The sequence below is a fragment of the Acidovorax sp. HDW3 genome (genome assembly GCF_011303755.1).
Taxonomy (GTDB): domain Bacteria; phylum Pseudomonadota; class Gammaproteobacteria; order Burkholderiales; family Burkholderiaceae_C; genus Paenacidovorax.
The window spans coordinates 1,582,861-1,637,189 of sequence record NZ_CP049885.1; the positions used below are offsets into that span (position 1 = coordinate 1,582,861).

A 54,329-nucleotide genomic window follows, 5' to 3' on the forward strand; every position below is an offset into this window, starting at 1 on the left:
GTGACTATCCCGGCAAATATTGCAAGCGTTATGTATGTTCAGGTCCGCATGATCGCCGCAATTGCTCATCTTGGCGGGCATGACTTGAAGGATGACAGAGTAAAGGCTCTTGTCTATGCGTGTCTCACCGGAAACGCTGCTAAAGACATAATGAAAGATATAGGAATTGTTGTAGGCAGGAAGCTCACGGAGAATGCAATCAAAAATGTCAGCGGAAAGACCATAACAGCTATAAATCAGAAAGTTGGGTTCAGGCTTCTGACAAAATTTGGAGAGAAGGGGGCCATCAATCTTGGTAAGGCAATACCACTTGTGGGCGGTATTGTCGGAGCAACATTTGACTCAGTTACAACCAACATCATCGGCAACATAGCGCGTGACACCTTCATCCCTAGCAAATGAAGCCCCTGTCTAATTCAAGTTAGCACTACAGAAAACCCATTTATTTCGCCCATGCTTATTCAAACGGCATTCAGTTTCTTAAGCGTTGTGCAGCGCTGGGTTTGTCGTTTCTCTGGGCTTCGCCTAGCGGAGTTACGCTGGTTTGTGGTCTTTTTGGCCTCTAGCCCTTGTGCAGCAAGCGCAAGCAGCTATCGTTTTCGCAGTGCTGTGCCGCCTCGGTGGCGCAATGCTTTTTCGCAGTTCGTGCCCGTCGCCAAATCTAAGTTATCGGTTTTGGCTTCTGGCTCTAACATTTCGGTCAAGCCGACCCGCCTACGGCGGTCGGCTTACCTCGCCCGTTAGAACTCTTAGAACAATCTGTGCAATAAATAATTATGGAGAGAACATGATCGAAGACGGACAATACAACGACGAGCAAAATGTCGAGGAGCAATTCGAAGGATCAGATGAAGGCGAAATGCCAGTAGAAGGCAACATCAACAAGATCAGCTTGGAAAAAAATGATCGCAGCCTCGCAGAACTAAATAGATGGCACAAATTAGGAAAAATCATCATTGATCCCGAATGGCAACGGAATTATGTATGGGACAAAGCAAGAGCTGCAAGACTCATTGAATCGTTTCTCATTGAGTTGCCCGTTCCGGTTATATATTTAGGGCAAAACAGCGAAGAGAAGTACGAAGTAATCGATGGACTTCAGCGAATGACATCGACCTTTAAGTTTTTCAACAACGAGTTCCCTCTGGAAGGGCTTGAGATCAGGCCTGATCTGAACGGAAAATACTTCAAAGACCTTGATTCAAAAATACAAGGCAAGCTTGAAGATACAACATTGCGAACTTTTGAGCTCGCAAACACAACACCCAAAGACCTCATGTTCATTATCTTTGAGCGCCTTAACACAGGAGGGAAGGCGCTCAACGATATGGAAATAAGAAACTGCATGTTCAGAGGCCAGCTCAATGACCTGATAAAAGAACTTGCCACAAACACAGAATTTGTGTCGGCAATCAATCAAAAGAACCTCGACAAACGCATGCAAGATCGAGCATTAGTGCTGCGGTTTCTTGCATTTTATAACTCAACATATCTAAAAGCAAAGAAGGGGCTTAAGCCATTCCTAAATGAGTTCTTTGAAACCTACAGAAACCCACCAGCCACAAAGATTTCGGAGTTCAGAGGTGCCTTCCAAAAGTCAATGCGCGCGTGTTACACAATCTTCGGAGACAAAGCGTTCCGACTTCAAAGAACATCTGAGAGAGACGCAGGCCAATGGGCTCCAAAGATAAATGCATCCGTTTTTCAGGTGCTCTCAGTGAGTTTCACTGATTATGATATTGGGCAACTCACGAGGGCATCGGATGCCATCTTTGAAGAATATTGCGACATTATTGCAAATGACCCCAAATGGGTTCAAGCGGTTTCAAATAGAACCAGCCATTACTCGAACGTTGAGTACGCGTTTGAAACGTGGCGAGCACGACTAAAAGAAGCCATCAAGGCAGCAGAGCCGAACGATACAGTGCGCTGCTTTTCCAGGTCGCTAAAGGAAAAACTTTTCACCGAAGAAAATACCTGCTCCATCTGCAACAACAAGATTTCATCAGTTAATGATGCAGCACTCGATCACAATGTTCATTATTGGCGCGGTGGAAAAACAGTGCCAGAAAATGCTCGGCTTGCGCATAGGCAATGCAATTGGGAACGGGGCAAGTCCTAACTGTCGATTCAACGCGGACGCCAACATGGGCCATGCCTTCGGCATTTTTATGGCCCCTCTCAAGCCTTTCTGGTTTGGGTCTTATGCGCTCCACAGGGCTTCGCCTTTTGATGCGGTGTAGGTTCAGGCATTTTTCTTTCCACGCTACGCCGCCTCCGTGGCATAGCGCTATTTCGTGGGTCGCGCCCGCCTTCAAATCGGAACGCTTCCTTTTGGCCTTCGGGTCTAACCATTCGTCGCAGCCGACCGCTACGCGGCGGCTGAACTCAGGGCGTTAGTCCCGCATAGAAAACCGCTTTACTCAGGCTATGCTTTTTCAAACGGCATTTAGTTTCTCAGGCGTTATTCGTTGCCTTGCTGGCCGTTTCTCCGGGCTTCGCCTGCATTCGCTGCGCCAGTTTTCAGCCTTTTTGGCCGCTGGCCCTTGCGTAGCAAGCGCAAGCAGCTATCATTTTGCAAGCGTTGCGCCGCCTCGTTGGCGCTTTGCTTTTCCGCAGTTTGCGCCCGTCGTCAAGCTGGGGTTACCCGTTTTGGCTTCCGGGTCTAACTTTTCATCGCAGCCGACCGCCTACGGCGTCGGCTGAATTCAGGGCGTTAGTCCTGTGGAACGAATTATGAAAATTACCGCAGAAGAAGCTACGCTTTATGCGGCATTGATTGCGGCGGCCATGTCTTTGATCACCCTTGTGTTCACGCTTAGGGCAAGCAGATCTACAGACTTAAGGGCTGCACGGCGTGCCACACTTTCAACATCCTTCTCTGAGCTTGGAGCCCTGCTTTACGAATTGGTTGCATTAAGCGTCAAGATGAAGCAAATGAAGAACGGCGACAAATTTGACGAGGTCCGAAAAAAAGCAGAGACCACCTCCGAGAAAATCGATGAGCTAAGACGAAAAACAAGATATCCCCTGTGGGGCCTTGATGGTGGGCTTCGTACTATCCGTTGGGTTCCCGTTTACATCGCGCACATGAAAAACGAACGCGATGGCGAGCGTGCACGAAAAATCATTGAACTAAGCACAAAGCTCAGAGAAACGATTGACTTAGCCATCTGTCATGCCTACTTCACCGGTAAGCCACCCACACAATTTCAGAAGCTAGCCGTATGGTGGCACGCCCGATGCTTGAGAAAATATTTCGATGGCGGAAAACCTGATTCAGTCGTGCAAACATGAATCAGCTTGCCGTTGGGTGCGCCCTTTTGGTCTTTGGGTCTAACATTTCGGTCAAGCCGATCCGCCTTCGGCGGCCGGCTTACCTCGTTCGTTAGGGAAATTTTTAATGCAGACAAAAGTTCCACCTGCAAATATTACTAAGCCAGAAACTTTTATTCTTGAGTCTCTAGAGCGAGAAGACGAGAAAGAAGCACGTTTGGACGGAAAAATACTCTATGACGTACTGAAGCTTCATGGAAAAAATCCAATTTATTATTACTTCCGAACTCAACGAGAACTTGTAGAGTTTGCAAAAATATTTAGAGAATCCGGTTATCGATATCTTCATCTCTCATGCCATGGAGGTGAAGATATTGTGCAATACACATTCGGAAATTCAAATTATAAAGACTTCGCTCAGATTTTTGAAAAAAAACTTCATAATCGTCGCCTATTTGTTTCTGGTTGCAATCTTGGTAATATGCAATTCGCTCAAGAAATTTTTTCAAAAAATGGGGGGATGTATTCCATTACAGCACCAACCAAAAAAGTATATTTTCACCAATCAGTTTCATTTTGGTCAGCTTTTTACTACATGATGTATGCTTGGGATGACTCAATGATGAAGAAGAAAAGACTTAATCAAGTTCTAACCCAGCTTACAACAATTTTTGAAATGCCTCTTGCACATTATTTTAGGAATACTGGTCAAGGCGCTGTTGTTCACGAACAAATATTCTCAGCAAAGCGTGAAAATCTTGATGCTTTGAAAACAAAAGCAGCCGCATTACCAGGGGAAGAAATTTAAGCCTAACCTAGCGCTCAAGCCGACCCGCATACTGCGGGCGGCTTACCTTTATCGTTAGATATCACAGGGAGTCACCTTTGCAGATCACTACTACTCTCAACCTCGACGCCGCAGAGAGAGCCGAGATATGCGCGATCCTCGGCTGCACCGACCCGGATCTAAACACCCGACTCAACTCGGTGCTTGGCGCATCCATAAGTGAGTATCTGTCCATGTTCCGCGGCCAGAAGGTTCTAAAACGTGGCAGTGACATACTTGAATACCGTTTACTGCTCCTCGTTGAAACAGCATTCAACGGTGTGATTCCAGATGAGAGAACAGTCAGCAGTCTCTTCCAGACAACATTGACAGAAAGTCGCTCGCTCATTCGAGCCGTAATCTCCAAGTATCAGTACCAACTAAAGCCACATGTTGAACGGACTTTGAGCGCAGCACTGACTGCCGCAAATCGACAGAACAACGCCCAAGACTACACAGTTGTGATCAATAGCCAGAACGTAATAGACGAACTGAACAAGGCGCTCGCTGACATTGACGGAAGCCTGTCGCCTGTCGCGAAGAAGAAGGGGAGTGTTTCCACCTACGAAATATCGCCATCTTCGTACAATCGACTTTGCGCGAAGTTTGGTGTTCAACCAAGACCGTGATTCCAATGAGTGATTTACTTTCCGCATCAAGCCTTTTGATGGCGATAGCCGCAATTCTCTTTAGTCTTTGGTATGCGGAAATTGCCAAGGCACTGGAAACATCCCCCAAGACGCATAAAGAAGACAACGTCGCCGCAAAGAAGGCGGTGACGTCCGTGCTTGTCAGCAAAGCTCTGCCCGTTGCACTAATGGCACTGACGGTTTCTCTTATCTTCATTCCAGATGCCTTCAAGCTTGCGAAGGAATCAACTCTCGCCTTTAAGCAGAGCGGCGTGGCGGCGCTTGGGAACTATGATGCCGTTCGAACGGCATACTGCTTCGTAACAGTACTGTCCGCCGTGTTGGCGAGCTACATGTGGGTGCTTGTCGCGCAACTGTGGTCTCTACGCAAGCAGCTCAGCTAGTGGTGTCTAACCCGTCACTCAAGCGGACGGCCTACGGCCGCCGCTTAGTTCTACGTTAGCCTGCCTTTTATTCCTACCCATTTCAGCCCATGAATATTCAAGCGCCATTTACCCTCGCAAGCGTTCATCCGCTGGGTGTTTGGCGTTTGCTCGGGCTTCGCCTGCGTGGGGTGTGCCAGTTTCAAGCCTTTTTGGCCTCTAGCCCTTGTGCAGAAAGCGCAGGCAGCTCTGGTTTTCGTAGTCCGTGGCCTGTGCGGTCACTTTCGTTTTTGCGCTTTGGGTCTAACCCGGCGCTCAAGCCGACCCGCATTCTGCGGTCGGCTTACCTCGCCCGTTAGCGCTCATGGAGAGCACAATGGAACTTGCAGGAAAATCAGATCAGGACATTCTGTCCATCGCCAACCCCATCATGGACAACCTGATGGACGCCTCAACAGCTATCGACTATGAGAGGCATATCCGGGATTTCACTGATCGCCTGAAGGGCGTTCTCCCCAAGGAACGCCTGGAGTGGATTTGCCAGGACTACCAGAGCACAAAGGGTTTCTTTGCGGAGCGCGAGTTTGTCGCTGCCTTCCGGCGCCCCGAGTCTGTCGCTGTCGTCTGGAAGCAACGCTTCACTCAGCAGCCTGGAGACTTCGTGGCCGAGATGGTTCTTGTCCAACAAGATGGCAAATATCTTGTTGACCACGTGATGGTCTTCTAGTGAGCGCTAACAATTCATTCAAGCCGAAGCCGCTTCGCGGCTCGGCTTAATTCAGGCGTTAGGCCCATCAACCGATTCATGCGCGCAGCCACTTATTCCAGCGCTATGCCCTGTTCAAAAGGTTTTCAAGCCTTTTTGGGCTCCAGCGCTTGTGCGGCAAGCGCTACCAGCTATCATTCTTGCAGCGCTGCGCCGCTCTCGTGGCCCAGCGCTTTTTCGTGGGCTGCGCCCTGGTCCAAGTCCGGGCGCTCCCTTTTGGCCTTCGGGTCTAACCATTCGTCGCAGCCGACCGCCTACGGCGGCGGCTGAACTCAGGGCGTTAGTCCCGCGTAGAAACCCGCTTTATTTAAGCCATGCTTTTTCAAACGGCATTCAGTTTCTCCGGCGTTATTCAGCGCCTGGCTGGCCGTTTCTCCGGGCTTCGCCTGCATTCGCTGCGCCAGTTTTCAGCATTTTTGGCCGTTGGCCCTCACGTAGCAAGCGCAAATAGCTATCATTTTGCGAGCGTTGCGCCGCCTCAGTGGCGCTTTGCTTTTTCGCAGTTCGCGCCCGTCGTCAAGTTGGGGTTTCCCGTTTTGGCCTCCGGGTCTAACTTTTCATCGCAGCCGACCGCCTTCGGCGTCGGCTGAATTCAGGGCGTTAGTCCCGCATAGAAAACCGCTTTACTCAGGCTATGCTTTTTCAAACGGCATTTAGTTTCTCAGGCGTTATTCGTTGCCTTGCTGGCCGTTTCTCCGGGCTTCGCCTGCATTCGCTGCGCCAGTTTTCAGCCTTTTTGGCCGCTGGCCCTTGCGTAGCAAGCGCAAGCAGCTATCATTTTGCAAGCGTTGCGCCGCCTCGTTGGCGCTTTGCTTTTCCGCAGTTTGCGCCCGTCGTCAAGCTGGGGTTACCCGTTTTGGCTTCCGGGTCTAACTTTTCATCGCAGCCGACCGCCTACGGCGTCGGCTGAATTCAGGGCGTTAGTCCCGCGTAGAAACCGCTTTATTTGGCCCATGCTTATTTCAACGGCATTCAGTTTCTCAGGCGTTATGCAGCGCCTTGCTGGCCGTTTCTCCGGGCTTCGCCTGCGGGCAGTTTGCTTGTTTCAAGCTTTTTTGGCCGCTGGCCCTTGCGTAGCAAGCGCTGCCAGCTATCATTTTGCAAGCGTTGCGCCGCCTCGGTTGCGTAGTGTTTTCTCACAGTTTGTGCCCGTCACCAAGCTGGGGTTTCCCGTTTTGGCCATCGGGTCTAACTGTTCATCGCAGCCGACCGGCTACGCCGTCGGCTGAATTCAGGGCGTTAGTCCCGCTGAAAACCCACAATATTGAAGCCCATGCTTTTTCAAACGGCATTCAGTTTCTCAGGCGTTAGTCAGCGCCTTGCTTGCCGTTTCTCCGGGCTGCGCCTGCGTTCGCTGCGCCAGTTTTCAGTCTTTTTGACCACCAGCGCTTGTCCAGCAAGCGCTACCAGCTATCATTTTGCAAGCGTTGCGCCGCTTCCGTGGCGCAACGCTTTTTCGCAGTTCACGCCCGTCGTCAAGTTAGGGTTTCCCGTTTTGGCGTCTGGGTCTAACATTTCGTCGCAGCCGACCGCCTACGGCGGCGTCTGAACTCAAGGCGTTAGTCCCACTGAAAATCCACTTTATTTAGGCCATGCTTTTTCAAACGGCATTTAGTTTCTCAAGCGTTATTCAGCGCCTTGCTTGCCGTTTGTCCGGGCTGCACCTGCGGGCGTTGCGCCGGTTTCAAGCCTTTTTGGCCGCTGGCGCTTTCCCAGCAAGCGCTACAAGCTATCATTTTGCAAGCGTTGCGCCGCCTCAGTGGCGCAGCGCTTTTTCGCAGTTCGCGCCCGTCGTCAAGCTGGGGCTTCCCGTTTTGGCGTCTGGGTCTAACATTTCGTCGCAGCCGACCGCTACGCGGCGGCTGAACTCAGGGCGTTAGTCCCGCATAGAAACCGCAATATTGAAGGCCATGCTTTTTGAAACGGCATTTAGTTTCTCAGGGAACCTCTAAAAACCGCCAGTTTTCACCCCGAGCCAATCGCAGCGAGGCCACCCTCTCGAATTTGCCCATTTCTTAGGCAATTCAAGCCATTTTGAGCCATTTCCCGCCCCATTTTTCACCCATTGGCCCCTTGCAGACGCACCTGGCTCTTTGATGGCTTGACCTTGAAGAACACATCCACTCCATCTTCCAGGAACCGCGCCAGGCGCTTGAGGTTGTAGCAGGTGGCCATCATGGTCATGGCCACCGTGGCGCGGGCCTGTCCGATGGTGCGGATGATCTTGCCGCCCATGTGGCGCATCTGGGCAAAGGGGTGTTCTACCCGCGCACGGGTCTTGGCGATGCGCTTGTTACGGCCCTTCTGGCAGTCACTCAGGGGTTGGTTGGGCTTGGCCTTGCGCTGGATGTGTTCGCGATAGCCCAGCACTTTGAGCATTTCACTGCGCCGAGCGCCGGGGTAACCCCGGTCGGCATAGACGTCAAGGCTGGTGTTGCCCTCATCGATCACTTCGTCAAAGTGCCTGCTGTCGTGCTCGCTGGCGGTGCCGATGGTCATCTTGCGGATGAACTTGTGTTTGACATCCACGCAGATGCTCAGCTTGTAGCCGTGGTAGCTCTTGCCGTGTTTCTTGGTATGGGTCGCATCCAGGTCTTTCTGTCTGCGCTTGGCTGCGCTCCAGTCTTCGGGGATGTCGCCTTGGTCGAGCTGCTCTTTGTCCTTCTTGGTCAAGTGCTGGATGGGGGCGCTCACCAAGGTGGCATCGATGATCTGCCCGCAGCGCGCCAGATAGCCGTGGCGCAGCAGTTGGTTGTCCATGGCTTGGAACAGCGCCGTCACGCCATCAACGCCCAGGCGCTGTTGGTAGTGCCAGATGGTGTTACGGTCAGGAATGGTGGCGCTGTCCTGCAGCAGGCAAAAACGCCGGTAGCTCATGCGGTCGAGAAGCTGGTACTCGGTCTGCTCGTCGCTGAGCTTGTACAGATGCTTCAAGACTAGGATGCGTACCATCACCTCGGTGGGATACGGTGGACGCCCGCCCCGGCTGGCGTCACCGCGAGGCAGCAGGGTGTCGATGGTCTGTGTGAGCTGGGCAAAGTCAATGTGCCGGGCGATGAGCTGCAGCGGGTCGCCCAGCGATTCGATTTTGCGCTTGTGGGCTGCGTCGGCAAACAGGTCGGGCTTGAGGGCGCTGCGGGCGGGAGGTGGGCTCATGTGGGGATTTTCTGGTTTTTTGTGCAGGCGCTCAGGGAACGACGGGGGTTTTTAGAGGTTCCCAGGCTATGTGTCCCATCTCGTGTGATCATATACCCCACAGGAGTTGGGCATTCTTCCAAGCAAGAGAGGTAATGCGCAACGTGGTGGAATCCTTCAAACAGGAGCAATCGACATGAGCCAAGTGCACGCGCAAGCACGAACCACACCGCGTACGAGAGCCGAGATTAAAGCTTCGTCAGCATCGATTGCAGAACTGGCCGATCGCTACAACATCAACCGTGCGACAGCACGCAAATGGAAGCACCGAGACAGCCCGGATGATCTCTCGCACCGTCCGCACACGCTGCATACCACGCTCTCGCCCGTGCAAGAGGCCATCGCTGTGGAGCTGCGCCGCCTGCTGTTTCTGCCCCTGGATGACCTGCTGGCGGTGGTGCGAGAGTTTGTGAACCCGCAGGTCTCCCGTGCAGGTCTGGATCGTTGCTTGCGCCGCCACGGTGTCTCCAGTTTGCGTGAACTTCAGGCCCAGGCCCAGGCCGACGCAGGCACTGCTGACAAGCCCGTCAAGACCTTCAAGGACTATGAACCAGGCTTTGTGCATGTGGACATCAAATACCTGCCGCAGATGCCCGACGAGCGCCAGCGGCGCTATCTGTTCGTGGCCATAGACCGGGCAACGCGCTGGGTGTTCATGCACATCTATGCCGACCAGAGCGAGGACTCCAGCGTGGACTTCCTGGAGCGTCTGGAGCGTGCAGCGCCCATGAAGATCGTCAAACTACTCACCGACAACGGCAGTCAGTTCACGGATCGGTTCACGAACAAAAAACGCGAACCCAGCGGGCGGCACAAGTTCGATATGCGCTGCAAGGCGTTGGGCATTGAGCACCGGCTGTGTCCGCCGCGTCACCCACAGACCAACGGCATGGTGGAGCGCTTCAACGGGCGTATCAGCGAAATCGTCAGGCAAACGCGCTTTGCATCGGCAGCGCAGCTGGAGGCAACGTTGATGAACTACCTCCAGACCTACAACCACCACATTCCACAGCGCGCACTCAAGCATGTCTCACCCGTTCAGGCGTTGAAGGATTGGTATGCAAAAAAGCCGGAATTGTTCAAGAAGCGTGTTTACAAACAGGCGGGACTTGACAATCAACCACACCAGAAATATAAAAAAACCCGGCATAGCCGGGTTTTTCATTCAGCATCAGCCTTCGCGGCTGGCGCGCTTGCGCTCGTGCTCCTTGAGGTGGCGCTTGCGCACGCGAATGCTCTTGGGGGTGATTTCCACCAGCTCATCGTCCTCGATGAACTCCACGCCGTATTCCAGCGTCAGGTCGATCGGCGGCGTGATCTTGATGGCGTCTTCCTTGCCCGAGACACGGAAGTTGGTCAGCTGCTTGGTGCGCGTGGCGTTGACGATCAGGTCGTTGTCGCGGTTGTGGATGCCAACGATCATGCCCTCGTACACCGGGTCACCAGCACGCACGAACATGCGGCCACGGTCGTCGAGCTTGCCCAGCGCGTAGGTGAAAATTTCACCGTCGTCCATGGAGATCAGCACGCCGTTCTTGCGTCCGCCAATTTCGCCCTTGTGCGGCTCGTAGCTGTCGAAGATGTTGGAGATCAGGCCGGAACCACGCGTGAGGTTCAGGAACTCGTTGGTAAAGCCGATCAGGCCGCGCGCCGGGATGCGGTATTCCAGGCGCACGCGGCCACGGCCATCGGGTTCCATGTTCACCAGCTCGCCCTTGCGCTCGCCCAGGGCCTGCATCACGCCGCCCTGGTGGCCTTCTTCGATATCGGCCGTCACCAGTTCGATGGGCTCGCAGCGCTCGCCGTCGATGTCCTTGAACACCACGCGCGGCTTGGACACCGCCAGCTCGTAGCCCTCGCGGCGCATTTCTTCCAGCAGGATGGTCAGGTGCAGTTCGCCCCGGCCAGAGACTTCAAAAATACCGTCTTCATCAGTCTCCTTGACGCGCAGCGCCACGTTGGAGCGCAGCTCTTTTTGCAGGCGGTCCCAAATCTGACGGCTGGTGACGAACTTACCCTCGCGCCCGGCCAGCGGGCTGGTGTTGACGCAGAAGTTCATGGTCAGCGTCGGCTCGTCGATCTTGAGCATGGGCAGGGGCTGGGGGTTAGCGACGTCTGTAATCGTCTCGCCAATGCCCACGTTCTCGATGCCGTTGATGAGCACGATCTCGCTCGGGCCGGCTTCCGTCACCTGCACGCGGTCCAGACCCTGAAACTGGTGGATCTGGTTGATGCGGCCCTTGTAGCTGTTGCCATCGGGGCCGGCCATGACCAGCACGTCCTGGCCCGCGCGCAGCGTGCCCTGGGTGATGCGGCCCACGCCGATTCGGCCCACAAAGGTGGAGTAGTCGAGCGCCGACACCTGCATCTGCACCGGCGCGTTGGCGTCGCCCTTGACCGAGGGCACATGGCTCAAGATGGTGTTGAACAGCGCCGACATGTCCGGGCCCCACTGCTCGCCCGCAGCGCCCTGCTCCAGCGCGCTCCAGCCGTTGATGCCCGAGGCGTAGACCACGGGGAAGTCGAGCTGCTCGTCGGTCGCGCCGAGCTTGTCGAACAGGTCGAACGCAGCGTTCACCACCTTGTCGGGGTTGGCGCCGGGCTTATCGACCTTGTTCACGACGACGATGGGCTTCAAGCCCAGCGCCAACGCCTTCTTGGTGACGAAGCGCGTCTGCGGCATGGGGCCTTCCTGCGCGTCGATCAGCAGCACCACGCCGTCCACCATGGACAGGGCGCGTTCGACCTCGCCGCCAAAGTCCGCGTGGCCGGGCGTGTCGAGGATGTTGATGTGCGTATCGTTCCAGCTCACGGCGCAGTTCTTGGCCAGGATGGTGATGCCGCGCTCACGTTCGATGGCGTTGTTGTCCATGACCGTGTCCACGACTTTTTCGTGCGCGGCGAAGGTGCCCGACTGGCGCAGCAGCTGGTCCACCATGGTGGTTTTGCCATGGTCCACGTGGGCGATGATGGCGATGTTGCGGATTTGTTTGCTCATAGCGGTGTTTTCCAAAATGCCGCGTTGTCCACAGGGGCTTGGGTGCGCGGCGCACTTTCCAGAATTTGTTGAATTTCCAGTGGCGAGAGCAGCCGGTCGGCAATCAGCTCGCCCTGGGTGACATGGCCCACGCCCAGCAGGGCACGGGGCCGGTCGCCGTACACGGCGACAGCGCTCGCATCGGCCCAAGCGCCCCGGCGGCGCACGCCCGAGAGAAAGCGCCCGGCATCTTGCTCACCGAGCGTGACCGGCGCGTGTCCTTGCAGCAAGGCATCGACCGGCTGCAGGCAGGCCAGGCGCTGCGCCTCGTCCATGGCTTCGAGCGCGGCGAGCGTCACGCAGCCATCGAGGCCCAGGCCGCCGGTTTCGATGCGGCGCAAAAACACCAGGTGCGCACCACAGCCGAGCGCAGCACCCATGTCTTCGCCCAGGGTGCGGATGTAGGTACCTTTGCTGCATTGAACTATCATTTTGATAGCTGGTTGCGCTTGCTCTGTATGGGTTAGAGCCAGATTTAATGCATGAATCGTGACGTCGCGCGCCGGGCGTTCGACCTCCACCCCAGCGCGCGCGTACTCGTACAGCGCCTTGCCGTCTTTCTTCAAGGCGCTGTGCATGGGCGGCACCTGGCGGATGGCGCCGGTGAACTGCGCCTGTACGGCGGCCAGGCGCTCGGGGGTGAGCTGCGCGGCATCGACGGGGCGCTCTTGCAGCACCTCGCCTTCGGCGTCGCCGGTAGTGGTGGTCACGCCCAGCAGGGCGATGGCCTCGTAGGTCTTGGGCGCATCGAGCTGCAGGGCGCTGAATTTGGTCGCCGCGCCAAAGCACAGCGGCAGCACGCCGCTGGCCAGCGGGTCGAGCGTGCCGGTGTGGCCGGCTTTTTCGGCGCGCAGCAGCCACTTGGCCTTTTGCAAGGCGTCGTTGCTCGATAGGCCCAGGGGTTTATCCAGCAGCAGCACTCCGTGCACCGGGCGCCGCTGCACCCGGATGCGGGGAGCGCGTGCGGTCATGCGGCGTCGTCGTCCTTGGAGCGCGAGGCGACGGCACGGGCAATCAGCGCGTTCATGTCGGAGGCGCGTTCGCTCGTGCGGTCGTAGATGAAGTGCAGCGTCGGCACAGTGTGGATGTGCAGGCGCTTGAACAAGCCGTTGCGCAAGAAGCCCGCCCCTTGGTTCAGGGCCTCTTGCGTCGCCAGGCCATCGCCGACGAGCACGCTGAAAAACACCTTGGCGTGCGCGTAGTCGGGCGTGACCTCCACGCCCTGCAGCGTCACCATGCCAATGCGTGGGTCTTTGAGCTCGCGCAGCAGCTCGGCCAGATCGCGCTGGATCTGGTCGGCCACTTTGAAGCTGCGGTTGGGGGCGGCGGGTTTCTTGGCGGCCATGGCTTACAGCGTCCGGGCAATTTCCTTGATCTCAAAGAGTTCGAGCTGGTCGCCTTCCTTGATATCGGTGTAGTTGCGCAGCTTGATACCGCACTCGAAGCCTTCCTTGACTTCCTTGACGTCGTCCTTGAGGCGGCGCACGGACTCGACTTCGCCGGTGTAGATGACGATGTTGTCGCGCAGCAGGCGGAACTTGCAGTTGCGCGTGACCTGGCCCGAGGTGATGTAGGAACCGGCAATGGTGCCGATCTTGGTCGCCACGAACACGTTGCGGATTTCGGCCGTACCCAGAGCCTCTTCGCGCTGCTCGGGCGCCAACATGCCGGACATGGCGGCCTTCAACTCATCCACAGCGTCATAAATGATGTTGTAGTAGTTGAGCTGCACGTCGTTGGCCTCGGCGTGTTTGCGCGCGTTGGCGTCGGCACGTACGTTGAAGCCAATGATGAGTGCCTTGGAGGCAATCGCCAGGTTCACGTCGCTCTCGCTGATACCGCCCACGCCGGCGTACACCAGCTGCACGCGCACCTCGTCAGTGGAGAGCTTGAGCAGCGACGCCGCCAGTGCTTCTTGCGAGCCCTGCACGTCGGCCTTGATGATGATGGGCAGGTTCTGCACTTCGCCCGCCTGCATTTCGGCAAAGACGTTTTCCATCTTCGCGGCCTGCTGCTTGGCCAGCTTGGTGTTGCGGAACTTGCCGGCGCGGTAGGTGGCGATTTCGCGGGCACGGCGCTCGTCGGAGAGCACCATGAACTCGTCGCCCGCCTGCGGCACTTCGGACAGGCCCTGAATTTCGACCGGGATCGAGGGGCCGGCACTCTTGGCCACCTTGCCGTTCTCATCGACCATGGCGCGCACGCGGCCAAAGGTCTGGCCCGCGAGCACGATGTCGCCCACCTTGAGCGTACCCGTCTGCACCAGCACCGTGGCCACAGGGCCACGGCCCTTGTCGAGCTGGGCCTCGATCACCAGGCCCTTGGCCATGGCATCGACCGGCGCCTTCAACTCCAGCACCTCGGCCTGCAGCAGCACCTGTTCGAGCAGATCATCGATACCCATGCCGGTCTTCGAGGACACGGCAACGAACGGCGAATCACCGCCGTACTCTTCCGGCACCACTTGCTCGGCCACCAGCTCTTGCTTGACGCGATCGGGGTTGGCTTCGTGTTTGTCGGCCTTGGTGATGGCGACCACGATGGGTACGCCCGCTGCCTTGGCGTGCTTGATGGCTTCCTTGGTCTGGGGCATGACGCCGTCGTCAGCCGCACACACCAGGATGACGATGTCGGTGGCCTTGGCACCGCGCGCACGCATGGCCGTGAAGGCTTCGTGGCCCGGGGTGTCGAGGAAGGTGACCATGCCGCGCGGCGTATCGACGTGGTAGGCACCAATGTGCTGCGTGATGCCGCCGGCTTCGCCCGGCGCCACCTTGGAGCGGCGGATGTAATCCAGCAACGATGTCTTGCCGTGATCGACGTGGCCCATGACGGTGACCACGGGTGCGCGCGCCAGCGCCTCGGCCTGCTGGCTCGAAACCTCTTCGGCGGTGAACGCCTCCGGGTCGTCGAGCGCAGCGACGATGGCCTTGTGCCCCATTTCTTCGACCAAAATCATGGCCGTGTCTTGATCGAGCGGCTGGTTGATGGTGACCATCTGGCCCATCTTCATCAGCGCCTTGATGACCTCGGTGGCCTTGATGGCCATCTTGTGCGCCAGCTCGGCCACGGTGATGGTCTCGGGCACGTGCACCTCCAGCACGCGCGCCTCCACCGGCGCCTGCTGGTGCTGGCGCTGGTCGTCACGGTCATTGCCGCGTCGGCCCTTGGGGCCACCGCGCCAGTTGCTGCGGCCAACGCCACCGCTGGAGTCGCCACGGGTCTTGATTTCTTTCTTTTTCGCGCCGTCGTTGGCCCAGCTGGACGACAGCTTGGCCGACTTGACTTCCTTGTTCGCACCCGCGCCAGCACCAGCTGCAGCCGGTGCACCCGCGCGCGCGCCTGCAGCGCCCGGCGTGGTCGCCGGCTTGTGCAGCGTGCCCTTCTTGGCGTCAGCGGCTGCGGCCGGCTTGGGTTCTTCGGGCTTTTTGGCGACCAGCACCTTCTTGGGTGCAGCCATCATGGCGCGGATGGCCTCGGCCTCGGCCAAGGCCTTGCGACGGCGCTCGTCCAAATCTTTGGCGCGGGCAGCCTCCTCGGCAGCGCGGGCCTTGGATTCGGCCTCGGCCTTGGCGCGGGCTTCTTCCTGTGCGGCAGCGCGTGCAACCGCCTCGGCCACAGCCTGGTCCTTGGCTTCTTTGCGTTCGGCGCTTTCCTGGGCTTTTTTCTCGGCCTGCTGGGCCAAGTAGGCCTGGGCACGCTCTTCGGCCTCGCGTTCGCGCTGCTCGCGCGCCTGGCGTTCGCTGCGCTCGACGGCCAGGTCTTCTTCCTGACGGCGAATCAGCTCCGCTTGGCGGCGCGCTTCTTCCTCACGGCGTGCCAGCTCCTGGTCTTCGGGCGAAGGGGCTGCGGCGGCCTCAGGGGCCTCGCCCGCCTCGACTTCATCGCGCTTGACGAAGGTGCGCTTTTTACGCACTTCCACCTGAATGGTGCGCGCCTTGCCGGTGGCGTCGGCCTGCTTGATTTCGGTGGTGGATTTCTTCACCAGCGTAATCTTTTTGCCGGCGGCAGCCGTGCCATGGCTGGCCTGCAGGTAAGCGAGCAGCTTTTGTTTGTCGGGCTCGCTCAGCGCATCGGCGGACGAGGTTTTCTGCACCCCGGCTGCTTGCAGTTGCTCGAGCAGGGTTTCAGGCGATTTTTTGAGTTCTGCGGCGAACTCGGCGACAGTATTCATCGACATATTTGGTACGTACCTCCCTGACCCTTACTCTTGTCCCGTGAACCAGTGCGCGCGAGCCTTCATGATCAAGGCTTTTGCATCGTCGGCGGACTGGCCGGTCAGTTCGGTCAATTCGTCAATGGCCAGATCGGCCAGATCGTCACGTGTGTGCACGCCGCCTGCAGACAATTGAGCCAGCAGTTCGGGCGTCAAGCCTTCGAGGTCACGCAGATCCTCAGAGGCACTGCCCACGCTTTCTTCGCGGGCAATTTCCATGGTCAACAACGCTGCCTTGGCGCGGGCGCGCAGCTCGTTGACCGTATCTTCGTCAAAGCTCTCGATGTCGAGCATTTCCTGCAGCGGCACGTAGGCCACTTCTTCGAGGCTGCCAAAGCCTTCTTGGATCAGGATGTCGGCAATTTCCTCGTCCACGTCGAGCTTTTCCATGAACAGCTGGCGCGTAACGCTGGTTTCCTCGGCCTGCTTTTGCGCGCTTTCTGCCGCATCCATGATGTTGATTTTCCAGCCCGTCAGATCCGACGCCAGGCGCACGTTCTGGCCGCCACGGCCAATCGCAATCGCCAGGTTTTCTTCATCGACCACCACGTCCATGGCGTGCTTTTCTTCATCGACGACGATGGACTGCACGTTGGCCGGCGCCAGCGCGCCGATCACGAACTGCGCCGGGTCTTCGCTCCAGAGCACGATATCGACGCGCTCGCCCGCCAGCTCGTTGGTGACGGCGTTGACACGCGTACCACGCACGCCCACGCAGGTGCCGATGGGATCGACACGCTTGTCGTGGCTGAGCACGGCGATCTTGGCGCGGCTACCTGCATCACGGGCACAGGTTTTTATCTCCAGCAGGCCCTGCTCGATCTCGGGCACTTCGTTGCGAAACAGCTCGATCATGAACTCGGGCGCCGAGCGCGAGAGGATGATAGGCGCGCCGCGCAGCGTCAGGTCCACATCCATGATCATGGCGCGCACGCGGTCGCCGCTGCGCAGGTTTTCTTTCGGAATCATCTCGCTGCGGCGCAGGCGGCCTTCCACGCGACCGGACTCGACGATGATGTCGCCCTTGTCCATGCGCTTGACGGTGCCGGTAAAAATCTTCTCACCCCGGCTCATGAAGTCGTTGAGCAGCATCTCGCGCTCGGCGTCGCGGATTTTCTGCAGGATGACCTGCTTGGCAGCCATGGCGCCGATGCGGCCAATGGGCAGGGATTCGATCATTTCCTCGATGTACTGCCCGACCTCGATGCCCTCGGCGCGGTCTTGCGCATCCATCAGCAGCTCTTCGGCGTCGGGATTTTGCAGACCGGCATCGTCGGGCACGACCAGCCAGCGACGGAAAGTTTCGTAGTTGCCGCTATCGCGGTCGATAGCGACGCGAATGTCCACCTCACCCTCGTACAGCTTCTTGGTGGCCTGTGCCAGTGCCAATTCAACTGCGCCGAACACCACATCGCGCTCGACGTTTTTCTCGCGCGAGATGGCATCGACCAGCATCAACAGTTCGCGATTCATGCAACGACTCTCCTGTTTTTCCTATGCATCCGGGCGGCGGCCCGATTGAGCCCGCCCCCCACTTTTTTCCAACCCTTGACCCGCCGCCGCGCCTCAGTCCTGCGCCGGCGCCTTGGCCGCACGTCCCTTGAAGCTCACAATGGGGGCCAGGCGTGCTTCGCGCAGCTCATCGAAGGTAAAGCCCAGCGCCTGCAGCGGTGCGGGCACCCGTTTTTTGCTCACACGCTGGCCGGGTTTGACCGGTGGCTCATCGCTCCAGACGATTTGCCAGCCACCGCCCTGCACCCGTTCGAGCTGCCCCCGAAATTTTTTCCGGTTCGCATTCACCTGCCCCTGCGCCGCAGCGCCAATGGGGGCCTTGAGGGTGATGTCGATGACTTCACCTGCGAAACGCTCAAAGTCGGCATCGCTGCGCAGCAGGCGATCAATACCGGGAGAGGAAACCTCCAGGCGCGCGTACTCGACGTTCTCGACCTCTAGCGCAAACTGCAGCTGGCGCGTGATTTTTTCGCAATCTTCGACCGTTACGAACTGCTCGGGCAGGGGCTGCGTACCCTCGGGCGCCGGCTGCCAGGGCCAGTCGATGGTGATGCGCAACAAGCCCCCGGCGGAGCGATCGATCTCCACCAGGTCGTAACCCAAGCCGGTCACGGTTTGTTCGACGATTTGCTGCAATGCCACGGGGCTCCAATTCCATCAGAGAAATACAAAAAACCCGACAACCACCACGCCTGCGGCGCGGCAGCTTCGAGCTCCACAATCCGTTGGACCAAAAAAAACGGGCGGTGGTAACCCGCCCGTTTGGTCGTGAAGCGGCGATTGTACCCGGTAACGCATTGATCTGCAAAGGCTCAGCCCTGCACGGTGCGCAGGCGCAAGAACAGCTCCTGGGCCTGCGCCGAACATGGCGCGAGCCCCGCCCCGCCCTGCTGCAAGCTCGACAACAGCCGTTCGAGCACCCCGATTTGCGGCAGCAACGGGCCCAGAAAACGCGCCTGGTGGCCATCGGCAATCAGCAGCGTGGGGAAGGTTTCCACATCCAGGTCGCCCAGCAGCGCCTCCTCGTCTTCCACATCGAGCCACACCCAGCGCAGCTGCGGTTGGGCGGCGGCCAGGGCATCGAAAGCATGGCGGTACTCGCCGCACACGCGGCACCAGGCGGCGCACAGGCACCAGACGGCCCAATCAGCGACGGCGGGCGCAGCGGCGGCAGCAGCAGTATCGGTTGCAGCGGGGTGGTTCATGGCAAGGCAAGCAAAGGCCGTCATGGTAGCGCCGCCGCTACCAGCTGCCGGGTGTAGGCGTGCTGCGGCGCATCGAGCACTTGGTGCACGCTGCCGTGTTCGAGCACGGCGCCGTCCTTCATCACCAGCACCTCGTGCGCCATGGCGCGCACCACGGCCACATCGTGCGTGATGAGCAAATAGGCCAGGCCGCGCTCTTTTTGCAGGCGCTGCAGCAGCGCCAGCACCTGCTGCTGGATGGTGACATCGAGCGCACTCGTGGGTTCGTCGAGCACCAACAGGCGCGGCTGCACGATGAGCGCGCGCGCAACGGCCAGGCGCTGGCGCTGGCCGCCGGAAAACTCGTGCGGATAGCGTGCCAGCAGGCCGGGGAACTGCACCTCATCGAGCCCCACCTCGGCCAAGGCTTGCAGCACGCGCACGCGCCGCTGCGCGGCATCGAGCGCGGGCTCGTGCACCTGCAGGCCCTCGCCCACGATTTCTTCCACCGTCAGGCGCGGTGAGAGCGAGGAAAACGGGTCCTGGAACACCACCTGCACCTGGCGGCGCAGGCGCTGGTTGGGCGCGCTGTTGTGGATGGCGGGCAGCTCCCAGCCTTGGCCCGCCAGCTGCAGTGCCCCCGTGCTCGGCAGCAGCCCGAGCACGGCCTGCGCCAGAGTGGATTTGCCCGAGCCCGATTCGCCCACCACGCCCAGGGTGCGCCCAGGCAGCAGGCGCAGGCTGGCACCCTGCACGGCCACGAACACGCCTTTTTGGAACCAGCCGCGCACGCCCGGCAGCGCCGTGGGGTAGGTCACGCGCAAGTGGTCGGTCTGCAGCACGGGCGGGGTATCGGCGCCCAGCGGCGCTTCAACCACGTCGCGCCGGGGCTGGCTGGCGATCAAACGCTGGGTATAGGGGTGCGCTGGCGCGGCAAAAATCTGCGCCACGCTGCCCTGCTCGACCAGATGGCCTTGCTCCATCACGGCGACGCGGTCGGCAAAGCGGCGCACCAGGTGCAGGTCGTGCGTAATCAAGAGCACGGCCATGCCGTTGCGCCGCTGCAAGTCGGCCAGCAGATCGAGGATTTGCCCGCGCAGGGCCACGTCCAGCGCCGTCGTGGGCTCATCGGCCAGCAGCAGCGTCGGCTCGCAGGCCAGGGCCATGGCGATCATGGCGCGCTGGCGCTGCCCGCCCGAGAGCTGGTGCGGGTAGCTGCGCGCGCGGCGTGCGGGCTCGGGGATGCCGGTGTTTGCTAGCAATTCAATAGCTGCTTGCGCGCTCTGGGCGGGCGTTAGCGCCTTTTTTAGCTCCAAAACCTCGGCAATCTGGCGGCCTATGGTCATGAGGGGGTTGAGCGCCGTCATCGGCTCCTGGAACACCATGGCAATCTCGCTGCCGCGCACGGCGCGCATCTCGCGCTCAGAAAGTTGTAGCAGGTCGCGCTGGCCCAGCAAGGCTTGGCCGGAGATTTGCGCCCCATCCACCAGTCGCAGCAGGCTGAGCGCGCTGATGCTCTTGCCCGAGCCCGATTCGCCCACCAGGGCGAGTTTTTCACCCGGGGCGATGTCCAGGTCGATGCCGTGCACCACCTCTTTGGCGCCAAAGCGCACGCGCAGGCCGCGCACTTGCAGGAGTTTTTCAGCCATGGTTTTTTCGAGGGTCGAGCGCATCGCGCAGCGCGTCGCCCATAAAAGTCAGCAGCAGCAGGGTGAGTACCAGCACAGCGAACGTGGAAAGCGATATCCACCAGGCGTCGATGTTGTTCTTGCCCTGGCTCAGCAATTCGCCCAGCGACGGCGTTCCCGGCGGCACGCCCAGGCCGAGGAAGTCGAGCGAGGTCAGCGCCAAAATCGCTGCGCTCATGCGAAACGGCAGGAAGGTGACCACCGGCGTCAGGCTGTTGGGCAGGATGTGGCGCAGCATGATCTGCCGGTTGGGCAGGCCCAGGGCGCGCGCGGCTTTGACGTAGTCGAGCTGGCGGTTGCGCAAAAACTCGGCACGCACGTAGTCCGACAGCCCCATCCAGCCAAACAGACTCAGCAGCACCAGCAGCAACCCGACGCTGGGCGCGAGCACGGCGCTGAAGATGATGAGCAGGTACAGCTCGGGCATGGAGCCCCAGATTTCGATGAAGCGCTGAAAGGCCAGATCCACCTTGCCGCCAAAAAACCCCTGGATGGCGCCCGTAAGCACCCCCAGCAGCACGCCCGTCACCGTCAGCGCCAGGCCAAAGAGCACGCTGACGCGAAAGCCGTAGAGCAGCTGCGCCAGCAGGTCGCGCCCCCGGTCGTCGGTGCCCAGCCAGTTGGCAGCCGAAGGCGGTGCCGGGTTGGGCTGCTGGGCAAAGTAGTTGATGGTGCTCGCGCCGTAGGGGTTGAGGGTGTAGAGCGCCCAGTTGCCGCCGCTGGTGATCTGCTGGCGGATAAAGGGATCGAGGTAGTCGGTGGGCGTGTCAAAGTCGCCGCCAAAGGTTTTTTCCGGGTAGTCCTGGGCGATGGGAAAGTAGGTCTGGCCCTGGTAGCGCACCAGCAGGGGGCGGTCGTTGCTGACCAGCTCGGCGCACAAGCTCAGCAGCACCAGGGCGGCAAACAGCAGCAGGCTCCAGTAACCCAGGCGGTTGCGCTGAAAGCGCTGCCAGGCGCGGCGGGTGGGGGAGAGGTGTCTTTCCATGGGCCAGCGCCTAACCACGGTCGTGCTGCAGCAGGCTCATGCTGTACTGCAAAAACTCATCGAGGTGCTTTTCGATGATGGTGACGGTGATCGGCAGCTGCAGGCTCTGGTAGTCATGCACCGCGATGTTGCGAAACCCCACCATGCGCTGCAAGCCCTCGGCCAATTGCGGCGCAATCCGACCAGCGCGGGCCAGCAGGGCGAACACGTCACGGGCACTTTGCGGCACACCCAAGCGGTCGCGCCGAATCAGGTGCTGCCCCATATCGAGCGCCGCCTCACAGGCGCGCTGGATATTCAAGATGGCGGCATCCTGGCGGCTGAAGTTGGTAGCAAAAGTGGCCGGGTCGCTGAAATACTCCTCGCGTGCACGCCCAACGCAACGCTCTATCGTGGCCGCCTTGTTGATCAGCACATCATCTGCCATACACCGTCCCTGTTTCTCGAATATCGGCCAACAAGCCCGCGCGCGCGGCGTCCAGGGCTGTTTTCTCACTCAGGATGGTGCTCTCGTACAAGCTGGCCTGCGCATCGCGCGCCCACCAACGCACCCCCTGGGTGATGACTTGGTACTGCATCACCGTCGATGCTGCGCGCAAATCAAGCAAATCGACGGTGCAGCCCGCCCTATCGGCCAGTTCACCCGCAAGCTGCCACAGCAGCAGCGCATCGGCGTAACCGGCCACCAACACGGCCATGTCCAAATCACTGCCCTGCCCCGCCGTACCCTGCACGCGGCTACCAAAACCATACACCGCCAGCAGCCCCGGCACGCGCGCTTGCAGTGTGGCCACCAGGCGCTCAACCAATGGGGCAGCCACGGTGTGCGTGGGGGTGTCAGCGGTGGCCTTAATCGAATTTGACACGCGGATCCACCCACACATAACAAAGATCAGACACCAGCTTGGTCACCAGCCCGATGAGCGTGAACAGGTACAGCGTGCCCAGCACGACGGGGTAGTCGCGCCGGATCACGCTCTCGTAGCTCAAGAGGCCCAGGCCGTCGAGCGAGAACAGCGTCTCGATCAGCAACGAGCCGGCAAAGAATGCGCCAATAAAAGCCGCCGGAAAGCCGGTAACGATGGGAATGAGCGCATTGCGAAACACATGGCCGTAGAGCACCTGGCGCTCGGAAAGGCCCTTGGCGCGCGCCGTGAGCACGTATTGCTTGCGGATTTCTTCCAAAAAGGCGTTCTTCGTCAGCATGGCGGTCACGGCAAAGCTGCCCGCCACCATCGCCGTCACCGGCAGGGCGATGTGCCAGAGGTAGTCCACGATGCGCGCACCCCAGGAAAGCTCGTCCCAGTTCGCCGACGTCAGCCCGCGCAGCGGAAACCACTGCAGCTGGCCGCCAAAAATCACCAGCAGCGCCACGCCCAGTACAAAGCCCGGAATGGCGTAGCCCACCAGAATGAGCAGCGTGGTCAGCAAATCAAAGCGCGAACCGGCACGCACCGCCTTGGCCACGCCCAGGGGCACGGCCACCAGGTAGCTGATGAAAAACGTCCACAGCCCCAGGCTGATGGAGACGGGCAGCTTTTCCTTCACCAGCTGCCACACGTCCTTGTTCTGAAAAAAGCTGCGCCCCAGGTCAAAGCGGGCAAAACGCCCCAGCATCTCGGCAAAACGCTGGTGCGCGGGTTTGTCAAAACCGTAGAGCGCCTTGATCTGCTCCAGGCGCTTGGGGTCCACCCCCTGCGCTCCCCGGTAGGCCAGGCCGCCGCCCTCGGCGCTGCCGCCAGCGCCCGCCTTGGCCTCGGCCAGGTACTGCTCCACCGGGCCACCAGGCACGAACTGGATGACGGCAAAGGTCAGCAGCAACACGCCCAGCAGCGTGGGCAGCATGAGCAGCAGGCGTTTGGCGATGTAGGCAAGCATGGGGACGAAATTTACAGCCAACGGCGCACGCGGCGCAGGTAGTCGGCATACGGCGCGCCAAATTTGGCCAAGAGCGCCCGCTCCTCCGGCTGGATTTGAAAGCGCGTGATGTAGGCCACAAACAAAACCAGCGCCACCAGCCCCAGCGGCTGGCCGCGCCACAGACACAGCGCCAGCAGCAGCAGCGCCAGCCCCAGGTACATGGGGTTGCGTGTGAAGCAGTACGGCCCGCTTTGCACCACCGCGCTGGCACGCCCCGGCGCCAGGGGGTTGGCCGTGGTGCGCTGGCGGCGAAAGTTCCACAGGCTCCAGCCATCGAGCGCCAGGCCGAGCAGCGCGCACGGCAGCGCCAGCGGCAGGCGCAGCGCCTCGGGCAAGGGCCACAGCGGCCACCAGGCGCCGGCAACCCAGGCCAGCGCGGCGCAGGCCAGGGCGACGATGGGCGGGGGGATTTTGTGCTCTAGAAAATGCATTTTTGAGGGTAAAAACAGGCTCTAGCGCCCGCCAGGCAAGCGCGAGCAGCTATCATTTTTTTGCCCACCAGGTCATCACCGCCCACATCTCCCCCGGCGAATACGGCGGCAGGGCCTCGGGGCGCTCCAGGCGCCAGGCGTTGTAGGCCATGCGGTGGGTGCTGGCGTACCACTGGGGCACAAAGTAGTGGCTGTGCCAGATGACGCGGTCGAGCGCGTGGCAGGCCGGGCGCAGTTGCTGCTCGGTCTTGGCGCTGACCATGGCGGCGATGAGCGCATCGACCGCCGGGCTTTTCACGCCGGCGAAGTTGCCCGAATCCTCGGTGTCGGCGGCCTGGCTGCCAAACAGGTCGGCAAACTCCTGGCCGGGGTTGTTCGTGCCCTGGAAGGCGAGCGAGGTGATGTCGAAATCAAACTTCTGCAGCCGCTGCTGGTACAGCGCGAAGTCCACCGAGCGGAATTTGAGCGTGATGCCGAGCTTTTCCAGGTTGCGCATCCAGGGGGCGACCACGCGCATCCCGCCTTCGTTGCTGTCCATGTATTCCAGCACCAGGGGCGTGCCTGCGGCCACGCCGGGCACGTTGACGGCGCGCAGCACGCCGCCCTGCACCTGCCAGCCAGCATCCTGCAGCAGCGCCTGGGCGCGGCGCAGGTTGGCGCGCAGCGACGAGGGTGGGTGGGTGCTGGGCGGCTGGACCATCGTGCCGAAGGTGGCGGCGGGCAGCTGCGCGCGCCAGGGGTTGAGCAGCGCCAGCTCCTCAGGCGTGGGCGCGCCCGTCGCCTCGCAGGCGGTGTTGCCGAACAGGCTGTGCACGCGCCGATACGAGCCGTAGAACATCTGGCGGTTCATCCACTCGAAATCCAGCGCCAAATCCAGCGCCTGGCGCACGCGCGCGTCCTTGAGCAGCGGGCGGCGGGTGTTGAGCACGTAGCTCTGGAAACCGGCGGGCAGCTGGTGGGCAAAGTCGCCCTTGACCAGCTCACCGCTGTCAAATTTTTTGCCGTTCACGCGCCGCGCCCAGTCCCCGGCGCTGAAAAAGCGCATCAGGTCGAACTCGCCCGCCTTCAGCGCTTCGAGCCGCGCCGTGCCGTCCTTGTAGATCTTCACGTTCACGCGTGCGAAGTTCCACTGGCCCCGGCGCACGTTCAGGTTCTGCGCCCAGTAGTGGGGGTCGCGCAGGTAGGTAATGTCTTTGCCAAAGTTCACCGGGCCGATGCGGTAGGGGCCGCTGCCGATGGGGGTGTCGGTCACCACCTGGTCGAACGGCTTGGGCTTGCCGTCTTCGCCCAGCCCCCAGGCGCGGCTGAACACGGGCAGGCCACCCACGGTCAGGGGCAGCTCGCGGTTGGGTTTTTTGAAGCGAAAGCGGATGGTGCGCGCATCCAGCACCTCGGCGGCAGCCACGTCGGTGAGCAGGGTTTTGTAGCCCGGCGAGGTGTAGGGGCCCATCAGGGTGTCAAAGCTGTGCTTCACGTCCTCGGCCTGCACCGGAGCGCCGTCGTGAAAGCGCGCCTCGCTGCGCAGGCGAAAGGTGGCCGAGAGGCCGTCGGCGGCCACCTGCACATCTTCGGCCAGCAGGCCGTAGCCGGTGGCGGTTTCGTCCATGGAGCCCACCAGCAGGCTGTCGAACAGCAAGTCCGACAGGTAGGCCGGCGCGCTGCCCTTGATGGTGAAGGGGTTGTATTTGTCGAACGTGGAGGTGCGCAGGTTGCTCACCAGGCGCAACTCGCCGCCCTTGGGCGCCTGGGGGTTGGCGTAGGCGAAATGCTCAAACCCCGCCGGGTAGCGCGGCTGGCCCCACAGGGCGTAGGCGTGGGCAGCCCAGGTCGGCTGGGCCCAAAAACCAAAAAAAGCGAGCAAAAAAAGGCGCCGGAACTGCATGAGACAATTCTGCACCAGGCGCGCACAGCGCTTGCACAACGTATTTCCCCCTCATTTTCAGGAGAACCAACATGGGCTTTCTCGCCGGCAAAAAGCTGCTCATCACGGGCGTGCTGTCCAACCGTTCCATCGCCTACGGCATTGCCCGCGCCTGCCACCAGCAGGGCGCAGAGCTGGCCTTCAGCTACGTGGGCGAGCGCTTCAAAGACCGCATCACCGAGTTTGCCGCCGAGTTTGGCTCCACGCTGGTGTTCGATTGCGACGTGGCCGACGATGCGCAGATCGAAAAAATGTTTGCCGACCTCTCGGCCACCTGGCCGAAGTTTGACGGCTTTGTGCACAGCATCGGCTTTGCCCCGCGCGAGGCGATTGCCGGCAACTTTCTCGACGGCCTCTCGCGCGAGGGCTTTCGCGTGGCGCACGACATCAGCGCCTACAGCTTCCCCGCCATGGCCAAGGCCGCCCTGCCCTACCTGAACGACAAATCCGCGCTGCTGACGCTCTCCTACCTGGGCGCGCTGCGCAGCATTCCCAACTACAACACCATGGGCCTGGCCAAGGCCAGCCTGGAAGCGAGCGTGCGCTACTTGGCCGAGGCCGTGGGCCGCACGGCAGATGGCCGCGCCATCCGCGCCAACGGCATTTCTGCCGGCCCCATCAAGACGCTGGCGGCCAGCGGCATCAAGGACTTCGGCAAGCTCCTGGGCCGCGTGGCCGACGCCGCGCCGCTGCGCCGCAACGTGACCATCGAGGACGTGGGCAACGTCGCCGCCTTTTTGCTGAGCGACCTGGCTAGCGGCGTGACCGCCGAGATCACCTATGTGGACGGCGGCTTCAGCCAGACGGCGGGGCTGTCGGCCGATCAGGTGTAAAGCGCCTGCACCAACTGCCCCTGGCCTGCATCGCAGGACAGGGGTTTCTCTATGATTTTGGCCTCTAACGCTTACCAGTCAAGCGCTAGCAGCTATCTTTTTTACTATTCAACGTTTCGCCAAAGCGGCGAACATGGCATCCGCCGTAGGCTGTTTTGCAGGTCGTGCCCACAACAGCAAAGCGGCGCGTTGCAAGGCCTGCCCGCGCGTGCGCATGGCGGCCTCGTCCCATTGCTGCAAATCGCTGCGATGAAACCAGGCCGCATTCATTAACAAGGCGCTCTGCCCCAACAGGGAGCGCTTGCCCAGCACCATGTTTCCTTGCCCATCATGGCTATCGGCAAAAGGACCATTGCTGACGCTGCTGTTCAGCGCACTGGTCAACAGCGTCAGATTGCCAAAACCATGCAAAGCCAGTTGTCGTGTCTGGCGCTGCGCATCTCCCATACCTGCTACCTGATAACTCGGTACCTTGTCCCAGCTTTGTGGCATGACATGCTCCACCGTCAAGACAGTTGGCACATCCTGGCTGCCCTGTTTGGCACCGCGTGCGGCGTACTCCAGAGCACGCAGCAGGGCGCACACCTTGCCAGACTTGAGTTCGGTATAAACCGGGCGTGTGAGCCACTGATCGCCAAACGATTGATCGTCGGGCCAGCACTCGCTGGCCGCCGAGGCGTCCAGCAAGGCCTGGCGCAACGCCTCGTGGGGCTTTTCGGCAGCGCAAACCGCTTGCAGCACACGCAAAAAGAAACGGTTATAGCCCTTCGTCGTTAAGCCGCAGACGCTGCGGCGCACAAGGTAAGAAGCCAAGTCGCCCAAAGCCTGCTGAAGTTCGGCACTGTCGTCCTCCAGGCGCTCACGCAGCGCCAGCACCACCGGGGTAACCGTTCCTACATCCAATGCCTTCAGCAGGCGAGCAAATTCAGCCAAATAGCCCGTTCCCTGAGGCGAAATCAGCGCCCCAAAGTGACGACTGCTGGTTTGGATACGCCGCAGCTCGACTTCCAAATCGCGCGGAGCCTGCAACCACCAGCCCTTGAACGCCTGGAACACATGGCCGACAAGGGTGGTTTCCTGGCACCGAAGCACTGCGTAATGGTAGAAAAACAGATCAATGCGCGGGTGCAACAAACGCCCCTGCTTTTCCTTGTCACGCCAGTAGCGGTTGGCCGTCACGGTATTTTTTCCCGTTGCTACCTGATCAAAATCACTCCAATAGCTGGCATACAACATATCTACCGCCTGGCCTTGGCGCGCGGCCTCCAGGAATAAAAAATTGCGAACCAGATCGGATGCCAACAGCGGTTCTCCACGCGCATTCAGGGTTTCAAAAATCACCTGGGGATCATCATCCACGTCCAGCGACAAAGTCATCAGCTGCACCTGGTCTGCCAGCGCCATATACAGCGCCTGGGCACGAAGTACATCCGCCTTGCCCACTGCTGCCACTGGCGCTACGGCATTGGTATTGCGAAGGGCGGCCACCAGTGCGTCGCTGTGGCTGCGATCGGGATCAACGCCATCGGCGCGCGGGGCGGAGTCAGACAAATCCACACCATGCAGATAAGCCAGGCAGACGTGATACAGATACAAAAAGGTCTGCACCATCAAGGGCCGATCCATCCGATTGCGACCATCACGCGCCGGGTAAGCCGCGCACACATCCGCAACCGAGCTGGCGGTATGCAGCGCCTTCATTTCCTGGCGCCCAGCCTGCGTGGGCCAAACTTTGTGGTGATCGTTGGCATCCACCACATAGGGGCCTGGATTGCGCACGACGGCAGCTACCATTTGTGCCACATTCATCTGGTCACTATCTTGCGCAGCGTGGCGCAACGCCAATAGCAACAGATGCAAGGTGGTGCTGCGCTGCTGACCATCGATTACCTCGTACATGGGGACGCGCCCAAAAGCATTGGGCACTGGCGTCATGACGATGGAGCCCAGAAAATGCTTGGGTAAGGGCCGCAGGGCAGCCACGGCTGCCGGAGCCAGTTGCTGGCGTTCGAGCAGCGCATCCGCCTGGTTTTGAATATCGAACCACAGTGGCGCCACCTGTTTTTCCAGCGTCCAAACGTACCCCCGCTGAAAAATAGGAATTTGGTACTGAAAAGGAGCGTTAAAAAGGCCAATAACGGTGGTTTTGCTCGGCTGCATAAAAAAACGCAATGGGTTGTTAAATACCAGCCCATTCTATGGTTCGGCTGCCTCCTCAACCCGTCGGCGCCGCCACCCGGTGCAGCAGCACGGGGTTGCCGCCCTTGCCGTCCACACTTTCAATCTGCACGCCAAAGCCCCACAGCCGGGCGACGTGCTTGAGCACCTCCACCGTGCTCTCGCCCAGCGGGCGGCCCTGGTATTGGGTGTGGCGCAGGGTCAGGCTGCGGTCGCCGCGCAGGTTCACGTTCCAGACTTGGATGTTGGGCTCGCGCGTGCCCAGGTCGTACTGCTGCGACAGGGTCTGGCGCAGCTGGCGGTAGCCGTCTTCGTCGTGGATGGCGCTGACCAGCAGCTCGCTTTGCGCGGTGTCGTCGTGGATGGCGAACAGGCGCAGGCTGCGCATCAGGTGCGGGCTCAGGAACTGGCCGATGAAGCTCTCGTCCTTGAAGTTGCGCATGGCGTGATCCAGCGTGGGCAGCCAGGGCTGGCCGGCGATGTCGGGGAACCAGTGCCGGTCTTCCTCGGTCGGGGCCTGGCAGATGCGCTGGATGTCGCGGTACATGCCAAAGCCCAGGGCGTAGGGGTTGATGCCGCTGTACGCCGGGTGGCCCACCGGGGGCTGGTAGATGACGTTGGTGTGCGAGGACAGCCATTCGATCATCACGCCGTCGGTCAACCAGCCCTCGTCGTAGAGGGTGTTCATCAGCGTGTAATGCCAGAAGGTGGCCCAGCCTTCGTTCATCACCTGGGTCTGGCGCTGGGGGTAGAAGTATTGCGCCACCTTGCGCACGATGCGCACGATCTCGCGCTGCCACGGTTCGAGCAGGGGGGCATTTTTCTCGATGAAGTACAGCAGGTTTTCCTGCGGCTCGCAGGGAAAGCGCTCTTGTGCCTGGGTGGCGGCATCTTTGCCGGGGCGCACGGGCAGAGTGCGCCAAAGCTCGTTGACTTGCTGCTGCGCGTAGGCTTCGCGCTCGCTGCGCTCCAGGCGCTCGCGCGCCAGGCTTTTCTTTGACGGGCGGCGATAGCGATCGACCCCAAAATGCGCCAGCGCGTGGCAGGAGTCGAGCAACTGCTCGACCGCCTCCCAGCCGTAGCGCTCCTCGCACTGGGCCATGTAGTCGCGGGCATAGACCAGATAGTCGATGATGCTGCCGGCGTCCGTCCAGAGGCGAAACAGGTAGTTGCCTTTGAAGAAGCTGTTGTGGCCGTAGGCGGCGTGAGCAATCACCAGCGCCTGCATGGCGGTGGTGTTTTCTTCCATCAGGTAGCTGATGCAGGGGTTGGCGTTGATGACGATCTCGTAGGCCAGCCCCATGTGGCCACGCCGGTAGCGGCGCTCGGTGGCCAAGAATTCTTTGCCATAGCTCCAGTGGCGGTAGTTGACGGGCATACCCACGCTGGCGTAGGCGTCCATCATTTGCTCGGCGGTGATGACTTCGAGCTGGTTGGGGTAGGTATCGAGGCCAAAGCGTTCGGCAGTCTCGGCAATGACGGCGTGGTAGCGCTCGATGAGCTCGAACGTCCAGTCGCTCGGGTCAGGCAGGGGCTGGGCCGGGCGCTGGCCGGCGGGCAGCAAGTCTGCGGGCACGCTGCGCTGGCGGCGCTCGCCGGTGGCGGCGACTTTCCAGGGGTTGTCGCCATTGCGCCGCTCAAGCACGGGGTACAGGGAGAGGTTCATACCGGCACCCCCTCTTTCTTGAACAAATCCCGGAACACGGGGTAGATCTCGCTCGCATCGGCCACCTTGCGCATCGCAAACTGCGGATACAGGGGCAGCAGCTGGGCGTATTCCTCCCACAGGTTTTGCTCCTCAGGGGCTACCTGCACGTAGGCAAAGTAGCGCACCAGGGGCAGGATCTTGTCCACCAGCAGGTTGCGGCAGTTGCCGCTGTCGTTGGTGAAGTTGTCGCCATCGCTGGCCTGGGCAACGTAGATATTCCAGTCGCCCACGGGGTAGCGTGCGCGCATGGTGTCAGCGAGCAGCTCCAGCGCACTGCTGACCACGGTGCCGCCGGTTTCCTGGGAGTGAAAAAATTCATCCTCACTCACTTCACTCGCCTGGGTGTGGTGACGGATGAAAACGATGTCGATTTTTTCGTAATGCCGCGTCAAAAACAGGTACAGCAGAATGAAAAAACGCTTGGCCAGGTCTTTGCGCGCCTGGTCCATGGAGCCCGAGACGTCCATGACGCAAAACATCACCGCCTGGCTGTTGGGCACGGGCACCTTGGTGTGGGCACGAAAGCGCAGGTCGATGGGGTCGAGGTACGGCACCCGCGCCACGCGCTCTTTCAGGGCCTGAATCTGGCGCTGCAGGGCGGCGGCCTCCTCGCTCGTGCCGTCGTCCTGCGCCAGCAGGGCATCGAGCTGCTGCTGCAGCTGCTGCCAGTGCTGCTGCGGCTGGCGGGTCAGGGCAATGCGCCGCCCCAGGGCGCCGCGCATGGTGCGCAGCAGCGCCAGGTTGTTGGGCGTGCCGTCGTGGTTGTAGCCGGCGCGGCGGTTCTTCCACTGCGGGTTGTCGCCCAGGTGCGTGCGCAGCAGACGCGGCAGCGCAAGGTCGTCAAAAAAGAGCTGCATGAACTCCTCTTTGGACAGGGTGAAGGTGAAGTCGTCCTCGCCTTCGCCGCTGTCGCTGGCCTGGCCACCGCGCCCGCCGGCGCCGCCCTCGGGGCGGGCAATGCGGTCGCCACGCACGTAGTCGCTGTTGCCTGGGTGCACCATGTCGCGCACCCCACCCCGGCCATGGTGAAAAACCGGCTCCTGGATGTTTTTCTTCGGGATGGTGATGTTCTCGGCCTGCTCGATGTGGCGGATATCGCGCTCGCCCACGGCGCGGCGCACGCTCTCGGTGATCTGCGCCTTGTAGCGGCGGATGAAGCGTTCACGGTTGCCCACCGACTTGTTTTTGCCGGCGAGTCTGCGGTCGATGATTTGCATGGCCATGGTGCTGCGCCCTCCCCTTGCCCGCAGGCGGTTTCAGCTGCTCTTGCGCACGCGCAGGTACCACTCGCACAGCAGGCGCACCTGCTTGGAGGTGTAGCCCTTGGATTCCATGCGGGTGACGAAATCTTCGTGCTTGCGCGCATCCTCGGCGCTGGCCTTGGCGTTGAAGCTGATGACGGGCAGCAGCTCCTCGGTGTTGGAGAACATTTTTTTCTCGATCACCAGGCGCAGCTTTTCATAGCTCGTCCAGGCCGGGTTTTTGCCCTGGTGGTTGGCGCGCGCACGCAGCACAAAGTTGACGATTTCGTTGCGAAAATCCTTGGGATTGGCAATGCCGGCGGGTTTTTCAATCTTCTCCAGCTCGGCATTGAGGGCGTTGCGATCAAATACTTCGCCGGTATCGGTGTCGCGGTATTCGCTGTCCTGAATCCAATAGTCGGCATAGGTCACATAGCGGTCAAAAATGTTTTGCCCGTACTCGCTATAACTTTCAAGGTAAGCGGTTTGTATCTCTTTGCCGATGAACTCGGCGTAGCGCGGCGAGAGATATTCCTTGATAAATCCGGTGTATTTCGTCTCCAGCTCGGCCGGAAACTGCTCGCGCCCAATCTGCTGCTCCAGCACGTACATCAGATGCACCGGGTTGGCCGCCACTTCGGTGCTGTCGTAGTTGAATACCTTGGACAAAATTTTGAAGGCAAAGCGCGTGGAGATGCCGCTCATGCCCTCATCGACGCCGGCGTAGTCGCGGTACTCCTGGTAGCTCTTGGCGCGCGGATCGGTGTCTTTGAGGCTTTGCCCGTCATAGACCTTCATTTTGCTGAACAGGCTGGAGTTTTCCGACTCTTTCAGGCGCGTAAGAATGGCAAACTGCGCCATCATCTTGAGCGTGCCCGGCGCGCACACGGCCTGCGCGAGCGACGATTCCCGAATAAGCTTTTCGTAAATGCGAATTTCTTCGCTCACGCGCAGGCAGTACGGCACCTTGACGATATAGATGCGATCGAGAAACGCCTCGTTGTTCTTGTTGTTGCGAAATGCCTTCCACTCGCTCTCGTTGCTGTGCGCCAGCACCATGCCATCGAACGGAATGGCGCCAAAGCCCTCGGTGCCCTTGTAGTTACCCTCCTGCGTCGCCGTCAGCAGCGGGTGCAGCACTTTGATGGGGGCCTTGAACATTTCCACAAATTCAAGCAAACCCTGGTTGGCCAAACACAGGCCGCCCGAATAACTGTAGGCGTCGGTATCGTCCTGGCCAAAATTTTCCAGCTGGCGAATATCGACCTTGCCCACCAGGCTGGAAATATCCTGGTTGTTCTCATCGCCCGGCTCGGTCTTGGCAATGGCGATCTGTTTCAAGATGCTGGGGTAGCGCTTGATGACGCGAAACTGGCGAATGTCGCCGCCGTATTCTTCGAGCCGCTTGACGGCCCAGGGCGAGAGCACGCGCGCCAGATAGCGCGGCGGAATGCCAAACTGCTCCTGCAGGATGGGGCCGTCCTCCTGCGGATCGAACAGGCCCAGGGGCGACTCGTTCACCGGCGAGCCCTTGAGGGCGTAGAACGGCACCTTCTGCATCAGGTACTTGAGGCGCTCGGCAATCGAGCTTTTACCACCGCCCACGGGGCCGAGCAGGTAGAGGATTTGCTTGCGCTCCTCCAGCCCCTGCGCCGCGTGGCGGAAAAAGCTCACCACCTGCTCGATGGCGTCCTCCATGCCGTAGAACTCGGCAAAGGCCGGATAACGGCGGATGACTTTGTTGGCAAACAGGCGCGAGAGCTGCGGGTCGTTGCGCGTATCGAGCATCTCGGGCTCACCAATAGCGGCCAACATGCGCTGCGCTGCCGTGGCGTACACCATGGGATCGCGCTTGCATTCCGCCAGGTACTCGTCAATCGACATTTCCTCTTCGCGCCCCCGCGCGTAACGTGCGGTGAAGTGGCTGATGGCGTCCATAAATCCTCCTGTGACGATTGCGGCCTAGCGGTGCAATTCGTTGTAGCACCGGCGTGCTGCTTTGAACAGGGGATTTATGGGGGCAACAGCGGGTGCTTCAGCGCTTGGCTGCAGGCCGGCGCGGTGCCGACGGGGCACGTGTGCCGGCGCGCGGCGGCAGGCCGGTGTGCTGCGTCAGCAGCTGGCCGGGCTGCGGCTTTTTACCCGGTGCGCCTTGCACCTTGGCCTGTCCCTGCGCCTGCGCCTTGCCCTGCGCAGCCGACTGGCGTGCGCTGTCGAGCGCCATGGTCGGTATGACGTGGTACTTGCCCTTGTCCGCCTTGCTGCATTGGCCGGGCAGTGGCTGCCAGGTGGGGATGAGGTGGTGCTTGCCGTTGCCGATCAAATCGGCGCGGCCCATGGCCTTGAGCGCGTCGCGCAACAGCGGCCAGTTGGCCGGGTCGTGGTAGCGCAAAAAGGCCTTGTGCAGGCGCCGGCGCTTCTCACCGCGCACCACGTCCACCTTTTCGCCGCGTTCGTCGCGGTGCACGCCCTTCAAGGTGTTGATGCCCGTGTGGTACATGGCCGTGGCCGTGGCCATGGTGCTGGGATAAAAGGTTTGCACCTGGTCAGCGCGAAAGCCGTTTTTCTTCAGCCAGATGGCGAGGTTCATCATGTCCTCGTCGCTGGTGCCGGGGTGGGCGGCGATGAAGTACGGAATCAAAAACTGCTTCTTGCCGGCTTCCTCGGTGTACTTCTCGAACAAGACCTTGAACTTGTCGTAGTTGCCGATGCCGGGCTTCATCATCTTGGTCAGCGGCCCGGCCTCGGTGTGCTCGGGGGCAATCTTCAGGTAGCCACCCACATGGTGCTGCACCAGCTCCTTGACGTACTCGGGCGACTGGATCGCCAGGTCGTAGCGCAGGCCCGAGCCAATCAGAATTTTCTTGATGCCCTTGATCGCCCGGCCCTTTTTGTAGATGGAAATCAGCGGGTCGTGGTTGGTGGTCAGGTTCTGGCAGATGCCGGGATAAACGCAGCTCGGTTTGCGGCAGGCGGCCTCGATCTCGGGCGTGCGGCAGCCCAGGCGGTACATATTGGCCGTGGGCCCGCCCAGGTCAGAGATGGTGCCGGTAAAGCCCTGCACCTTGTCGCGCACGTCCTCGATCTCGCGCAGGATGGAATCCTCGGAGCGGCTCTGGATGATGCGCCCCTCGTGCTCGGTGATGGAGCAGAAGGTGCAGCCGCCAAAGCAGCCGCGCATGATGTTGATGGAGAAGCGGATCACCTCCCAGGCCGGGATTTTGGTGGCGCCGTCGTGGCGGCCCTGCTCGTCGGCGTAGCGCGGGTGCGGGCTGCGCGCGTAGGGCAGATCAAAAATGTGGTCCATCTCCGCCGTGGTCAGCGGAATGGGCGGCGGGTTCTGCCACACGTCGCGCGCCGTCGCGCCCTCGCCGTGCGCCTGCACCAGGGCGCGGGCGTTGCCGGGGTTGGTCTCCAGGTGAAAGACGCGGCTGGCGTGGGCGTAGAGCACGGGGTCGCTCTTGACCTGCTCGTAGCTGGGCAGGCGGATGACGGTTTTCTCCCGCTGCAGGGCTTTTTTGCTCACCAGCGCCGGGTTAGGCATGAATTGCAGTGGCTTTTCAGAGGCATTTTGGCCGCTAGCGCCCGTAGAACAAGCGCTACCAGCTATCAAATCAGGAGCATCTTCCTTGGCGCAGCTCGCGCCCTGCGCCGCCGCCTGCTCGCTGGTGGTCTGGTAGGGATTGGTGTGTGCCTCCACCGGGCCGGGCTGATCGACCTCGGTCGAGTCGATCTCCATCCAGCCCTGGCTGGTCTCGTCGCCCGGGCGGCGGATGAAGGAGGTGCCGCGCAGGTCGGTGATGTGCGCGATGGGCTCGCGCCGCGCCAGGCGGTGGGCAATATCGACCAGCGCGCGCTCGGCGTTGCCGTAGAGCAGCAGGTCGCATTTGCTATCGACCACGATGGAGCGGCGCACCTTGTCGCTCCAGTAGTCGTAGTGGGCGATGCGGCGCAGGCTGCCTTCCATGCCACCGAGGACGATGGGCACGTCCTTGTACGCCTCGCGGCAGCGCTGGCTGTAGACGATGGCGGCGCGGTCCGGGCGGTGGTTGCCCTCGGCGCCGGGGGTGTAGGCGTCGTCGCTGCGGATTTTTCGGTCGGCCGTGTAGCGGTTGATCATGGAATCCATGTTGCCCGCCGTCACGCCCCAGAACAGGTTGGGCTTGCCCAGCACCTTGAAGGGCTCGGCGCTCTGCCAATCGGGCTGGGCGATGATGCCGACGCGAAAGCCCTGCGCTTCCAAGGTACGCCCGATCACGGCCATGCCGAAGCTCGGGTGATCGACATAGGCATCGCCCGTGACCAGGATCACGTCGCAGCTGTCCCAGCCGAGCTGCGCCATCTCCTCGCGGCTCATGGGCAGGAAGGGCGCGGGGCCGAAGCGCTTGGCCCAGAACGGCTTGTAGCTGGTGATCGGCTTGGCAGCGCGCGGGAAAAAGGAAACGTCAACCAAGGCGTTCATGGCAGGCAATTCAAAGCAGGTGGGGGTGGGCGCGCGAGTGTAGTGTGCAAGCGCTTCGCACAGCCACTCTGGGGTTTCTCCTTGATGCAAAACAGGCAAAACGCTCCCCGGAAGCCGTTAGACTCGCGGCTTCCGTTCGGGCGGGGCTGAGGAACCATAAGTTTCCGGTCAAGCGCCTTTTTTGTGTTCATTCAAGGTACCCAGGAGACACCATGAATACCTCTTTTCGTATGAAAGCCGTGGTAGCAGCCATGGGCGCAGCAGGCGCCCTGTTCATGGCCGGCGCCCACGCACAAATCAAAATTGCGCTGGTCGGCCCCGCGACCGGCCCCGTGACCCAGTACGGTGACATGGTCAAAGAAGGCGCCACGACCGCTGTTGAAATGGTCAACGCCGCCGGTGGTATCAATGGCAAGAAGGTCGAGCTCGTCGTCGTCGATGACGCTTGCGAACCCAAGCAGGGCCCGGTCGCTGCCAACCGCGTGATCAACGACAAGATCCATTACGTCGTCGGCCCCGTGTGCTCGGGCGCCACCATTGCCGCTGCCCCGATCTACAACAACGAAGGCGTGGTCGTCGTCACCCCGTCGGCCACCTCGCCGGCGCTGACCGAAGGCAAGAACTTCCACTTCATCTTCCGCACCATCGGCCGTGACGACCAGCAGGGCCCCGCCGCCGCCAAGTTCATCGCCGAGAAAGTCAAACCCAAAAAGGTTGCCGTTCTGCACGACAAGCAGTCCTACGGCCAGGGCATTGCCGCCTCCGTGCGTGACGACCTGAAGAAGGCCGGCATCAACGTCGCCCTGTTCGAAGGCATCAACGCCGGCGACAGCGACTACTCCGCCGTCATCACCAAGCTCAAGAGCGCAGGCATCGATTTCGTCTACTACGGCGGCTACCACCCTGAAATGGGCCTGCTGCTGCGCCAAGCGGGCGAGCAGGGCCTGAAGGTCAAGATGATGGGCCCCGAGGGCGTGGGCAACCCCGAAGTCAACGCCATTGCCGGCCCCGCCGTCGAAGGCATGTTGCTGACACTGCCAGCCGACTTCTCGGCCAACCCCAAGAACGCCGCCATCGTCAAGGCCTTCAAGGACAAGAAGCGTGATGCTTCAGGTGCCTTCCAGCTGACTTCCTACGCAGCAGCGCAGGTCATCCTCGACAGCATCAAGGCCGTCGGTGACGATCCGGCCAAGGTGGCCGAGCACCTGCACAAGGCCACTTTCGAGACGCCTCTGGGCGCCATCAGCTGGAACAAGAGCGGCGACCTGAAGTCGTTCGATTTCCAGGTTTTCGAATGGCATAAGGACGGCACCAAAACGGTCGCCAAGTAAGCGTTTTTCCCTCTCTGCCCCGACGCTCTCCCCACAAGGTTGAGGGCTGTCGGGGTTTTTCCGTTTTTTTCAGGGTATCGCCCTTGTGATCCCAACTCTTTATCAAGAGGCCCAGGATGTCTGAATTCCTGCCGCAGCTGATACAACAGCTCTTTAACGGCCTGTCGCTCGGAGCGATCTATGCGCTGATTGCCATTGGCTACACCATGGTGTACGGCATCATCGGCATGATCAACTTCGCGCACGGCGAAATTTACATGATCGGTGCCTACGCCGGCCTGGTCACCCTGGCCAGCCTGGGCACGCAAAGCACACTGCCTATTCCAGTGGTCATCGCCCTGATGCTATTGGTGGCGGTGCTGGTGACCGGGGTGTACGGCTTTGTCGTCGAGCAGGTGGCCTACAAGCCCCTGCGCAGCAGCCCCCGCCTGGTGGCGCTGATCTCGGCCATCGGCATGTCGATCTTTTTACAAAACTGGGTGGCCCTGGGCCAAGGCGCGCGCGACATGGCCGTGCCCTCGCTGCTGCCAGGCGCACTGCGCTTTGGCGAAGAGGGTGGCTTTGAAATTTTCGTGCCCTACACGCGCGTGCTCATCATCGCCGTCACCGTGGTGCTGATGATTGCCCTGACGCTGTACATCCGGCACTCGCGCATGGGCCGCGCCAGCCGCGCCTGCTCGCAGGACATGCACATGGCCGGGCTGCTCGGCATCGACGTCAACCGCGTGATCTCCTTCACCTTCATCCTCGGCGCCGTGCTGGCGGCCGTGGGCGGCGTGCTGATTGCGCTCGCCGTGGGCAAGCTCAACCCCTTCATCGGCTTCATCGTCGGCGTCAAGGCGTTCACGGCAGCCGTGCTCGGCGGCATTGGCTCGATTCCCGGCGCCATGCTCGGCGGCGTGCTGCTGGGCGTGGCCGAGACCTTTGCGGCGGCTTATATCTCGTCGGAATACAAGGACATCGTGGCCTTTGGCCTCTTGGTGCTGATCTTGCTGTTCCGCCCCACGGGCCTGCTGGGCAAACCTGAAGTGGAGAAAGTCTGATGAGCACCGCTATCGCTTCCTCCCGCCCCCACTGGCGCCAGAACCTGGGCCATGCCCTGATCGCCACAGTGCTCACGGCCATCGTCGTCACGCCGATCTTTGGCTTGCACCTGGAGCGCGCCGGTATGCGCACCATCATCGCGCAGCACTGGAGCAGCGTCGCCTGGGCCTGTCTGCTGGTGTTCGTGGTGCAAATGCTGCGCCCCTACTTTGCCGCCAGCAAAGTGCGCCTTCCCTTGCCAAGCCTGCCCAGCATTCCGCAGCGCCAACGCGGCATCTGGCTGACGGTGGCACTGCTCGCCGCCGTTACCTGGCCGTTCTTTGCCGGCCGCAACGCCGTCGATATCGCCACCCTGGCCATGATTTACGTCATGCTCGGCCTGGGCCTGAACGTGGTCGTGGGCTTTGCCGGCCTGCTGGACCTGGGCTTTGTCGGCTTCTACGCCGTCGGCGCCTACACCTACGCCCTGCTGTTTCACTGGGCCGGCTGGACGTTCTGGGAAGCGCTGCCGCTGGCGGGTGCCGCCTCGGCCCTGTTTGGCTTTGTGCTGGGCTTTCCGGTGCTGCGCCTGCGCGGCGACTACCTGGCCATCGTCACGCTGGGCTTTGGCGAAATCATCCGCCTGCTGCTGGTGAACCTGGTCGATTGGACCGGCGGGCCCGACGGCATCTCCAGCATCCCCAAGCCCAGCGTCTTTGGCCTGGAGCTGGCGCGCAGCCCCTCGGTCGAAGGTGCCACCACCTTCCACCAGTTCTTCGGCCTGGAGTTCAACTCCATGCACATGGTGATCTTCCTGTACCTGATGGCGCTTTTGCTGGCGGTGGTCACGCTGGCCATCAGCAACCGCCTGATCCGTATGCCGATTGGCCGCGCCTGGGAGGCGCTGCGCGAGGACGAGATCGCCTGCCGCTCGCTCGGCCTGAACCCGATGAAGATCAAGCTCTCGGCCTTCACGCTGGGTGCCATGTTCGCCGGTTTTGGCGGCGCGTTCTTTGCTGCGCGCCAGGGCATCGTCAACCCGGAATCGTTCACCTTCATCGAATCGGCACTGATTTTGGCCATCGTCGTGCTCGGCGGCATGGGCTCGCAGCTGGGCGTGATCCTGGCGGCCATCTTGCTTACCGCCCTGCCCGAAGTGGCGCGTGAGTTTGCCGAATACCGGATGCTGATTTTCGGCCTGGTAATGATTTTGATGATGGTGTGGCGCCCGCAGGGCCTGCTGCCCATGCAACGCCACCACGTGGAGGTGAAGTAATGGCCGGCAGTACCCCTTTTCTGCAAGTGCAGGGGCTGAGTATGCGTTTTGGCGGCCTGCTGGCCGTCGATGGCATCGCCTTTGACGTCAAGGAACGCGAGATCTTCGCCATCATCGGCCCCAACGGCGCCGGCAAGACCACAGTGTTCAACTGCATCAGCGGTTTTTACCGCCCCACCACCGGCTCCATCGCCCTGCAAGGGCGCGACATTGCCGGCCAGGGCAGCCACGCCGTGGCGCTGCACGGCCTGGTGCGCACCTTCCAGAACGTGCGCCTGTTCAAGCACATGACGGTGCTGGAGAACCTGCTCGTCGCCCAGCACCGCCACCTGTCCACCAACCTGCTGGCCGGCCTGTTCAAAACCCGCAGCTACCGCCAGAGCGAGGAAAAAGCGCTGGCCAACGCCCTGCACTGGCTCGACTACATGGGCCTGCGCGAGTTTGCCAACCGCGAGGCCGGCAACCTCGCCTACGGCCACCAGCGGCGCCTGGAGATCGCGCGCTGCATGGTGACCCAGCCGCGCGTGCTCATGCTCGACGAGCCCGCTGCCGGCCTGAACCCACAGGAGAAAAAAGACCTGCAGGGCCTGATCGAGAAACTGCGCCAGGAATACGGCGTGGCGGTGCTGCTCATCGAGCACGACATGAGCCTGGTGATGGGCGTGTCCGAGCGCATCCTGGTGATGGAATATGGCCGCCCGATCGCCCTGGGCACGCCCGACGCCATCCAGCAGGACGAGCGCGTGATCAAAGCCTATCTGGGAGAAGAATGATGGCGCAGCCGCACCCCATGCTCGAATTCAAGGGCATCAGCACCCACTACGGCGCCATCTGCGCCGTCAACAACGTCAGCCTGCACGTCAACCAGGGCGAGATCGTGACCCTGATCGGCTCCAACGGCGCCGGCAAGACCTCGCTCTTGATGACGCTTTGCGGCAACCCGCGTGCCAGCAGCGGCCACATCGTCTACGAAGGCGAGGACATCACCAACGCGCCCTCGCACCTCATCATGCGCAAGGGCATCGCCATCTCGCCCGAGGGGCGGCGCATCTTCCCGGCGCTGACCGTGATCGAGAACCTGCAGATGGGCGGCTTCTTCCAGAACAAGCTGGCCATCGAGGAAGGCATGGAGCACGCCTTCAAGCTCTTTCCGCGCCTGAAAGACCGTGCCCACCAGCGCGCCGGCACCATGAGCGGCGGTGAGCAGCAGATGCTGGCCATTGGCCGCGCACTCATGAGCCGCCCGCGCCTGCTGCTGCTCGACGAGCCGACGCTGGGCCTGGCGCCGCTCATCATTGCGCAGATCTTCGAGATCATCCAGGCCATCCGCGCCAACGGCGTGACGGTGTTCCTGGTGGAGCAAAACGCCAACCGTGCGCTCTCCATCGCCGACCGGGGCTACGTGCTGGAGACCGGGCGCGTGGTACTCGAAGACACCGGCGCCAACCTGCTCACCAACCCCGAGGTGCGCAAGGCCTATCTCGGCCACTAAAAGCCAAACGCCATGGCGCAGACCCTGGCCGCTGCCGCGCACAGCGAGCTGATCATCAAGAAAAGCCGCTTCATCGGCTGCGTCCAGCCCATGGCCGACCGCGCCAGCGCCCAGGCCGTGGTCGATGGGCTGCGCCGCGAGCACCCCGGCGCCGCCCATGTGTGCTGGGCGCTGCTCGCAGGCGGTCAGTCGGCCGCCGTCGATGACGGCGAGCCCAGCGGCACCGCCGGGCGCCCCATGCTCGACGTGCTGCGCCACCAGGATCTCGAAGGCGTGCTGGCCACCGTGGTGCGCTACTTCGGCGGCGTCAAGCTCGGCGCTGGCGGCCTGGTGCGCGCCTACACCGACTGCGTGGCGCAAGCGCTGCTTTTGGCCGACAAGATCACCTTGCAGCGCCAGCACACCTTGCGCTGCCAGGTGCCCTACGCCCTCGAAGGTCTGCTGCGGCGCGAAATTACCGCTGCCGGCGCCGAACTGCTGGCGGTGGAGCACGGCTCCTTGGTGGCGCTGCAATGGCGCCTGCCCGAGACAGCCGCCAGCGCCATGGTGGTGCGCCTGAACGACGCCGGCCAGGGGCGCATCGCCTGGTGCGAACCGGCGTAACCGGATAAGCGCATAGCCTCAAGATTGAAGCGCCAGTTGCCGATAACCTGCCCATCTATTGCCAGGAGTTTTTCATGGACGTCAGCCTCTCCAACGCCATCATGCACACCGCCAACGCCCTGCAGCAAAGCAAAACTGCCGACGCCGTACAGGTGGCGGTGCTCAAAAAATCCATGGACGTGCAAAAAACCGCAGCCGCTACCTTGCTGCAGGCCCTGCCCCAGCCGCCGCTGGCGAGCAGCGGCACGCTGGGCACGCAGGTCAACACCTTTGCATAAACATCGCGCAGCGGCGACAGCTCACAGCTTGCGCCGCACCGCCAGGTAGCGCGCCTCATTGGTCACGTTGGCAGCACTGGCAAACTTGGAAGTCAGCAGCGGTTCGAGCTTGCTGGCCCGCTCTGCCGGGTTCGGGTGGGTGGAGAACAGCATCTGAAAATTCACGTCGCTGCCCGAGCCACTGGCGGCGTACATCTTGAGCACCGAAGGCAGGCCATCAGCACGGTAGCCGGCGCGTGCAGCGTAGAGCAGCGCTTGGCGGTCGGCGTCAAACTCGTCAGATTGATCCAGCCCCTTGGCGTAGAGGTTGCGCACGGCGTTGACCATGGCTGCCGTCATCGCCCCATTGCTCGTTTGCGTCTGGATGATGCCCCCCGCTATTTGCGCCCAGCCGCCCTTCTTCAAGGCCGCCAGGTAGTGCCCGCGCACCACATGCGCCACCTCGTGCGCCAGCACCCCGGCCAATTCGGCCTCGTTCTTGAGCTGGCGCAGCAGGCCCACGGTGACGAACACATAGCCCCCCGGCGTGGCGTAGGCGTTGACGGCGTCCGAATCAATGATGCCAAAGCGCCAGGCGAATTGAATGGCGCGCCCGTCCTTGTCCTTGGGTGGCTCCGCCTGCAGCGCCACCCACCAGCCGATCTGGTTGACGTAGCGCTGCGCCATGTCGTTGCGCAGCAGCGGGCGCGCGCCCAGCAGCACCGAAGAAAACTCCTGCCCCAGCGCGTGCTGCTCCTGCGGCGAGTAATCTTTAAAGGCCGCAGAGGCGCCACCGATGACATCTTGAATGCCGTTGGCCATGCCCGAGCCGCCGCCACCGCCGCCGCCGCCGCCACCCAGGGCAGAGGCCAGATTGCCCATCTGGCCAACGTTGGGCATGGTCTCGCAACCCGAGAGCAGCGCGCCACTGAGCGCCACAGCGGCCAGGAAGGGGTACAAAGCACGCTTTTTCATGGCTGGGCTCCGTCGTAGGGGGCAAAGGACTGGACCTGGAGCTTGCCGTTCTTGGCAAACTGCTGCGCCTGGGCGGCGGTGGCGGCAAAGCTCTCCATGCGCTGCACTTCAGCCGGTGCTGGCTGGGCATTGGCCAGCTGCTCGGCCGTCAGGCCGCGCGTGCCGGTGGTGGCCGTGGGCCGGTTGCTGCTGGCGCTGAAAACGCCCGACAGGCCGGTGAGCGGGTTTTGCGCTGCCGGCGCCGCCGTGCTCAGGGCGCGCACATGGGTACTGCGCAGCCAACCCTCCTGGCCCTGCACCTGCACGCGCAGCCAGCCGCCGCGCACCTCCAGCTGCTGCACCATGGTGCCTACGGTGAGCGAGACCAGGTTTTTGGCATTGAGCGCCGGGCCCGCACGCAGCTCCGTGGCGGTGGACACTTGCAGCGATTGGGCACAGGCCCAACTGGCCGCCGTGGCCAGCAGGCCAGCAGCGAACAGCCGCTTCAGGGGCCGTGCAATCAGGGGTAGAGCAATCATGGGTTGGCTTCCTCCAGGTGATGGGGGCGCTCGGCCTTGCGCTGGGGCTCAAACAGGCGCACTTCCTGCTCGCGGCCTTTGACGTGAAACGCTCCCCGGTCGATAAAGTCAAACGCATCGCCGCATTGTGCGCGCGTTGTCTCCGAAACCAATACCGTCGCCACGCCCTTGGTGCAGCCTTCAATGCGGCTGGCAAGGTTGACGGTATCGCCAATGGCGGTGTAGTCCAGGCGCCGGCTGGTGCCCAAAAAGCCCACCACCGCCGGCCCGGAGTGCACGCCTATGCCAATGGCAAACTGCACCCCCGGCTCCTGCTGCGCCAGCTCGGCGGCAAAAACCTGCAAGGCATCGGCCATGCCCAGCGCCGCCTGCACCGCCAGCACGGCGTGCTGCGGCTGCGCCAGGGGGGCGCCCCAAAAGGCCATGATGGCGTCGCCAATGAATTTATCGAGCGTGCCCTGGTGGCGAAAAATCACCTCCACCTGCATCTCAAAATAGCGGTTGAGCAGCGCCACAATGGCCTCGGGCGGGCGGTGCTCAGACAGGCTGGTAAAGCCCCGAATATCGGAAAACAGCACCGTGACCTCGCGGCTGCTCGACACCTCGGCCTGCACCACCTGCGCCGGATCCGACAGGTCTTGCACGATGTGCGGATCGACAAAGCGCGCAAACATGGCCTGCACATGGCGCCGCTGCTGCCCTTCGAGCCGCACCGACAGCAGGCCAAAGGCCAGCAGCGCCAGCGCCCCGAGCATCAGCGGCGACAGCGGCATCCAATACACCCGCCACTGCAGCGCCACCGCCGCGCCCAGCAGCGCCAGCAGCACCACGGCCACAAAACCACCGACCGTGTGCGCCAGCGATACACGGGTGGCAAAGCTGTAGCCCAGCGCACCAATGAGCGCCAGCGCCAGCGCCACATGGCTCGCCAGCGGCGCATCGCGCAGCCAGTCGCTGTTTTCAAGGTTGGCAATGCCAGTGGCCAAGACGAACGGGCCGGGCGTGGTGGCGTCGATGGGCGTGGGCACAAAGTCGTGCAGGCCGCTGGCCGTGGCGCCAATGATGATGACCTTGCCACGCGGGTCAAAAGGCAGCGCCGCGCCCTCGGTCTGCGAAGCCAGATAGGCCCGGGCATAGGGAATGCGCGTGAACTCGCGCCCATACCAGTTCAGGCGAAAGCGCGCCGCGTGCGGGTGCGGCAGCTGCAGCGCATCGGCCACGCGGCCAATGATGTGCGGCAGCCACCAGCCCTGGTGCACGCGCCCGAGCTCGGTGCTGCGGCCAATGCCGTCCTCATCCTTGATGAAGTTGATGTAGCCGGTGCGCCAGACTTCGGGCGGCAGCGCCGTCGGGCCGTCGATGCCGTAGCGCGCCTGGGGCTGCGCCAGCGGCAGCGGGCGAATACCCATGGCCGGCGGCGCCAGCGCCAGCGGCGCCTGCTGCGTCGAGTCTTCGAGCAAGATCATGGGCACGAAGGCGCGTTCAAAGCGCAGCGCCTGCGCCAGGGCGGCGTCGTTTTCAGGGTGAAAACGGTCGGGCGGCGACAAAATCAAATCGAGCACGATGGCGCGCGGCGCCTGCGCCGCCAGCGCCTCGATCAGCTCGGCATGGATCACGCGCGGCCAGGACCAGGCGCCGGCGAGCTCAAACATCTGCGGGTCTTGCAACGAGGGCTGGTCGATGTCGATCAACACCACATCCGCCGGCGGTACCCGCGCCTGCGCGTGCCAGCGCAGCAGCACATCGCCCAGGCGGTGGTCAAGCGCGGCAAGGCTGTGCACATACAGCAATTCCAGCAAAGCCAGCGCCACCAAGGCCAGCGCCAGCAGCCAGTGCAGGGGGCCACGCTGGCCGGGCTTGAATGACAGGAAAGGTAAACGCACGGCGGCGAGTATGGGCGCAGCCCCTGCCTGGCGTCAAGCTATTTTGCTATTATTTTTATAGCTGCCAGCGCTTATAAAATAAGCGCTGGCAGCATTTTTCACTCATGGATTCAACGACAAGTCCAACGCGTGCATCGTGGCTTGGCAGGAGCGCTCAATGCGTGCCCGTCTTGGAAAACAGCTGGATGACGAATACGCCAGCAACGATCAGCCCCATGCCCAGCAGCGCCGCCAGGTCCAGCTTCTGGCCGTGCAGCAGCCAGCCCACGACAGAGATCAGCACGATGCCCAGGCCCGACCAAACGGCGTACACCAGGCCCGTGGGCAGGCTTTTCATCACCAATGACAGCATGTAGAACGCCAGGCCGTAGCCCAGGGCGCAGACCACGCTGGGCAGCGCCCGTGTAAATCCTTCGGAGGACTTGAGCGCCGTGGTGGCGATGACCTCGGCGACGATGGCAACGCCCAGCTGCGCCCAGGGCGGCAGTACCAGCGCCATCGGCCTAGCCCCCGCGCTGGCGCAGCGCCTCGTACAGGCACAGCGCGCTGGCCACGGACACGTTCAGGCTCTCGACCGCGCCCTGCATGGGGATGCTGACCAGCGCGTCGCAGGTCTTGCGCGTGAGCTGGCGCATTCCCGGGCCCTCGGCGCCCAGCACCAGGGCCACCGGGCCCTTGAGATCGGCCTGGTACAGGGTCTGCTCGGCGTCGCCGCTGGTGCCAATGATCCAGATGTTGCGCTCCTTGAGCTCGCCCAGGGTGCGCGCCAGGTTGGTGACCATGAAGTACGGCACCGTCTCGGCCGCGCCGCTGGCGACCTTGGCCACGGTGGCGTTGATGCCCACGGCATGGTCCTTGGGCGCGATGACGGCGTGCGCGCCCGCGCCATCGGCCACGCGCAGGCAGGCGCCGAGGTTGTGCGGATCGGTCACGCCGTCGAGCACCAGGAGCAGCGGGTTGGCCACGCCGTCGGCTTCGAGCTGGTCGAGCAAATCGTCGAGCGAGTGCAGCTGCGCCACCTCTTGCACCCGGGCGGCCACGCCCTGGTGGCCGTGGCTGCCGGCGAGCTTGGACAGGCGCAGGCCGTCGGCCTCGATCAGGCGCACGCCCGCCTCCTTGGCGCGGGCAATGAACTGGCGCATACGCGCATCGCGGCGCGTGGGCTCAAAGTAAATTTCAATGATGGATTGCGGCGCCGTTTTCAAGCGCACGCCAACGGCATGGAAGCCGAACAAGACTTTGGGGGTGGACATAAGGGGCCATTATCTAATCTGCGCCGGCCGCAGGTTTTTACAATCGCCCCCCTACCCTTGTGATACCTCCCTTTTGAGCCCTGCAGCCACCCGCTGCGGCGGTATTCGCCCCAGGCATGACCTGCTTTGGCGGCGCGGCTCGCGTTCCTTGTTTTCATCATGATCCTCTCTCCCTTGCTGCGCTGGGCGCAGCGCACCAGTCTGGTGGCGCAAATCGGCATTGGCCTGCTCGCCGGCGTGGCCCTGGCCCTGTTCTTTCCCCAGGCCACCCCGGCAGTGGCGTTTCTGGGCAACCTGTTCATTTCGGCATTGAAGGCGATTGCGCCAGTGCTGGTGTTCGTGCTGGTGATGGCCGCCATCAGCAACCACCGCCCGGGCGAGAGCACGCACATGCGCCCCATCTTGCTGCTGTACGCCATCGGCACGCTCGCAGCCGCCACCGTTGGCGTGGCGGCCAGCCTGTGGTTTCCGAGCACGCTGGTGCTCAAGGCCGGGGTGCAGGCGCAGGCGGCGCCGGGCGCAGTCTCAGAAGTGCTGCTCAACGTCGTCAACAGCCTGGCCTCCAACCCGGTGAAGGCGCTGCTCGAAGCCAACTACATCGGCATCCTGGGCTGGGCCATTGCCCTGGGCGTGGCGCTGCGCCACGCCAGCGACAGCACGCGCAGCGCGCTGCAAGACGGCGCCCAGGCCGTGACGCAGGTCATCCAGTGGGTGATTCGCTGCGCACCGCTGGGCATTCTGGGCCTGGTGGCCGCCACCTTTGCCGAAGCCGGTGCGCAGGCCCTGCTGGGCTACGCGCAGCTGCTGGCCGTGCTGCTGGGCTGCATGGTGTTCGTGGCGCTGGTGGTCAACCCGCTGATCGTTTTTTGCACCATCGGCCGCAACCCCTACCCGCTGGTGCTGACCTGCCTGCGCGAGAGTGGCGTCACCGCCTTCTTCACGCGCAGCTCGGCGGCCAACATCCCCATCAACCTGGCCCTGGCCAAGCGCCTGAACCTCGATGAGGAAACCTACAGCATCGCCATTCCGCTGGGCGCGACCATCAACATGGCGGGCGCGGCCATCACCATCAGCGTGCTCTCGCTGGCAGCGGCGCACACCCTGGGCATCGCGGTCGATGTGCCCACCGCGCTGCTGCTGTGCGTCGTCGCCTCGGTCTGCGCCTGCGGCGCCTCGGGCGTGGCCGGCGGCTCGCTGCTGCTCATCCCGCTGGCCTGCAGCCTGTTTGGCATCGGCAACGACGTCGCCATGCAGGTGGTGGGCGTGGGCTTCATCATCGGTGTGCTGCAGGACTCGGCCGAGACGGCGCTGAACTCCTCCACCGACGTGCTGTTCACCGCCGCCGTCTGCATGGCCAAGCAAAAACGCGCTTGAATTTTGATAGCGCCTCGCGCTTGATTGGCGCGGCTTTGCAAATGATTCATAGCGCAAAGCCGCGCGCAGCAAGCGCGACTAGCTATTATTTTTGATAGCCCCAGCCTCGATGGTGATGCGCCGCTGGCAGCGCGCGGCAATGCCCAGGTCGTGTGTGACCAGCAGCAGCGTGGTGCCGCGCTCGCGGTTGAGGGCGAACATCAGCGCCATGATGGCTTCGCCCGTGGCGTGGTCGAGGCTGCCGGTGGGCTCGTCAGCGAGCAGCAGCGCCGGCTCGACGACGAAGGCGCGCGCCAGCGCCACGCGCTGCTGCTCGCCGCCCGAGAGCAGGCGCGGGTAATGCGCCAGGCGCTGGCCCAGGCCGACATGCGCCAGCATCTCGGCCGCACGTGCACGCGCATCGCGCCGGCCAGCGAGTTCGAGCGGCAGCATCACGTTCTCCAGCGCCGTGAGGTGGGCCATGAGCTGAAAATTCTGGAACACGAAACCGAGCTGCGACGCGCGCAGCGCCGCGCGGGCATCCTCGTCGCGCGCGAACAAGTCCTCGCCCAGCAGGCGCACCGTGCCGCGCGTGGGCGTATCCAGGCCGGCGATGATGGACAGCAGCGTGCTCTTGCCCGAGCCCGAGGCGCCGACGATGGCCGCTGTCTCCCCGGCCGCCAGCGCAAAGTCGATATCGCGCAAAATCTCCAGCTCTCCGGTGCTGTCGCGCACCGATTTATAGACGTGATCGACCGCCATCAGCGGCGTGCGGGTGGTATCTGGCATGAATGGAATAGCAGTAAGAGAAAAAACAACGCGGCGCCACTTTATCGCGGCCCTGGCCCTGGCGGGCGCAGGCACGACCGCCTTGGCAGCCGAGCCGCCCCCAAGCAGCGCCCCCACGCTGCTGGTGCTGGGCGACTCGATCAGCGCCGAATACGGCCTGGCGCGCGGCCAGGGCTGGGTGGCGCTGCTGCAAGAGCGCCTGGCGGCGCAAAAAATACCGCTGCAGGTGCACAACGCCAGCGTCAGCGGCGAAACCACCGCCGGCGGGCGCACCCGCCTGCCCGCGCTGCTGGCGCAGCACCGCCCGGCCATCGTCATCGTCGAGCTCGGCGCCAACGACGCCCTGCGCGGCCTGCCCCTGGCGCACACCGAGGACAACCTGCGCGCCATGGCCGCCGCCGTGCGGCAGGCCGGCGCCCGCCTGCTGCTGCTGGGAATGCAGGTGCCGCCCAATTACGGCAAGGACTACAACCTGCGCTTTGCCGCCCTGTTCGCGCAGGTGGCGCAGGCGCAGCAGGCGGCGCTGGTGCCGTTTTTGCTCGCCGGCGTGGCCGACGCCAGCGAGCCGCTGGCGCTGTTCCAGGCCGATGGCATCCACCCGAACGCACAGGCGCAGCCGCAGCTGCTGGCCAACGTCTGGCCGCAGCTGCTGCCCCTGCTCAAAAAGCCTGGGCCAGCGCCTGCGCCAGGTCGGCGCGCAAATCCTGCGGCGCCTCCAGGCCGATAGCCAAGCGCACCAGGTGCCCCGGCTGCAGCTGCGCCTGCGGCGCCGAGCGCATGGCCGCCAGGCTGTAGGGCATGACCAGGCTGGTTGGCCCGCCCCAGCTGTAGCCGATCTTGAACAGGCGCAGGCTGTCGCAAAAGCGATCGACCTGCGCCTGGCTGTAGCGCGCATCAAACACAAAGCTGAACAACCCCGCCGCCAGGTCGCGCGCGCCGCACAGCGCCTGCCACTGCGCGTGCCCCGGGCTGCCGGCCAGCGCCGGGTGCAGCAGTTGCACCACCTGCGGCTGCGCCGCCAGCCACTGCGCCAAGCCGCGCGCGGCCTGGTCCTGGGCGCGGTAGCGCAGCAGCAGGCTGGGCAGGGCGCGCAGCACGGCCTCGGCATCGTTGGCGCCCACGCCCAAGCCCAGGCGCATGTGGGTGAGCTTGAGCTGCAGGTGCACATCGGCATCGCGCGTGACGATGCTGCCCATGAGCACGTCGCCACCGCCGCTGGGGTATTTGGTCAGGGCGTGGGCGCTGATGTCCACGCCCAGCGTGCCGTCGCCCAGCAGATCAAACGGCGCGAACGCCAGTCCGGCGCCCCAGGTGTTGTCCAGCGCCGTGCGCACGCCCCGGGCGCGGCACAGGCCGACCAGGGCGGGCAGATCGGGAAACTCCATGGTCACCGAGCCCGGCGCTTCGAGCCACACCAGGCGCGTGGCGGGCGTGATTTTGGCGGCCAGGTCGGCCCGATCGAGCGGGTTGTAAATCTGGTGGCGAATGCCGTAGTGCGCCAGCTCGACCTGCGCCAGGTCCTTGTTCGGGCCGTAGGCGTTGTCGGGCAGCAGCACCTCGTCGCCGGCGCGCAAGAGCGACAGCGCCACCGTTGCCAGCGCCGCCAGGCCGCTGGGCACGAGCAGGCATTGGGCGCCGCCTTCGAGCGTGGCCAGGCGCTCTTCGAGCAAATAGGTGGTGGGCGTGCCGTGCAGGCCGTAGGTGTAGGCGCTCTTGTCCTTCCACTCGCGCGCGCGCATGGCGGCGACGTTGGGGAAAAACACCGTCGAAGCCTTGTACACCCCCGGCTGCGGCGCGGCAAAACCGGCCGGCGGCACGTAGGGGTGGTGGATGAGGGTGGTATCGGGGCTGGGGGTCAAATCAGGCATGGGGCGATGGTAGCGCCGCACCACCCGTCCGCAGGCGCACAAAGGCCATGCACAAGCGGGACAATCACGTCCCATGCTGCCCCCTGTCCTGGTTCGTTTTTTCCCCTTTCTCGCCTGGCCCCGCCCGAGCCGCGCCCTGCTGCAGGGCGAGTTCTGGGCCGGCATCACCGTCGGCCTGATGCTCGTGCCCCAGGGCGTGGCCTACGCCAGCCTTGCCGGGATGCCGCTGGTGACGGGCATCTACGCCTCGCTCGTGCCGGCGCTGGTGGCGGTGCTGTGGAGCTCCTCCACGCGCCTGGGCGTGGGGCCGACGGCGCTGTCGAGCCTGCTCATCGGTGCCTCGCTCAGCGGCCTGGCCGAGCCCGGCAGCGCGCAGTGGGTGGCGCTGGCGGTGTGGCTGGCACTGCTGTCGGGGCTGCTGCAGCTGCTGCTCGGGCTGGTGCGCTTTGGCTGGCTGATGAGCCTCATCACCTCGCCCGTGCTCAGCGGCTTTACGCAGGCGGCGGCGCTCTTGATTGCCGCCAGCCAGCTGCCGGCGCTGCTGGGCCTGCGCACCACCTGGCACGCGCTCGCCGTCAGCCCCTCGCTGCACCACTTTGATTTACTGGCCGCTGCCTTCGGCCTGGGCAGCCTGGCGCTGCTGGTGCTGGCGCGGCGCCTGCGCCCGGGCTTTCCGGCGCCGCTGCTGGTGCTGGCGCTGGCGGCCTTGCTCAGCTGGGGCCTGGGTTTTGCCGAGCGCGGCGGCGCCGTCGTCGGCGCCCTGCCCGAGGGCCTGCCGGTGCTGTACTGGCCAGGCTGGCTGACCTGGGATGAATGGGGCACGCTGGTGCTGCCGGTGCTCATCATCACGCTGGTGAGTTTTTTAGAGACGGCGTCGAGCGCCAAGGTCGATCACCAAAGCAGCGGCACGCGCTGGAACGAGAACCAGGACCTGATCGCCCACGGCATGGCCAAGATCAGCGCCGGCCTGTGCGGCAGCTTTCCCACCAGCGCCTCGTTCTCGCGCTCGGCGCTGAACCTGTACGCCGGCGCGCAAAGCGGCTGGGCCACGCTGTTTGCCTGCGCCCTGGTGCTGGCCACCTTGCTGTGGCTCACGCCGCTGCTGTACTACGTGCCGCAATCGGCGCTGGCGGCGCTGGTGGTGGTGGCCATCACCAGCCTGATCAAGCCCATGGGTTTTGTGCGCCTGTGGCGCATTGCGCGCGTCGAGGGCGCCATCAGCCTGAGCACCTTCGCCCTGACGCTGGCGACCGCGCCGCGCCTGTACTGGGGCGTGCTCGCCGGCGTGCTCGTCAACCTGTGCCATTTTTTGTACCAGCGCCTGCACCCGCGCATCATCGAAGTCGGCCTGCACCCCGACGCCAGCCTGCGCGACCGCCACCTGTGGCAGCTGCCGCCACTGGCGCCGCAGCTGCTGGCGCTGCGCATGGATGCGGAGCTGGACTTTGCCAGTGCCAACAGCCTCGAGCGCCTGATCGCCGAGCGCCTGGCCGCCGAGCCCGGCCTGCGCCAGGTGTGCCTGTTTGCCCAGCCCATCAACCGCATCGACATCACCGGCGTGGAAACCTTTGTGCGCCTGCGCTCACTGCTGCGCCAGCGCGGGGGGTGCTTACACGTCAGCGGCCTGAAGCTGCCGGTGCAGCGCACCCTGGAGCGCGCCGGCGCCCTCGCGCCCGGCCCTGACCTGGTGCTGCACCGCGCCGATGCCCAGGCGCTGGCAGCGCTGCAGCCAGACGTGCAACCAGACTTGCAGCCACCAGCGGCCCCACCCAACTGCTAAACTCAAGAATCCTTTTTTGTTGCAGCCCGTGACACCTTCCCCACCCCGCCCTGCAGTGCCTTTGCACGACCTGCGCTTGAACACGGCCCACGCCCTGGTCACGCAAGGCGGGGGCGATGTGCCCGCACTCGAAGGGCTGGCGCCCACGCAGTACCTGCAGTCGCTGATCGACGGGTTGTGCGAGCTCTCACTCAAAGACCCGCTGACGGGGCTGGCCAACCGGCGCTACCTCTACGCCACGCTCGACCGCGAGATCGACCGCGTGACGCGCGCTGGCGAGTCGGCACTGCTGCTGATGCTCGACATCGACCACTTCAAACGCATCAACGACACCCACGGCCACCTGGCGGGCGACCTGGTGCTGCAGTCGGTGGCGCAAACCCTCAACGCCTGTGTGCGCCCCATGGACACCGTGGCGCGCTACGGTGGCGAAGAATTCGCCCTGGTGCTGCCCTCGTGCCAGGCGCAGTTTGGCTCCGTGATTGCCGAGCGCATACGCCGCAGCATCGAGACCACGGCGATTCGCATCTCCCCCGTCGAGCAGATTTACATTACCGTGAGCGTGGGCGGCGCCTTTGCGCTGCAGTGGATTCGCAGCACCAAGCAACTGTGGGTCGAGCGTGCCGACCAGCAGCTCTACCAATCCAAACAAGCCGGACGCAACCGCGTGCGCATCGAGGCCCAGCCCGACAGCACCGTCAGCGCCGAAGAAAAAAACATGCTGTTCGCCCCCATTTTTGCACCGTCCGGATGGGGCGAACTCCCCCCTCTGGACAGCCCTGGTAGCGTCAACTGAAAGCGACCGAGATGAGCGACGCACCCCTGACCCCCTTCCCCCCTTCCGCGCAGGCCCCAGGCCCGCTGGGCTCGGCTGCCGGCGCCCACGTGATTGCCGTCACCAGCGGCAAGGGCGGCGTCGGCAAAACCTTTGTCTCGGCCAACCTGGCGGCGGCCTTGACGCGCCACGGCCTCAAGGTGCTGGTACTCGATGCCGACCTGGGCCTGGCCAACCTCGACGTGGTGCTCAACCTGCACCCCAAGATCACGCTGCACGACGTTTTTACAGGCCGCGCCTCGCTCGACGAGGCCGTGATCGAAGCCCCCGGCGGCTTCTCCGTGCTGCTCGCCGGCTCGGGCATGGTCGAGTACTCGCGCCTCACGCCCGAGGTGCGCAACCAGTTCATCAACGTGCTGCAAACGCTCACGCCGCGCTTTGACGTCGTGCTGCTCGACACCGGCGCCGGCATCTCCGACGTCGTACTGTTCGCCGTCTCGCTCGCCGCCGAGGTGCTGATCGTCGCCACCCCCGAGCCCACTTCGCTGACCGACGCCTACGCCGCCATCAAAGTGCTGGCCACGCAGCAAAAGCGCCAGCACCTGCGCCTGATCGTCAACCAGGCGGCGCGCGCGGGCGATGGCCGCGCCATCACCAGCCAGCTGCAGCAGGTGCTCAATCGCTTCGTCACCACCGACTCCGGCCGCCCCGTGCGCCTGCTGCACCTGGGCGACATCCCCGCTGACAGCGCCGTGCGCGAAG

General features: G+C 62.5%; 58 protein-coding genes and 1 pseudogene (2 of these 59 only partly in view). 32 read left to right on the forward strand and 27 right to left on the reverse strand.

All coding sequences use genetic code 11. The features are described from left to right. From G7045_RS07120 to G7045_RS07200, 18 genes are all read left to right on the forward strand, one after another. Positions 1 to 402: the 3' portion of an EcsC family protein gene (locus G7045_RS07120; RefSeq protein WP_240919175.1), read on the forward strand. 198 nt of this gene lie to the left of the window's left edge; 402 of the gene's 600 nt are visible here — the last part of the coding sequence; the start codon falls outside the window, past its left edge; its stop codon occupies positions 400 to 402. A 51-nt stretch (positions 403 to 453) separates the two neighbouring features. Next, positions 454 to 744, forward strand: a complete 291-nt coding sequence (locus G7045_RS07125) for a DUF1010 domain-containing protein (RefSeq protein WP_166158997.1) — start codon at positions 454 to 456, stop codon at positions 742 to 744. A 43-nt stretch (positions 745 to 787) separates the two neighbouring features. After that, complete coding sequence (locus G7045_RS07130) at positions 788 to 2,122, forward strand: DUF262 domain-containing protein (protein WP_166158998.1); 1,335 nt, start codon at positions 788 to 790, stop codon at positions 2,120 to 2,122. Positions 2,123 to 2,232: 110 nt separating this feature from the next. Further along, positions 2,233 to 2,400, forward strand: a complete 168-nt coding sequence (locus G7045_RS07135; protein WP_240919308.1) for a DUF1010 domain-containing protein — start codon at positions 2,233 to 2,235, stop codon at positions 2,398 to 2,400. A gap of 30 nt (positions 2,401 to 2,430) precedes the next feature. Continuing rightward, positions 2,431 to 2,706, forward strand: coding sequence for a DUF1010 domain-containing protein (locus G7045_RS07140; protein ID WP_166158999.1), 276 nt, complete (start codon positions 2,431 to 2,433; stop codon positions 2,704 to 2,706). 30 nt (positions 2,707 to 2,736) lie between these two features. Further along, on the forward strand, positions 2,737 to 3,297 hold the full coding sequence (locus G7045_RS07145) for a hypothetical protein (protein ID WP_166159000.1): 561 nt from the start codon (positions 2,737 to 2,739) through the stop codon (positions 3,295 to 3,297). Further along, entirely contained in the window at positions 3,294 to 3,392 is a 99-nt protein-coding gene (locus tag G7045_RS14905; protein WP_370521581.1) for a DUF1010 domain-containing protein, read from the forward strand. Before G7045_RS07145 ends, G7045_RS14905 begins: the two co-directional genes overlap by 4 nt. Before the next feature lie 11 nt (positions 3,393 to 3,403). Then, entirely contained in the window at positions 3,404 to 4,084 is a 681-nt protein-coding gene (locus G7045_RS07150) for a hypothetical protein (RefSeq protein ID WP_166159001.1), read from the forward strand. 77 nt (positions 4,085 to 4,161) lie between these two features. After that, positions 4,162 to 4,731 carry a hypothetical protein gene (locus tag G7045_RS07155; RefSeq protein ID WP_166159002.1) on the forward strand — a complete coding sequence of 190 codons (570 nt, stop codon included), beginning with the start codon at positions 4,162 to 4,164 and terminating at the stop codon, positions 4,729 to 4,731. A gap of 5 nt (positions 4,732 to 4,736) precedes the next feature. Then, positions 4,737 to 5,135, forward strand: coding sequence for a hypothetical protein (locus tag G7045_RS07160; protein WP_166159003.1), 399 nt, complete (start codon positions 4,737 to 4,739; stop codon positions 5,133 to 5,135). An 89-nt stretch (positions 5,136 to 5,224) separates the two neighbouring features. After that, entirely contained in the window at positions 5,225 to 5,473 is a 249-nt protein-coding gene (locus tag G7045_RS07165; RefSeq protein ID WP_166159004.1) for a DUF1010 domain-containing protein, read from the forward strand. Between the two features lie 17 nt (positions 5,474 to 5,490). Next, entirely contained in the window at positions 5,491 to 5,841 is a 351-nt protein-coding gene (locus tag G7045_RS07170) for a hypothetical protein (protein ID WP_166159005.1), read from the forward strand. A 105-nt stretch (positions 5,842 to 5,946) separates the two neighbouring features. Then, complete coding sequence (locus G7045_RS07175; RefSeq protein WP_240919309.1) at positions 5,947 to 6,150, forward strand: DUF1010 domain-containing protein; 204 nt, start codon at positions 5,947 to 5,949, stop codon at positions 6,148 to 6,150. Positions 6,151 to 6,194: 44 nt separating this feature from the next. Beyond that, complete coding sequence (locus G7045_RS07180; protein WP_166159007.1) at positions 6,195 to 6,470, forward strand: DUF1010 domain-containing protein; 276 nt, start codon at positions 6,195 to 6,197, stop codon at positions 6,468 to 6,470. Positions 6,471 to 6,514: 44 nt separating this feature from the next. Next, a complete protein-coding gene (locus G7045_RS07185) occupies positions 6,515 to 6,790 on the forward strand; it encodes a DUF1010 domain-containing protein (RefSeq protein ID WP_166158999.1) in 276 nt (91 codons plus the stop codon). 79 nt (positions 6,791 to 6,869) lie between these two features. Continuing rightward, on the forward strand, positions 6,870 to 7,109 hold the full coding sequence (locus G7045_RS07190; protein WP_240919310.1) for a DUF1010 domain-containing protein: 240 nt from the start codon (positions 6,870 to 6,872) through the stop codon (positions 7,107 to 7,109). A gap of 44 nt (positions 7,110 to 7,153) precedes the next feature. Continuing rightward, complete coding sequence (locus G7045_RS07195; protein WP_166159009.1) at positions 7,154 to 7,429, forward strand: DUF1010 domain-containing protein; 276 nt, start codon at positions 7,154 to 7,156, stop codon at positions 7,427 to 7,429. Positions 7,430 to 7,472: 43 nt separating this feature from the next. After that, complete coding sequence (locus G7045_RS07200) at positions 7,473 to 7,760, forward strand: DUF1010 domain-containing protein (RefSeq protein ID WP_166159010.1); 288 nt, start codon at positions 7,473 to 7,475, stop codon at positions 7,758 to 7,760. Positions 7,761 to 7,938: 178 nt separating this feature from the next. Here G7045_RS07200 and G7045_RS07205 read toward each other — a convergent pair whose 3' ends face one another. Then, positions 7,939 to 9,036, reverse strand: coding sequence for an IS5 family transposase (locus G7045_RS07205; protein WP_166159011.1), 1,098 nt, complete (start codon positions 9,034 to 9,036; stop codon positions 7,939 to 7,941). Between the two features lie 175 nt (positions 9,037 to 9,211). Here G7045_RS07205 and G7045_RS07210 point away from each other — a divergent pair. Further along, positions 9,212 to 10,189: pseudogene (locus tag G7045_RS07210) on the forward strand (IS481 family transposase); the annotation flags it as partial. Between the two features lie 57 nt (positions 10,190 to 10,246). Here G7045_RS07210 and typA read toward each other — a convergent pair. The 14 genes from typA to G7045_RS07280 all read right to left on the reverse strand — a co-directional run bounded on the left by typA (position 10,247) and on the right by G7045_RS07280 (position 25,930). Next, complete coding sequence (gene typA, locus G7045_RS07215; RefSeq protein WP_166159012.1) at positions 10,247 to 12,073, reverse strand: translational GTPase TypA; 1,827 nt, start codon at positions 12,071 to 12,073, stop codon at positions 10,247 to 10,249. After that, the gene (gene truB, locus G7045_RS07220; protein ID WP_166159013.1) at positions 12,070 to 13,083 is read right to left on the reverse strand and encodes a tRNA pseudouridine(55) synthase TruB; all 1,014 of its coding nucleotides are present in this window, start codon (positions 13,081 to 13,083) and stop codon (positions 12,070 to 12,072) included. The genes typA and truB overlap by 4 nt, the downstream gene beginning before the upstream one ends. Then, positions 13,080 to 13,457 (reverse strand): 30S ribosome-binding factor RbfA, encoded by a 378-nt coding sequence (gene rbfA, locus G7045_RS07225; protein WP_166159014.1) that lies wholly within the window; start codon positions 13,455 to 13,457, stop codon positions 13,080 to 13,082. Before rbfA ends, truB begins: the two co-directional genes overlap by 4 nt. A gap of 3 nt (positions 13,458 to 13,460) precedes the next feature. After that, complete coding sequence (infB, locus tag G7045_RS07230) at positions 13,461 to 16,292, reverse strand: translation initiation factor IF-2 (protein WP_166159015.1); 2,832 nt, start codon at positions 16,290 to 16,292, stop codon at positions 13,461 to 13,463. A 24-nt stretch (positions 16,293 to 16,316) separates the two neighbouring features. Next, complete coding sequence (nusA, locus tag G7045_RS07235; protein WP_166159016.1) at positions 16,317 to 17,801, reverse strand: transcription termination factor NusA; 1,485 nt, start codon at positions 17,799 to 17,801, stop codon at positions 16,317 to 16,319. 93 nt (positions 17,802 to 17,894) lie between these two features. Then, a complete protein-coding gene (gene rimP, locus G7045_RS07240) occupies positions 17,895 to 18,482 on the reverse strand; it encodes a ribosome maturation factor RimP (protein WP_166159017.1) in 588 nt (195 codons plus the stop codon). A gap of 170 nt (positions 18,483 to 18,652) precedes the next feature. Further along, positions 18,653 to 19,045, reverse strand: a complete 393-nt coding sequence (locus tag G7045_RS07245) for a thioredoxin family protein (RefSeq protein WP_166159018.1) — start codon at positions 19,043 to 19,045, stop codon at positions 18,653 to 18,655. A 20-nt stretch (positions 19,046 to 19,065) separates the two neighbouring features. Next, the gene (locus tag G7045_RS07250; protein WP_240919176.1) at positions 19,066 to 20,673 is read right to left on the reverse strand and encodes a dipeptide ABC transporter ATP-binding protein; all 1,608 of its coding nucleotides are present in this window, start codon (positions 20,671 to 20,673) and stop codon (positions 19,066 to 19,068) included. Further along, positions 20,666 to 21,697 (reverse strand): ABC transporter permease, encoded by a 1,032-nt coding sequence (locus G7045_RS07255; RefSeq protein ID WP_166159020.1) that lies wholly within the window; start codon positions 21,695 to 21,697, stop codon positions 20,666 to 20,668. The genes G7045_RS07250 and G7045_RS07255 overlap by 8 nt, the downstream gene beginning before the upstream one ends. A gap of 10 nt (positions 21,698 to 21,707) precedes the next feature. Continuing rightward, positions 21,708 to 22,124, reverse strand: a complete 417-nt coding sequence (locus G7045_RS07260; RefSeq protein WP_166159021.1) for a DUF86 domain-containing protein — start codon at positions 22,122 to 22,124, stop codon at positions 21,708 to 21,710. Then, the gene (locus G7045_RS07265) at positions 22,114 to 22,506 is read right to left on the reverse strand and encodes a nucleotidyltransferase domain-containing protein (RefSeq protein ID WP_240919311.1); all 393 of its coding nucleotides are present in this window, start codon (positions 22,504 to 22,506) and stop codon (positions 22,114 to 22,116) included. Before G7045_RS07265 ends, G7045_RS07260 begins: the two co-directional genes overlap by 11 nt. Before the next feature lie 40 nt (positions 22,507 to 22,546). Further along, on the reverse strand, positions 22,547 to 23,575 hold the full coding sequence (locus G7045_RS07270; protein WP_166159023.1) for a microcin C ABC transporter permease YejB: 1,029 nt from the start codon (positions 23,573 to 23,575) through the stop codon (positions 22,547 to 22,549). An 11-nt stretch (positions 23,576 to 23,586) separates the two neighbouring features. After that, positions 23,587 to 24,048, reverse strand: a complete 462-nt coding sequence (locus G7045_RS07275) for an isoprenylcysteine carboxylmethyltransferase family protein (protein ID WP_166159024.1) — start codon at positions 24,046 to 24,048, stop codon at positions 23,587 to 23,589. Between the two features lie 52 nt (positions 24,049 to 24,100). After that, positions 24,101 to 25,930, reverse strand: coding sequence for an extracellular solute-binding protein (locus G7045_RS07280; protein WP_166159025.1), 1,830 nt, complete (start codon positions 25,928 to 25,930; stop codon positions 24,101 to 24,103). 71 nt (positions 25,931 to 26,001) lie between these two features. Here G7045_RS07280 and fabI point away from each other — a divergent pair, with 71 nt between their 5' ends. Continuing rightward, positions 26,002 to 26,802 (forward strand): enoyl-ACP reductase FabI, encoded by an 801-nt coding sequence (gene fabI / locus G7045_RS07285; protein WP_166159026.1) that lies wholly within the window; start codon positions 26,002 to 26,004, stop codon positions 26,800 to 26,802. Between the two features lie 108 nt (positions 26,803 to 26,910). On the opposite strand, the gene G7045_RS07290 is transcribed toward fabI, so the two are convergent. The 5 genes from G7045_RS07290 to G7045_RS07310 form a co-directional block, all read right to left on the reverse strand. Next, positions 26,911 to 28,962 carry a DUF262 domain-containing HNH endonuclease family protein gene (locus tag G7045_RS07290; RefSeq protein WP_166159027.1) on the reverse strand — a complete coding sequence of 684 codons (2,052 nt, stop codon included), beginning with the start codon at positions 28,960 to 28,962 and terminating at the stop codon, positions 26,911 to 26,913. 55 nt (positions 28,963 to 29,017) lie between these two features. Then, positions 29,018 to 30,646, reverse strand: a complete 1,629-nt coding sequence (locus G7045_RS07295) for a SpoVR family protein (RefSeq protein ID WP_166159028.1) — start codon at positions 30,644 to 30,646, stop codon at positions 29,018 to 29,020. Next, entirely contained in the window at positions 30,643 to 31,911 is a 1,269-nt protein-coding gene (locus G7045_RS07300) for a YeaH/YhbH family protein (RefSeq protein WP_166159029.1), read from the reverse strand. Before G7045_RS07300 ends, G7045_RS07295 begins: the two co-directional genes overlap by 4 nt. 33 nt (positions 31,912 to 31,944) lie before the next feature. Beyond that, positions 31,945 to 33,867, reverse strand: coding sequence for a PrkA family serine protein kinase (locus G7045_RS07305; RefSeq protein ID WP_166159030.1), 1,923 nt, complete (start codon positions 33,865 to 33,867; stop codon positions 31,945 to 31,947). A gap of 97 nt (positions 33,868 to 33,964) precedes the next feature. After that, positions 33,965 to 36,391 (reverse strand): YgiQ family radical SAM protein, encoded by a 2,427-nt coding sequence (locus G7045_RS07310; protein ID WP_166159031.1) that lies wholly within the window; start codon positions 36,389 to 36,391, stop codon positions 33,965 to 33,967. A 212-nt stretch (positions 36,392 to 36,603) separates the two neighbouring features. Between G7045_RS07310 and G7045_RS07315 the strand changes: the two genes are divergently transcribed. The 7 genes from G7045_RS07315 (at position 36,604) to G7045_RS07345 (ending at position 42,394) form a co-directional block, all read left to right on the forward strand. Beyond that, the gene (locus G7045_RS07315) at positions 36,604 to 37,722 is read left to right on the forward strand and encodes a branched-chain amino acid ABC transporter substrate-binding protein (RefSeq protein WP_166159032.1); all 1,119 of its coding nucleotides are present in this window, start codon (positions 36,604 to 36,606) and stop codon (positions 37,720 to 37,722) included. A 116-nt stretch (positions 37,723 to 37,838) separates the two neighbouring features. Further along, entirely contained in the window at positions 37,839 to 38,765 is a 927-nt protein-coding gene (livH, locus tag G7045_RS07320; protein ID WP_166159033.1) for a high-affinity branched-chain amino acid ABC transporter permease LivH, read from the forward strand. After that, complete coding sequence (locus G7045_RS07325) at positions 38,765 to 40,021, forward strand: high-affinity branched-chain amino acid ABC transporter permease LivM (protein WP_166159034.1); 1,257 nt, start codon at positions 38,765 to 38,767, stop codon at positions 40,019 to 40,021. Before livH ends, G7045_RS07325 begins: the two co-directional genes overlap by 1 nt. Continuing rightward, the gene (gene livG / locus G7045_RS07330) at positions 40,021 to 40,794 is read left to right on the forward strand and encodes a high-affinity branched-chain amino acid ABC transporter ATP-binding protein LivG (protein WP_166159035.1); all 774 of its coding nucleotides are present in this window, start codon (positions 40,021 to 40,023) and stop codon (positions 40,792 to 40,794) included. The genes G7045_RS07325 and livG overlap by 1 nt, the downstream gene beginning before the upstream one ends. Beyond that, the gene (locus G7045_RS07335) at positions 40,794 to 41,513 is read left to right on the forward strand and encodes an ABC transporter ATP-binding protein (RefSeq protein WP_370521584.1); all 720 of its coding nucleotides are present in this window, start codon (positions 40,794 to 40,796) and stop codon (positions 41,511 to 41,513) included. The genes livG and G7045_RS07335 overlap by 1 nt, the downstream gene beginning before the upstream one ends. 12 nt (positions 41,514 to 41,525) lie before the next feature. Further along, the gene (locus G7045_RS07340) at positions 41,526 to 42,116 is read left to right on the forward strand and encodes a YigZ family protein (RefSeq protein ID WP_166159036.1); all 591 of its coding nucleotides are present in this window, start codon (positions 41,526 to 41,528) and stop codon (positions 42,114 to 42,116) included. A 74-nt stretch (positions 42,117 to 42,190) separates the two neighbouring features. Further along, complete coding sequence (locus G7045_RS07345) at positions 42,191 to 42,394, forward strand: YjfB family protein (protein WP_166159037.1); 204 nt, start codon at positions 42,191 to 42,193, stop codon at positions 42,392 to 42,394. Positions 42,395 to 42,415: 21 nt separating this feature from the next. On the opposite strand, the gene G7045_RS07350 is transcribed toward G7045_RS07345, so the two are convergent. The 5 genes from G7045_RS07350 to rlmB form a co-directional block, all read right to left on the reverse strand. Further along, positions 42,416 to 43,348 (reverse strand): M48 family metalloprotease, encoded by a 933-nt coding sequence (locus G7045_RS07350; RefSeq protein WP_166159038.1) that lies wholly within the window; start codon positions 43,346 to 43,348, stop codon positions 42,416 to 42,418. Then, entirely contained in the window at positions 43,345 to 43,866 is a 522-nt protein-coding gene (locus G7045_RS07355) for an SH3 domain-containing protein (RefSeq protein ID WP_166159039.1), read from the reverse strand. Before G7045_RS07355 ends, G7045_RS07350 begins: the two co-directional genes overlap by 4 nt. Beyond that, the gene (locus G7045_RS07360; protein ID WP_240919177.1) at positions 43,863 to 45,749 is read right to left on the reverse strand and encodes an adenylate/guanylate cyclase domain-containing protein; all 1,887 of its coding nucleotides are present in this window, start codon (positions 45,747 to 45,749) and stop codon (positions 43,863 to 43,865) included. The genes G7045_RS07355 and G7045_RS07360 overlap by 4 nt, the downstream gene beginning before the upstream one ends. 154 nt (positions 45,750 to 45,903) lie before the next feature. Beyond that, positions 45,904 to 46,248: an SMR family transporter gene (locus tag G7045_RS07365; protein ID WP_205737172.1), complete on the reverse strand. Its 345-nt coding sequence runs from the start codon at positions 46,246 to 46,248 to the stop codon at positions 45,904 to 45,906. Positions 46,249 to 46,252: 4 nt separating this feature from the next. Further along, the gene (gene rlmB, locus G7045_RS07370; protein ID WP_166159040.1) at positions 46,253 to 47,002 is read right to left on the reverse strand and encodes a 23S rRNA (guanosine(2251)-2'-O)-methyltransferase RlmB; all 750 of its coding nucleotides are present in this window, start codon (positions 47,000 to 47,002) and stop codon (positions 46,253 to 46,255) included. 159 nt (positions 47,003 to 47,161) lie between these two features. On the opposite strand from rlmB, the gene sstT reads away from it, so the two are divergent. Beyond that, a complete protein-coding gene (gene sstT, locus G7045_RS07375) occupies positions 47,162 to 48,376 on the forward strand; it encodes a serine/threonine transporter SstT (RefSeq protein WP_166159041.1) in 1,215 nt (404 codons plus the stop codon). A 78-nt stretch (positions 48,377 to 48,454) separates the two neighbouring features. Here sstT and G7045_RS07380 read toward each other — a convergent pair whose 3' ends face one another. Further along, entirely contained in the window at positions 48,455 to 49,144 is a 690-nt protein-coding gene (locus G7045_RS07380) for an ABC transporter ATP-binding protein (protein WP_166159042.1), read from the reverse strand. Here G7045_RS07380 and G7045_RS07385 point away from each other — a divergent pair. Then, positions 49,143 to 49,871, forward strand: a complete 729-nt coding sequence (locus G7045_RS07385) for an arylesterase (RefSeq protein ID WP_166159043.1) — start codon at positions 49,143 to 49,145, stop codon at positions 49,869 to 49,871. The genes G7045_RS07380 and G7045_RS07385 overlap by 2 nt on opposite strands. Here the strand turns inward: G7045_RS07385 and G7045_RS07390 are convergent. Beyond that, positions 49,804 to 51,012: a PLP-dependent transferase gene (locus G7045_RS07390; protein WP_166159044.1), complete on the reverse strand. Its 1,209-nt coding sequence runs from the start codon at positions 51,010 to 51,012 to the stop codon at positions 49,804 to 49,806. The genes G7045_RS07385 and G7045_RS07390 overlap by 68 nt on opposite strands. Positions 51,013 to 51,085: 73 nt before the next feature. Here G7045_RS07390 and G7045_RS07395 point away from each other — a divergent pair, with 73 nt between their 5' ends. The 3 genes in view from G7045_RS07395 to G7045_RS07405 are tightly spaced (at most 55 nt apart) and all read left to right on the forward strand, a layout consistent with a single transcriptional unit that may run on beyond the window. Next, positions 51,086 to 52,792 (forward strand): SulP family inorganic anion transporter, encoded by a 1,707-nt coding sequence (locus tag G7045_RS07395; protein ID WP_166159045.1) that lies wholly within the window; start codon positions 51,086 to 51,088, stop codon positions 52,790 to 52,792. 55 nt (positions 52,793 to 52,847) lie between these two features. After that, complete coding sequence (locus G7045_RS07400) at positions 52,848 to 53,588, forward strand: GGDEF domain-containing protein (protein ID WP_240919178.1); 741 nt, start codon at positions 52,848 to 52,850, stop codon at positions 53,586 to 53,588. Between the two features lie 11 nt (positions 53,589 to 53,599). After that, on the forward strand, positions 53,600 to 54,329 hold the 5' portion of the coding sequence (locus G7045_RS07405; RefSeq protein ID WP_166159047.1) for a MinD/ParA family protein. It continues 104 nt past the right edge of the window; 730 of the gene's 834 nt are visible here — the first part of the coding sequence; the start codon lies at positions 53,600 to 53,602; its stop codon lies beyond the right edge, outside the window.

What these genes read in the sequence shown, in the direction of transcription:
- G7045_RS07125 (WP_166158997.1), top strand. Translation starts at nt 454, where the DNA reads ATGCTTATTCAAACGGCATTCAGTTTCTTAAGCGTTGTGCAGCGCTGG.
- G7045_RS07130 (WP_166158998.1), top strand. Translation starts at nt 788, where the DNA reads ATGATCGAAGACGGACAATACAACGACGAGCAAAATGTCGAGGAGCAA.
- G7045_RS07135 (WP_240919308.1), top strand. Translation starts at nt 2,233, where the DNA reads ATGCGGTGTAGGTTCAGGCATTTTTCTTTCCACGCTACGCCGCCTCCG.
- G7045_RS07140 (WP_166158999.1), top strand. Translation starts at nt 2,431, where the DNA reads ATGCTTTTTCAAACGGCATTTAGTTTCTCAGGCGTTATTCGTTGCCTT.
- G7045_RS07145 (WP_166159000.1), top strand. Translation starts at nt 2,737, where the DNA reads ATGAAAATTACCGCAGAAGAAGCTACGCTTTATGCGGCATTGATTGCG.
- G7045_RS14905 (WP_370521581.1), top strand. Translation starts at nt 3,294, where the DNA reads ATGAATCAGCTTGCCGTTGGGTGCGCCCTTTTGGTCTTTGGGTCTAAC.
- G7045_RS07150 (WP_166159001.1), top strand. Translation starts at nt 3,404, where the DNA reads ATGCAGACAAAAGTTCCACCTGCAAATATTACTAAGCCAGAAACTTTT.
- G7045_RS07160 (WP_166159003.1), top strand. Translation starts at nt 4,737, where the DNA reads ATGAGTGATTTACTTTCCGCATCAAGCCTTTTGATGGCGATAGCCGCA.
- G7045_RS07165 (WP_166159004.1), top strand. Translation starts at nt 5,225, where the DNA reads ATGAATATTCAAGCGCCATTTACCCTCGCAAGCGTTCATCCGCTGGGT.
- G7045_RS07170 (WP_166159005.1), top strand. Translation starts at nt 5,491, where the DNA reads ATGGAACTTGCAGGAAAATCAGATCAGGACATTCTGTCCATCGCCAAC.
- G7045_RS07175 (WP_240919309.1), top strand. Translation starts at nt 5,947, where the DNA reads ATGCCCTGTTCAAAAGGTTTTCAAGCCTTTTTGGGCTCCAGCGCTTGT.
- G7045_RS07180 (WP_166159007.1), top strand. Translation starts at nt 6,195, where the DNA reads ATGCTTTTTCAAACGGCATTCAGTTTCTCCGGCGTTATTCAGCGCCTG.
- G7045_RS07185 (WP_166158999.1), top strand. Translation starts at nt 6,515, where the DNA reads ATGCTTTTTCAAACGGCATTTAGTTTCTCAGGCGTTATTCGTTGCCTT.
- G7045_RS07190 (WP_240919310.1), top strand. Translation starts at nt 6,870, where the DNA reads ATGCAGCGCCTTGCTGGCCGTTTCTCCGGGCTTCGCCTGCGGGCAGTT.
- G7045_RS07195 (WP_166159009.1), top strand. Translation starts at nt 7,154, where the DNA reads ATGCTTTTTCAAACGGCATTCAGTTTCTCAGGCGTTAGTCAGCGCCTT.
- G7045_RS07200 (WP_166159010.1), top strand. Translation starts at nt 7,473, where the DNA reads ATGCTTTTTCAAACGGCATTTAGTTTCTCAAGCGTTATTCAGCGCCTT.
- G7045_RS07205 (WP_166159011.1), bottom strand. Translation starts at nt 9,036, where the DNA reads ATGAGCCCACCTCCCGCCCGCAGCGCCCTCAAGCCCGACCTGTTTGCC.
- typA (WP_166159012.1), bottom strand. Translation starts at nt 12,073, where the DNA reads ATGAGCAAACAAATCCGCAACATCGCCATCATCGCCCACGTGGACCAT.
- truB (WP_166159013.1), bottom strand. Translation starts at nt 13,083, where the DNA reads ATGACCGCACGCGCTCCCCGCATCCGGGTGCAGCGGCGCCCGGTGCAC.
- rbfA (WP_166159014.1), bottom strand. Translation starts at nt 13,457, where the DNA reads ATGGCCGCCAAGAAACCCGCCGCCCCCAACCGCAGCTTCAAAGTGGCC.
- infB (WP_166159015.1), bottom strand. Translation starts at nt 16,292, where the DNA reads ATGTCGATGAATACTGTCGCCGAGTTCGCCGCAGAACTCAAAAAATCG.
- nusA (WP_166159016.1), bottom strand. Translation starts at nt 17,801, where the DNA reads ATGAATCGCGAACTGTTGATGCTGGTCGATGCCATCTCGCGCGAGAAA.
- G7045_RS07245 (WP_166159018.1), bottom strand. Translation starts at nt 19,045, where the DNA reads ATGAACCACCCCGCTGCAACCGATACTGCTGCTGCCGCCGCTGCGCCC.
- G7045_RS07250 (WP_240919176.1), bottom strand. Translation starts at nt 20,673, where the DNA reads ATGGCTGAAAAACTCCTGCAAGTGCGCGGCCTGCGCGTGCGCTTTGGC.
- G7045_RS07255 (WP_166159020.1), bottom strand. Translation starts at nt 21,697, where the DNA reads ATGGAAAGACACCTCTCCCCCACCCGCCGCGCCTGGCAGCGCTTTCAG.
- G7045_RS07260 (WP_166159021.1), bottom strand. Translation starts at nt 22,124, where the DNA reads ATGGCAGATGATGTGCTGATCAACAAGGCGGCCACGATAGAGCGTTGC.
- G7045_RS07270 (WP_166159023.1), bottom strand. Translation starts at nt 23,575, where the DNA reads ATGCTTGCCTACATCGCCAAACGCCTGCTGCTCATGCTGCCCACGCTG.
- G7045_RS07275 (WP_166159024.1), bottom strand. Translation starts at nt 24,048, where the DNA reads ATGCATTTTCTAGAGCACAAAATCCCCCCGCCCATCGTCGCCCTGGCC.
- G7045_RS07280 (WP_166159025.1), bottom strand. Translation starts at nt 25,930, where the DNA reads ATGCAGTTCCGGCGCCTTTTTTTGCTCGCTTTTTTTGGTTTTTGGGCC.
- fabI (WP_166159026.1), top strand. Translation starts at nt 26,002, where the DNA reads ATGGGCTTTCTCGCCGGCAAAAAGCTGCTCATCACGGGCGTGCTGTCC.
- G7045_RS07290 (WP_166159027.1), bottom strand. Translation starts at nt 28,962, where the DNA reads ATGCAGCCGAGCAAAACCACCGTTATTGGCCTTTTTAACGCTCCTTTT.
- G7045_RS07295 (WP_166159028.1), bottom strand. Translation starts at nt 30,646, where the DNA reads ATGAACCTCTCCCTGTACCCCGTGCTTGAGCGGCGCAATGGCGACAAC.
- G7045_RS07300 (WP_166159029.1), bottom strand. Translation starts at nt 31,911, where the DNA reads ATGGCCATGCAAATCATCGACCGCAGACTCGCCGGCAAAAACAAGTCG.
- G7045_RS07305 (WP_166159030.1), bottom strand. Translation starts at nt 33,867, where the DNA reads ATGGACGCCATCAGCCACTTCACCGCACGTTACGCGCGGGGGCGCGAA.
- G7045_RS07310 (WP_166159031.1), bottom strand. Translation starts at nt 36,391, where the DNA reads ATGAACGCCTTGGTTGACGTTTCCTTTTTCCCGCGCGCTGCCAAGCCG.
- G7045_RS07315 (WP_166159032.1), top strand. Translation starts at nt 36,604, where the DNA reads ATGAATACCTCTTTTCGTATGAAAGCCGTGGTAGCAGCCATGGGCGCA.
- livH (WP_166159033.1), top strand. Translation starts at nt 37,839, where the DNA reads ATGTCTGAATTCCTGCCGCAGCTGATACAACAGCTCTTTAACGGCCTG.
- G7045_RS07325 (WP_166159034.1), top strand. Translation starts at nt 38,765, where the DNA reads ATGAGCACCGCTATCGCTTCCTCCCGCCCCCACTGGCGCCAGAACCTG.
- livG (WP_166159035.1), top strand. Translation starts at nt 40,021, where the DNA reads ATGGCCGGCAGTACCCCTTTTCTGCAAGTGCAGGGGCTGAGTATGCGT.
- G7045_RS07335 (WP_370521584.1), top strand. Translation starts at nt 40,794, where the DNA reads ATGGCGCAGCCGCACCCCATGCTCGAATTCAAGGGCATCAGCACCCAC.
- G7045_RS07340 (WP_166159036.1), top strand. Translation starts at nt 41,526, where the DNA reads ATGGCGCAGACCCTGGCCGCTGCCGCGCACAGCGAGCTGATCATCAAG.
- G7045_RS07345 (WP_166159037.1), top strand. Translation starts at nt 42,191, where the DNA reads ATGGACGTCAGCCTCTCCAACGCCATCATGCACACCGCCAACGCCCTG.
- G7045_RS07350 (WP_166159038.1), bottom strand. Translation starts at nt 43,348, where the DNA reads ATGAAAAAGCGTGCTTTGTACCCCTTCCTGGCCGCTGTGGCGCTCAGT.
- G7045_RS07355 (WP_166159039.1), bottom strand. Translation starts at nt 43,866, where the DNA reads ATGATTGCTCTACCCCTGATTGCACGGCCCCTGAAGCGGCTGTTCGCT.
- G7045_RS07365 (WP_205737172.1), bottom strand. Translation starts at nt 46,248, where the DNA reads ATGGCGCTGGTACTGCCGCCCTGGGCGCAGCTGGGCGTTGCCATCGTC.
- rlmB (WP_166159040.1), bottom strand. Translation starts at nt 47,002, where the DNA reads ATGTCCACCCCCAAAGTCTTGTTCGGCTTCCATGCCGTTGGCGTGCGC.
- sstT (WP_166159041.1), top strand. Translation starts at nt 47,162, where the DNA reads ATGATCCTCTCTCCCTTGCTGCGCTGGGCGCAGCGCACCAGTCTGGTG.
- G7045_RS07385 (WP_166159043.1), top strand. Translation starts at nt 49,143, where the DNA reads ATGAATGGAATAGCAGTAAGAGAAAAAACAACGCGGCGCCACTTTATC.
- G7045_RS07380 (WP_166159042.1), bottom strand. Translation starts at nt 49,144, where the DNA reads ATGCCAGATACCACCCGCACGCCGCTGATGGCGGTCGATCACGTCTAT.
- G7045_RS07390 (WP_166159044.1), bottom strand. Translation starts at nt 51,012, where the DNA reads ATGCCTGATTTGACCCCCAGCCCCGATACCACCCTCATCCACCACCCC.
- G7045_RS07395 (WP_166159045.1), top strand. Translation starts at nt 51,086, where the DNA reads ATGCTGCCCCCTGTCCTGGTTCGTTTTTTCCCCTTTCTCGCCTGGCCC.